The organism is Burkholderia pulmonis (assembly GCF_984667975.1).
In genome coordinates this window covers 1,472,244-1,527,902 of record NZ_OZ480186.1, presented here as the reverse complement: position 1 = coordinate 1,527,902, position 55,659 = coordinate 1,472,244, and the positions used below count along the sequence as shown (strand labels likewise).

General features: G+C 68.5%; 52 protein-coding genes (1 of these 52 cut by a window edge). 20 read left to right on the top strand and 32 right to left on the bottom strand.

Translation table 11 applies throughout. The features are described from left to right. Positions 1–367: 367 nt before the first annotated feature. Positions 368–1,390: a diguanylate cyclase domain-containing protein gene (locus tag AC5LXK_RS07155; RefSeq protein ID WP_493390947.1), complete on the top strand. Its 1,023-nt coding sequence runs from the start codon at positions 368–370 to the stop codon at positions 1,388–1,390. 55 nt (positions 1,391–1,445) lie between these two features. On the opposite strand, the gene AC5LXK_RS07150 is transcribed toward AC5LXK_RS07155, so the two are convergent. The 4 genes from AC5LXK_RS07150 to AC5LXK_RS07135 are packed head-to-tail and all read right to left on the bottom strand — an operon-like array spanning position 1,446 to position 5,732. Next, positions 1,446–1,898: a hypothetical protein gene (locus AC5LXK_RS07150; protein ID WP_493390946.1), complete on the bottom strand. Its 453-nt coding sequence runs from the start codon at positions 1,896–1,898 to the stop codon at positions 1,446–1,448. Beyond that, entirely contained in the window at positions 1,898–3,301 is a 1,404-nt protein-coding gene (locus AC5LXK_RS07145) for a phosphatase PAP2 family protein (RefSeq protein WP_493390945.1), read from the bottom strand. Before AC5LXK_RS07145 ends, AC5LXK_RS07150 begins: the two co-directional genes overlap by 1 nt. Beyond that, a complete protein-coding gene (locus AC5LXK_RS07140; protein ID WP_493390944.1) occupies positions 3,298–5,067 on the bottom strand; it encodes a bifunctional alpha/beta hydrolase/class I SAM-dependent methyltransferase in 1,770 nt (589 codons plus the stop codon). The genes AC5LXK_RS07145 and AC5LXK_RS07140 overlap by 4 nt, the downstream gene beginning before the upstream one ends. Before the next feature lie 59 nt (positions 5,068–5,126). Then, complete coding sequence (locus tag AC5LXK_RS07135; protein WP_493390943.1) at positions 5,127–5,732, bottom strand: CDP-alcohol phosphatidyltransferase family protein; 606 nt, start codon at positions 5,730–5,732, stop codon at positions 5,127–5,129. A gap of 115 nt (positions 5,733–5,847) precedes the next feature. Between AC5LXK_RS07135 and AC5LXK_RS07130 the strand changes: the two genes are divergently transcribed. From AC5LXK_RS07130 to AC5LXK_RS07120, 3 genes are all read left to right on the top strand, one after another. After that, positions 5,848–6,090, top strand: coding sequence for a hypothetical protein (locus AC5LXK_RS07130; protein WP_493390942.1), 243 nt, complete (start codon positions 5,848–5,850; stop codon positions 6,088–6,090). 102 nt (positions 6,091–6,192) lie between these two features. Next, positions 6,193–6,825, top strand: coding sequence for a lysophospholipid acyltransferase family protein (locus AC5LXK_RS07125; protein ID WP_493390941.1), 633 nt, complete (start codon positions 6,193–6,195; stop codon positions 6,823–6,825). 36 nt (positions 6,826–6,861) lie between these two features. Further along, positions 6,862–7,791 carry a phosphatidate cytidylyltransferase gene (locus AC5LXK_RS07120; RefSeq protein ID WP_493390939.1) on the top strand — a complete coding sequence of 310 codons (930 nt, stop codon included), beginning with the start codon at positions 6,862–6,864 and terminating at the stop codon, positions 7,789–7,791. A gap of 42 nt (positions 7,792–7,833) precedes the next feature. Here AC5LXK_RS07120 and AC5LXK_RS07115 read toward each other — a convergent pair whose 3' ends face one another. Then, positions 7,834–8,658: a topoisomerase IV gene (locus AC5LXK_RS07115; RefSeq protein ID WP_493390938.1), complete on the bottom strand. Its 825-nt coding sequence runs from the start codon at positions 8,656–8,658 to the stop codon at positions 7,834–7,836. A gap of 55 nt (positions 8,659–8,713) precedes the next feature. Beyond that, positions 8,714–9,469, bottom strand: a complete 756-nt coding sequence (locus AC5LXK_RS07110) for a hypothetical protein (protein WP_493390937.1) — start codon at positions 9,467–9,469, stop codon at positions 8,714–8,716. Between the two features lie 106 nt (positions 9,470–9,575). Here AC5LXK_RS07110 and AC5LXK_RS07105 point away from each other — a divergent pair, with 106 nt between their 5' ends. Both AC5LXK_RS07105 and AC5LXK_RS07100 read left to right on the top strand, forming a co-directional pair. Beyond that, positions 9,576–10,373 (top strand): LuxR C-terminal-related transcriptional regulator, encoded by a 798-nt coding sequence (locus AC5LXK_RS07105; protein ID WP_493390936.1) that lies wholly within the window; start codon positions 9,576–9,578, stop codon positions 10,371–10,373. Between the two features lie 145 nt (positions 10,374–10,518). Next, positions 10,519–11,340 (top strand): carbon-nitrogen hydrolase family protein, encoded by an 822-nt coding sequence (locus AC5LXK_RS07100; RefSeq protein WP_493390935.1) that lies wholly within the window; start codon positions 10,519–10,521, stop codon positions 11,338–11,340. A 36-nt stretch (positions 11,341–11,376) separates the two neighbouring features. Here AC5LXK_RS07100 and AC5LXK_RS07095 read toward each other — a convergent pair whose 3' ends face one another. The 3 genes from AC5LXK_RS07095 to AC5LXK_RS07085 are packed head-to-tail and all read right to left on the bottom strand — an operon-like array spanning position 11,377 to position 14,385. After that, positions 11,377–11,688 carry an AtuA-related protein gene (locus tag AC5LXK_RS07095; RefSeq protein WP_493390934.1) on the bottom strand — a complete coding sequence of 104 codons (312 nt, stop codon included), beginning with the start codon at positions 11,686–11,688 and terminating at the stop codon, positions 11,377–11,379. Continuing rightward, positions 11,688–13,046, bottom strand: coding sequence for an acyclic terpene utilization AtuA family protein (locus AC5LXK_RS07090; RefSeq protein WP_493390933.1), 1,359 nt, complete (start codon positions 13,044–13,046; stop codon positions 11,688–11,690). The genes AC5LXK_RS07095 and AC5LXK_RS07090 overlap by 1 nt, the downstream gene beginning before the upstream one ends. A 40-nt stretch (positions 13,047–13,086) precedes the next feature. Further along, a complete protein-coding gene (locus tag AC5LXK_RS07085; RefSeq protein ID WP_493390932.1) occupies positions 13,087–14,385 on the bottom strand; it encodes a CitMHS family transporter in 1,299 nt (432 codons plus the stop codon). A 97-nt stretch (positions 14,386–14,482) separates the two neighbouring features. On the opposite strand from AC5LXK_RS07085, the gene AC5LXK_RS07080 reads away from it, so the two are divergent. Continuing rightward, positions 14,483–15,379: a LysR family transcriptional regulator gene (locus AC5LXK_RS07080; RefSeq protein WP_493390931.1), complete on the top strand. Its 897-nt coding sequence runs from the start codon at positions 14,483–14,485 to the stop codon at positions 15,377–15,379. 37 nt (positions 15,380–15,416) lie between these two features. Here AC5LXK_RS07080 and AC5LXK_RS07075 read toward each other — a convergent pair whose 3' ends face one another. Together AC5LXK_RS07075 and AC5LXK_RS07070 are read right to left on the bottom strand one after the other, a co-directional pair. Next, complete coding sequence (locus AC5LXK_RS07075) at positions 15,417–16,001, bottom strand: flavin reductase family protein (RefSeq protein WP_493390930.1); 585 nt, start codon at positions 15,999–16,001, stop codon at positions 15,417–15,419. A gap of 132 nt (positions 16,002–16,133) precedes the next feature. Then, entirely contained in the window at positions 16,134–16,559 is a 426-nt protein-coding gene (locus AC5LXK_RS07070) for a VOC family protein (protein WP_059234901.1), read from the bottom strand. A 112-nt stretch (positions 16,560–16,671) separates the two neighbouring features. Here AC5LXK_RS07070 and AC5LXK_RS07065 point away from each other — a divergent pair, with 112 nt between their 5' ends. After that, entirely contained in the window at positions 16,672–17,562 is an 891-nt protein-coding gene (locus AC5LXK_RS07065) for a LysR family transcriptional regulator (protein WP_493390929.1), read from the top strand. Between the two features lie 15 nt (positions 17,563–17,577). Here AC5LXK_RS07065 and AC5LXK_RS07060 read toward each other — a convergent pair whose 3' ends face one another. Genes AC5LXK_RS07060 through AC5LXK_RS07045 form a run of 4 tightly spaced genes read right to left on the bottom strand, consistent with a single transcriptional unit; the run spans position 17,578 to position 22,527 of the window. Then, positions 17,578–18,351 carry a hypothetical protein gene (locus AC5LXK_RS07060; protein WP_493390928.1) on the bottom strand — a complete coding sequence of 258 codons (774 nt, stop codon included), beginning with the start codon at positions 18,349–18,351 and terminating at the stop codon, positions 17,578–17,580. Positions 18,352–18,406: 55 nt separating this feature from the next. Then, a complete protein-coding gene (locus tag AC5LXK_RS07055; protein WP_493390927.1) occupies positions 18,407–20,974 on the bottom strand; it encodes a TonB-dependent siderophore receptor in 2,568 nt (855 codons plus the stop codon). A 53-nt stretch (positions 20,975–21,027) separates the two neighbouring features. Beyond that, the gene (locus AC5LXK_RS07050; RefSeq protein ID WP_493390926.1) at positions 21,028–22,014 is read right to left on the bottom strand and encodes a FecR domain-containing protein; all 987 of its coding nucleotides are present in this window, start codon (positions 22,012–22,014) and stop codon (positions 21,028–21,030) included. Between the two features lie 3 nt (positions 22,015–22,017). Beyond that, the gene (locus tag AC5LXK_RS07045) at positions 22,018–22,527 is read right to left on the bottom strand and encodes a sigma-70 family RNA polymerase sigma factor (RefSeq protein ID WP_493390925.1); all 510 of its coding nucleotides are present in this window, start codon (positions 22,525–22,527) and stop codon (positions 22,018–22,020) included. Positions 22,528–23,009: 482 nt separating this feature from the next. Here AC5LXK_RS07045 and AC5LXK_RS07040 point away from each other — a divergent pair, with 482 nt between their 5' ends. Both AC5LXK_RS07040 and AC5LXK_RS07035 read left to right on the top strand, forming a co-directional pair. Beyond that, on the top strand, positions 23,010–24,170 hold the full coding sequence (locus AC5LXK_RS07040) for a porin (RefSeq protein ID WP_493390924.1): 1,161 nt from the start codon (positions 23,010–23,012) through the stop codon (positions 24,168–24,170). A gap of 403 nt (positions 24,171–24,573) precedes the next feature. Beyond that, complete coding sequence (locus AC5LXK_RS07035) at positions 24,574–25,797, top strand: transglycosylase SLT domain-containing protein (protein WP_493390923.1); 1,224 nt, start codon at positions 24,574–24,576, stop codon at positions 25,795–25,797. 177 nt (positions 25,798–25,974) lie between these two features. Here AC5LXK_RS07035 and AC5LXK_RS07030 read toward each other — a convergent pair whose 3' ends face one another. Continuing rightward, positions 25,975–26,304 carry a hypothetical protein gene (locus tag AC5LXK_RS07030; RefSeq protein ID WP_493391195.1) on the bottom strand — a complete coding sequence of 110 codons (330 nt, stop codon included), beginning with the start codon at positions 26,302–26,304 and terminating at the stop codon, positions 25,975–25,977. A gap of 233 nt (positions 26,305–26,537) precedes the next feature. Continuing rightward, positions 26,538–27,284, bottom strand: a complete 747-nt coding sequence (locus AC5LXK_RS07025) for a MipA/OmpV family protein (protein ID WP_493384277.1) — start codon at positions 27,282–27,284, stop codon at positions 26,538–26,540. 245 nt (positions 27,285–27,529) lie between these two features. On the opposite strand from AC5LXK_RS07025, the gene AC5LXK_RS07020 reads away from it, so the two are divergent. Both AC5LXK_RS07020 and AC5LXK_RS07015 read left to right on the top strand, forming a co-directional pair. Continuing rightward, the gene (locus tag AC5LXK_RS07020) at positions 27,530–28,255 is read left to right on the top strand and encodes a response regulator (RefSeq protein WP_493390922.1); all 726 of its coding nucleotides are present in this window, start codon (positions 27,530–27,532) and stop codon (positions 28,253–28,255) included. After that, positions 28,256–29,632, top strand: coding sequence for an ATP-binding protein (locus AC5LXK_RS07015; RefSeq protein ID WP_493390921.1), 1,377 nt, complete (start codon positions 28,256–28,258; stop codon positions 29,630–29,632). It begins immediately after the preceding gene. A 56-nt stretch (positions 29,633–29,688) separates the two neighbouring features. Here AC5LXK_RS07015 and AC5LXK_RS07010 read toward each other — a convergent pair whose 3' ends face one another. From AC5LXK_RS07010 to AC5LXK_RS06995, 4 genes are read right to left on the bottom strand one after another with little or no spacing between them, the layout of a single operon-like run. Continuing rightward, positions 29,689–30,729 carry a FecCD family ABC transporter permease gene (locus tag AC5LXK_RS07010; RefSeq protein WP_493390920.1) on the bottom strand — a complete coding sequence of 347 codons (1,041 nt, stop codon included), beginning with the start codon at positions 30,727–30,729 and terminating at the stop codon, positions 29,689–29,691. Beyond that, positions 30,726–31,718, bottom strand: a complete 993-nt coding sequence (locus AC5LXK_RS07005; protein ID WP_493390919.1) for an ABC transporter substrate-binding protein — start codon at positions 31,716–31,718, stop codon at positions 30,726–30,728. The genes AC5LXK_RS07010 and AC5LXK_RS07005 overlap by 4 nt, the downstream gene beginning before the upstream one ends. Further along, positions 31,715–32,512 carry an ABC transporter ATP-binding protein gene (locus tag AC5LXK_RS07000; RefSeq protein ID WP_493390918.1) on the bottom strand — a complete coding sequence of 266 codons (798 nt, stop codon included), beginning with the start codon at positions 32,510–32,512 and terminating at the stop codon, positions 31,715–31,717. The genes AC5LXK_RS07005 and AC5LXK_RS07000 overlap by 4 nt, the downstream gene beginning before the upstream one ends. After that, a complete protein-coding gene (locus AC5LXK_RS06995) occupies positions 32,512–34,602 on the bottom strand; it encodes a TonB-dependent receptor (protein ID WP_493390917.1) in 2,091 nt (696 codons plus the stop codon). Before AC5LXK_RS06995 ends, AC5LXK_RS07000 begins: the two co-directional genes overlap by 1 nt. Positions 34,603–35,220: 618 nt before the next feature. Between AC5LXK_RS06995 and AC5LXK_RS06990 the strand changes: the two genes are divergently transcribed. Next, on the top strand, positions 35,221–35,928 hold the full coding sequence (locus AC5LXK_RS06990) for an OmpA family protein (RefSeq protein WP_493390916.1): 708 nt from the start codon (positions 35,221–35,223) through the stop codon (positions 35,926–35,928). A 26-nt stretch (positions 35,929–35,954) separates the two neighbouring features. Here the strand turns inward: AC5LXK_RS06990 and AC5LXK_RS06985 are convergent, their stop codons facing one another. Together AC5LXK_RS06985 and AC5LXK_RS06980 are read right to left on the bottom strand one after the other, a co-directional pair. Then, the gene (locus AC5LXK_RS06985) at positions 35,955–36,863 is read right to left on the bottom strand and encodes a SphA family protein (protein WP_493390915.1); all 909 of its coding nucleotides are present in this window, start codon (positions 36,861–36,863) and stop codon (positions 35,955–35,957) included. Positions 36,864–37,025: 162 nt separating this feature from the next. After that, positions 37,026–37,949 carry a LysR family transcriptional regulator gene (locus AC5LXK_RS06980; protein ID WP_493390914.1) on the bottom strand — a complete coding sequence of 308 codons (924 nt, stop codon included), beginning with the start codon at positions 37,947–37,949 and terminating at the stop codon, positions 37,026–37,028. A gap of 118 nt (positions 37,950–38,067) precedes the next feature. Between AC5LXK_RS06980 and AC5LXK_RS06975 the strand changes: the two genes are divergently transcribed. From AC5LXK_RS06975 to AC5LXK_RS06955, 5 genes are read left to right on the top strand one after another with little or no spacing between them, the layout of a single operon-like run. Continuing rightward, on the top strand, positions 38,068–38,949 hold the full coding sequence (locus tag AC5LXK_RS06975; RefSeq protein ID WP_493390913.1) for an intradiol ring-cleavage dioxygenase: 882 nt from the start codon (positions 38,068–38,070) through the stop codon (positions 38,947–38,949). Continuing rightward, positions 38,946–39,248: a Dabb family protein gene (locus AC5LXK_RS06970; protein ID WP_493390912.1), complete on the top strand. Its 303-nt coding sequence runs from the start codon at positions 38,946–38,948 to the stop codon at positions 39,246–39,248. The genes AC5LXK_RS06975 and AC5LXK_RS06970 overlap by 4 nt, the downstream gene beginning before the upstream one ends. 7 nt (positions 39,249–39,255) lie before the next feature. Next, on the top strand, positions 39,256–40,323 hold the full coding sequence (locus tag AC5LXK_RS06965) for a maleylacetate reductase (RefSeq protein ID WP_493390911.1): 1,068 nt from the start codon (positions 39,256–39,258) through the stop codon (positions 40,321–40,323). A 50-nt stretch (positions 40,324–40,373) separates the two neighbouring features. Then, entirely contained in the window at positions 40,374–42,047 is a 1,674-nt protein-coding gene (mhpA, locus tag AC5LXK_RS06960) for a bifunctional 3-(3-hydroxy-phenyl)propionate/3-hydroxycinnamic acid hydroxylase MhpA (protein ID WP_493390910.1), read from the top strand. Continuing rightward, positions 42,044–43,111 (top strand): alpha/beta hydrolase, encoded by a 1,068-nt coding sequence (locus tag AC5LXK_RS06955; RefSeq protein WP_493390909.1) that lies wholly within the window; start codon positions 42,044–42,046, stop codon positions 43,109–43,111. The genes mhpA and AC5LXK_RS06955 overlap by 4 nt, the downstream gene beginning before the upstream one ends. Before the next feature lie 45 nt (positions 43,112–43,156). On the opposite strand, the gene AC5LXK_RS06950 is transcribed toward AC5LXK_RS06955, so the two are convergent. Both AC5LXK_RS06950 and AC5LXK_RS06945 read right to left on the bottom strand, forming a co-directional pair. Next, positions 43,157–43,597: a nuclear transport factor 2 family protein gene (locus AC5LXK_RS06950; RefSeq protein ID WP_493390908.1), complete on the bottom strand. Its 441-nt coding sequence runs from the start codon at positions 43,595–43,597 to the stop codon at positions 43,157–43,159. Positions 43,598–43,640: 43 nt separating this feature from the next. Next, complete coding sequence (locus AC5LXK_RS06945; protein WP_493390907.1) at positions 43,641–45,665, bottom strand: oxidoreductase; 2,025 nt, start codon at positions 45,663–45,665, stop codon at positions 43,641–43,643. A 150-nt stretch (positions 45,666–45,815) separates the two neighbouring features. Between AC5LXK_RS06945 and AC5LXK_RS06940 the strand changes: the two genes are divergently transcribed. Then, positions 45,816–46,352 (top strand): PadR family transcriptional regulator, encoded by a 537-nt coding sequence (locus tag AC5LXK_RS06940; RefSeq protein ID WP_493390906.1) that lies wholly within the window; start codon positions 45,816–45,818, stop codon positions 46,350–46,352. Positions 46,353–46,429: 77 nt separating this feature from the next. Here AC5LXK_RS06940 and wrbA read toward each other — a convergent pair whose 3' ends face one another. From wrbA to AC5LXK_RS06925, 3 genes are all read right to left on the bottom strand, one after another. After that, positions 46,430–47,029 carry an NAD(P)H:quinone oxidoreductase gene (wrbA, locus tag AC5LXK_RS06935; RefSeq protein WP_493390905.1) on the bottom strand — a complete coding sequence of 200 codons (600 nt, stop codon included), beginning with the start codon at positions 47,027–47,029 and terminating at the stop codon, positions 46,430–46,432. A gap of 171 nt (positions 47,030–47,200) precedes the next feature. Next, on the bottom strand, positions 47,201–47,617 hold the full coding sequence (locus AC5LXK_RS06930) for a DoxX family protein (RefSeq protein ID WP_493390904.1): 417 nt from the start codon (positions 47,615–47,617) through the stop codon (positions 47,201–47,203). Between the two features lie 49 nt (positions 47,618–47,666). Next, complete coding sequence (locus tag AC5LXK_RS06925) at positions 47,667–48,365, bottom strand: pirin family protein (RefSeq protein ID WP_493390903.1); 699 nt, start codon at positions 48,363–48,365, stop codon at positions 47,667–47,669. 179 nt (positions 48,366–48,544) lie between these two features. Between AC5LXK_RS06925 and AC5LXK_RS06920 the strand changes: the two genes are divergently transcribed. Beyond that, on the top strand, positions 48,545–49,462 hold the full coding sequence (locus tag AC5LXK_RS06920) for a LysR substrate-binding domain-containing protein (RefSeq protein WP_493390902.1): 918 nt from the start codon (positions 48,545–48,547) through the stop codon (positions 49,460–49,462). Positions 49,463–49,554: 92 nt separating this feature from the next. Here AC5LXK_RS06920 and AC5LXK_RS06915 read toward each other — a convergent pair whose 3' ends face one another. The 4 genes from AC5LXK_RS06915 to AC5LXK_RS06900 form a co-directional block, all read right to left on the bottom strand. After that, positions 49,555–50,535 carry an NADPH:quinone oxidoreductase family protein gene (locus tag AC5LXK_RS06915; RefSeq protein WP_493390901.1) on the bottom strand — a complete coding sequence of 327 codons (981 nt, stop codon included), beginning with the start codon at positions 50,533–50,535 and terminating at the stop codon, positions 49,555–49,557. A gap of 148 nt (positions 50,536–50,683) precedes the next feature. Further along, positions 50,684–52,513 carry an acyl-CoA dehydrogenase gene (locus tag AC5LXK_RS06910; RefSeq protein ID WP_493390900.1) on the bottom strand — a complete coding sequence of 610 codons (1,830 nt, stop codon included), beginning with the start codon at positions 52,511–52,513 and terminating at the stop codon, positions 50,684–50,686. 109 nt (positions 52,514–52,622) lie between these two features. Continuing rightward, positions 52,623–53,390, bottom strand: a complete 768-nt coding sequence (locus tag AC5LXK_RS06905; protein WP_493390899.1) for a class II aldolase/adducin family protein — start codon at positions 53,388–53,390, stop codon at positions 52,623–52,625. Positions 53,391–53,463: 73 nt separating this feature from the next. Beyond that, positions 53,464–55,659 carry the 3' portion of a xanthine dehydrogenase family protein molybdopterin-binding subunit gene (locus AC5LXK_RS06900; RefSeq protein ID WP_493390898.1) on the bottom strand. Its footprint extends 129 nt past the window's final position, so only the last 2,196 of its 2,325 coding nucleotides appear in the window; its start codon lies beyond the right edge, outside the window; the stop codon is at positions 53,464–53,466.

Here is a 55,659-nt window from a genome sequence, read left to right as displayed (position 1 = left end):
TGACTGGCCTGATTCAATTATCGAAACGATGCGGCGAATTCTTTAATCGCCTTTCATCGTGCTGCGCGCGCCTGGCACCGGTGCACGCCCATTCGTCACACTATCTCAAAAATAGGACAAAACCAGCGCCGATTCGCGACGACGAAGCGAAAAAAACCTCAATCCGGTCGGAAATGCTGCGCAGGCGGTACGAATGGTAAGAATTGCGCCGTTGTCGCCCGACGGGCCGAACGGCATACTGCCGGCGCGGTGCGGCAAGCCCGCGGCGGTCCGCTGCAGACCGCCCCGGAACGCGCTGCCGCGAAGCGGCGCGTATGCTACCGCAAACCCGCGACGCCGGACGTGCTTTCTTTCATGGAAAACTGACTTGAATCAAATCGTCGACCCCGCCACCCCGTCCCCCGACACGTTGCTGCGCATCATCGCGGCGCAGACCGAAATCGCGAAACTCGGCCTCGATCTCGGCAGCGTGATGGCCTATGTGGCCGAGCAGGTGCCGCAGCTCACCGGCGCCAGCGCCGCCGCGGTCGAATTCGCCGAAGGCGACGACATGGTGTACCGCGCCGCGTCGGGTACGGCCGCCGGGATGCTCGGGCTGCGGTTGCAGCGCTCGGGCAGCCTGTCGGGCCTGTGCGTGCAGCAAGGCCAATTGCTGCACTGCATCGATTCGGAAACCGACCCGCGTGTCGATCGCGATGCGTGCCGCCGGGTCGGCTTGCGCTCGATGCTCGTGATGCCGCTCACGCATGCCGACACGACGGTCGGCGTGCTGAAGGTGATGTCGCCGGACGTCGACGGCTTCTCGCAGGCCGACGCCGGCACGCTGCGGCTGACGGCCGATTTGATCGCCGCCGCGATGTTCCACGCGGCGCGCAACGAGGCGAACGAGCTGTATCTGCGCGCGACGCACGACGCGCTCACGGGCCTGCCGAACCGCGCGCTGTTCTACGACCGCCTGCGCCAGTCGATGCACACGGCGCTGCGCGCGAACGGCCGGCTCGGCATTCTCAATATCGACATGGACGGGCTGAAGCCGATCAACGACGGGCTCGGCCACCGCGCGGGCGATGCCGCGCTGCGCGCGATCGCCACGCGGATGCAGGGTGCGGTGCGGCGCTCGGACACGGTCGCGCGCGTCGGCGGCGACGAATTCGCGGTGATCCTGCCGAACATCGGCACCCGCGACGATGCGCACGCGCAAAGCACGCGGCTCGCGCAGCAGGTCGGCGAACCGTTCGAATTCGAGGGACATGCGCTGCGGCTCGGCGTCAGCGTCGGGATCGCGATGCTGCCCGAAGACGGTACCGACATGAATGCGCTGATCGAGCACGCCGACCAGGCGATGTACGAAGTCAAGCGGACGCGGTCGCAGCGCACCGCGCAGGCGTGACGCCCGACGGCCGCCGTCAGGGCCTGTTCACGCTAATAACGGGCTTGCGCCGGCCCTAGCCGATCTGCGGCACCGCGAGCGCGATCCCGACGGCAAGCCACTGCACGATCGCGACGAGCACGCCGGCCCGGCACAGCCCGACCGCGCCGCGCACGCGCGCGTCGAGTGCCCGCCCGGCCTTCGTCGCGTCGATCCAGCCGAGATCGGCGAGCGCGCGGTCGAGCGCCGCGAGCCCGTCGTCGACCGACCCGTCGCCCGCGGCCGCCCGCGCGAGCGCCGCGAACAGCCGGCGGTCGATCTCGATGCGCACCGCGTACCACAGCGCCGCGATGCCCGACCCCGTGCTGACGACGGCCAGCAGCACGCGGCCGAGCGTCGCCGGCGCCCAGCCCGCCGCGATCCACCAGCCGGCCCCGGCCGCGGCCAGCGCGGCCGCGATCGCCCATGCGCCCCCATCGAGCGCGCCGCGCGCGGCGGCAATCCTGAACGGAGCGGACGGATCGCGCATCACGCACGCCCCGCGTCGCGACGGCGATCGATCCAGTGCTGCAGCACGGCCACACCGTCATCCGACCACACCGCGTGCGGCCGCACCGCGCGCACCGCGGCCAGCGCATCGCGCGCGTCATCCAGCCCGCGGCGCGCGGCGAGCCACGCGGCCGCGCACAGCGCGCTGCGCCCGTAACCGAGCGCGCAGCAGACCAGCACGTCGCGCCCTTCCCCGTGCAGGCGCTCGAGCGCCGCGACGGCCTGCGCGAGCTGTGCAGCCGTCGGCGCGACGAGGTCGAGCTGCGGCACGGACGCGTACGCGAGCGACGCATCCGCCGACGCCCAGCGCGGCATCTCGGCGGTCAGGTCGACCAGCGCGGTGAAGCCGTGACGCCGGATGTCGCGTGTCGTCGGCGTACGGCCGATCGACACGCGTTCGTCGATCCGCACCGGCGCCGGCTGCCGGAACGTCCACAGCCGAGAATTGACGAACGCGCCGGCGATCGTCGGCGCGAACAGCCAGCGGATGAAGACCGGGAAACGCCCGTGCGCATCCTTCTGGAACGCGCCGGGCGCGCCCCGCCGGTAGGCCCACGCGACGCACGCGAGCGCCAGCGCGATCCATCCTGCCGCCAGCGCCCAGCCCGGTGCGCGCGGCACGCACCACAGGGCCAGGAGCGTCACCAGGACGGCGCCGAGCGCATAGCGACGCGCGAGCGCGCGGCCGGCCGCGCCCGGCGCCGCCTCGGCGCCCGGCAACCGGCCCGCCGCATCGCGCAGCGGAAACAGGAACAGCGCGAGACAGCCGACGGCCGCACCGGTCGGCACGTCGATCGCGTGATGCTGGTAGGTCGTCAGCACCGACACGCCGATCGCCGCGAACCACAGATGCAGCACGGCGCGAGCGAGCGGGCCGCGCAGGTGCTTCGCATAGACGGCCCACAGCACGACGAGCAACCCGATATGCAGCGACGGCGCCTGGTTGAACGGCTTGTCGAAGCCCATCAGCAGCGTGAACAGCGCGCCGGCCACGCCGCCCGCGTCGGGCCGCTCGAACCCGAAGCGCAGCGGCCATGAGATGAAGCATGCGACCGACACCAGCTGCACGGTCAGCAGCCGCTTCACGTGATCGAGCAGATCGTCGCGGCGCGTCCAGAAGAAAAACGACAGCGCATACAGCAGGTCGATCGACCAGTACGGCACGATCGTCCACGGCACGAACGGGATCGCGTGCTCCCAGCCGAACGCGAATGTCGGCACCGCCGCGCGACGCGCCGCGAGCCAGTTCGCGAAGCCGTAGGACGAGAAGAACACCGCGCCCATCACCGCGAGCCAGCCGAAGCGCAGCGCGAACGACGCGTCGCGCACGCCGGCGGCCGCCGGCTCGGCGAGGCCGCCCGCGCCGCCGCCGAGCGCGCTCATGACGCGTCGACCCGCTGCGCGAGGCTGACCGTGAAGATGCCCATTTCGTCGATCCGCTGGTCGAGCTTGCGGAAACCCGCGCGCGCGACGAGCTCGTCCATCTCGGCCTGCGAGCGGCGGCGCATCACCCAGGTCGATTCGCCGCGGTGGTTGTTCAGCGCGCGCGCGATGAATTCGAGCTGCGGATGCCACGGCTGCCCCGTATAGACGAGATAGCCGCCCGGCGGCACGGCCTGCGCGAGCCCGCGCAGCGAGCGTTCGATCAGCGCGTTCTCGCCGAACAGCTCGTACAGGCCCGACACGATCGCGAGCGTCGGGCGCGGCTCGAGCGTCGCGAGCGACGTCTCGTCGAACGCGTCGCCGCGCTCGAAGCGCGCGATCGGATCGAGGCCGCGCTGCGCGATCAGCACGCGTCCGGCCTCGACGTTCGGCGGGCTGTAGTCGCGCAGCGTGATGTCGTCGGGCGCCGCGCCGTCGCGCTCGGCGGCCGTCGCGATCGCGTCGAGCACGTAGCGCCCGTGGCCGGCCGCGATGTCGACGATCCGCACCGGCGAGCCGTGCCCGCGCAGTCGGCCGATCGCCGCGCCGATCAGTTCCTGCAGGTGCACCTTGCGCTGGCGGATCCCGACCCAGCCCGGCGAATCGAGGTACGTGCGGTCGATCAGCGCGCCGACGCCGAGCCGCCCCTGCGCGCGGTTGCGGTACACGTAGTCGAGCGTCGAGCCCGAATCGAAGCCGAGCCGCAGCCCGAGCGCGATGCCGTCCGACAGCGCGCCGCCGGCTTTCAGGCCGGCGCGTGTGAGCGCCCAGTACGCCCGCGCGAACACGTTCGCGGGCGGCCGGCCGAGCGCCGCGTATTCGTCGTGGAACGCGCCGCGCCGGTCGGCATCCGCGAGCGACACGCGCGGGCTCGGCGCATCGAACTCGCGCAGCACGAACGCCCGCAGCGGCGCGAGCGCCTGCGCGCGGTCGCGCTCGCCGAGCGTGTCGTGATAGAAGCCCGGCAGCACGATGCGCTCCTTGCGCGCCGCGCCGAGCCGTTCGAAGAAGCGGTCCTGCGGGCCGCGATGCACGACCCAGTCGGCGCCCGAGATCAGCAGCAGCGTCGGCACGGTGATCGCGGCCGCATCGGCGACGATCCGCTGCGCGGTGTCGTGCAGGTCGAGCAGCATGTTGACCGCGATCGGCCGCGTGATCAGCGGATCGGACGCGTAGCTCGCGATCCGCTCGGGATCGTGCGTGAGGAATTTCGGCTTCACGTAGCTGTTCACGTAGAACAGCCCGCGCAGCTTGTGCATCAGCCGCAGCCCCGGCCGCGCGAACGGCACGTACAGTTTGATGTGGAACGCCGGCGACGCGACGACGAGCGCGCGGATCGGCGGTGCGTAGTCGTGCGCCCAGGTGGCCGCGAGCACCGCGCCGACGCTCTGGGCGACCACCGCCATGTCCTCGATCGCGATGCCGTGCGTGTCGCGGATATGTTCGACGAAGGTCTGCAGGTCGCGCACCGACGCGGCCGCGCTCGGGCTGTAGCCGCGCGCGCCCGGCGAGCGGCCGTGGCCGCGCGCGTCCCATGCGAAGAACGCGAAATCGGGCAGGTCGAGCTCGTCGACGAGGTGCGCGACGCGCGCCGAATGTTCGTGGCCGCGATGCAGCAGCACGATCGCGCCGCGGCATGGCGCGGCGGTCGCGGGCCAGTGCCGATAGAACAGCGATTCGCCGTCGTGCGTGATGAAGTCGGCCTCACGTGCCGTGCGTGCGCTCATGCGTTTTCTCTCGTTTCGTTATTGGAATTGTGCGGCGCCACCCTCCGGCGCCCTGCCCGTCAGCCGCCCGCTTCGGCGATACCGGCCCGTACGCGCCGCACCGCCGTCACGATCGACAGCACGATCAGCAGCCGCCACAGCCACGCGGCGACGCTGCCGACCGGGAACCCGAGGCCGATCCACAGCGCGAACGCGCCGAGCGCCAGCGCCCGGTCGCTCTTGCCGAACGGGCCGTCGTAGCGGCGCGTCGCGCCGACGAGCGGGCCGATCAGCCCCGCGCATTCGACGATCACCGCCGTCAGCGCGAACAGCCAGACGTCCGCCGGAGCGAACGCGGAAATGGCGAGGAACGGCAGCACCAGCGCGACGTCGGACACGATGTCGCCCAGCTCGTTCAGGTAGGCGCCGAGCCTGCTCTTCTGCCCGTGCTCGCGCGCGAGCATCCCGTCGATCGCGTTGAGCGCCATCCGCGCGAACAGCCACAGCGGAATCAGCAGGAACAGCGCGCGGGCAAACACGCCGAGCCCGGCGAGCGCGCCGACGACGATCGAGCCGCCCGCCGCGAACAGCGTGACCTGGTTGGCCGTGACGCCGCGCTCGGCGAGCGAATTCGCGAACGGGCGCAGACGGTCCTGGAATTTGGGTTTGAGTGCGTAGAGGCTCATCGTTTTATTGGCGCGGCACGGTCTCGGTTGCGTTTCCCCGCCGCCATGCCCCGGGCGGCGAAACGGCCTGCGTCGGCCTTCATTGGACGGCCCCCATCGTCGCCGAGCGGCTCCGATGCGTCAAGCATGCGGCCCGGCCCGCCCGCGCGGCGCCAATCTGGCGTTTTTCGGCGAAACTCGCGATAATCCGCTGGCCCGGGCGCAGCGAGATCGCTTCGAACTGCAGACGGGCACTCGTGCAACAGCCGATTATCACGCCGCCGACCGGCGCTTTCGCCGCGACGCATCAGCGTGCGACGGCGAATCGTCCGATTATCGCGGACCTGCGACAGGCAGCCACGAATTTGAAAAAATTTAAACAAGAGCCGTCCGGCGCGCATCCTGCCGCGCCGGCATTCCGGGGTTCCGCCCGCCGCGCCTGCGCCGCGGGCCGGGCATGCAGGCAGGAGGCGCCGCGCCGATGAACATCCTCAATGTCTGGCAGCGCGACTTCCTGCTGTCCATCGTGCGGCTCGTCGCCGGCGCGTATCCGGTCTGGCATCAGGCGCCGCCGTCCCCGACGCAGAAGATCTATTTCTCGAACCATACGAGCCACATCGACACGCTCGCGATCCTCGCCGCGCTGCCGCGCAACGTGCGCGCGGTCGTCCGGCCGGTCGCCGCGCGCGACTACTGGGACAGCAGCGACACGAAGCGCCACATCGCGCAGAAGCTGCTGAACGTCGTGCTGATCGACCGCCACCGCGAATCCGGCGGCGACCCGCTCGACCCCGTGCGCGACGCGCTGCGGCAGGGCCACTCGATCATCATCTTCCCGGAAGGCACGCGCGGCGCCGAGGTGCTGCCGCAGCCGTTCAAGAGCGGGCTGTTCCATCTCGCGACCGAGTTCCCGGACGTCGCGCTCGCGCCCGTCTACCTCGAGAACCTGCAGCGCATCATGCCGAAAGGCGCGATCTGGCCCGTGCCGCTGATCTGCAAGGTGCATTTCGGGGCGAACGACGCGCTCGGCGGCGACGAAGACAAGCCGACCTTCCTCGCCCGCATGCGCGACGCGATCGTCGCGCTCGCGCCGCCGCAGCGGCCCGCCGGCTGACCGCGGCGCCCCCTTCTCCCTTTTCCGGACATCAACATGCGAACCCTCTTCTGGGAACTGGTCGCGGGCGTCACGGGCGTGCTCGTCGTCGCGACCGTGATCGGCGCGATCCTCGGCGCGCGCAGCGGCGGCCAGAGCTCGACCATCGTCAACCTGAACCAGCGCATCCGCGCGTGGTGGGCGATGATCGCGATCATGGCCATCGCGATCGGCCTCGGCAACAACGTCACGTACCTGGTGTTCGCGCTGCTGTCGTACCTGACGCTGCGCGAATTCATCACGCTCACGCCGACCACCGCGAGCGACCATACGACGCTCTTCATCGCGTTCTTCGTCGCGATCCCCGTGCAGTACCTGTTGCTCGGGATCAACTGGTACGGGATGTATTCGATCTTCGTGCCCGTGCACCTGTTCTTCGCGATGTCGCTCGTCTCGGCGCTCACGCAGGACACGCGCGAATTCCTGAGCCGCAACGCGAAGATCAACTGGGCGCTGATGGTGTGCGTGTACGGCCTGAGCCACGCGCCGGCCGTGCTGATCCTCGACATTCCGCACTACACGGGACAGAACGCACTGCTGCTGTTCTTCTTCCTGTTCGTCGTGCAGATCAGCGACGTGCTGCAATACGTCGTCGGCAAGCTGTTCGGACGCCGCAAGATCGCGCCGCAACTGTCGCCGTCGAAGACGATCGAAGGCTTCATCGGCGGCGGCCTGCTGGCCACGCTGTGCGGCGCGTCGCTGTACCGCGTGACGCCGTTCAGCTTCGGTGCGGCATTCGGGATCTCGCTCGCGATCGTGATCGCGGGCTTCGTCGGCGGGCTCGTGCTGTCGGCCGTCAAGCGCTCGCTCGGCACGAAGGACTGGGGCTCGATGATCGCGGGCCACGGCGGGATGCTCGACCGCGTCGACTCGATCTGCTTCGCGGCGCCCGTGTTCTTTCACCTCGTCCGCTACCTGTACGTGTGACGCGCGGGCGGCGCAACGCCGCCCGTATCCGTGCGCGAAGGATCAGTACCCTTCGCGCAATGCCTTCGGCACGATGTAGCGGCCGCGCGCCGCGTCGAATTTCACCGTGTAGCGCGCGTGAATGTCCCGGTCGCCGCGATCGCCCGTTTCCGTGACCGTCAGCGGATAGACGTCGCCGGTGCCCGTCGTGTCGGGCACGATCGTGAACGTGCGGCTCTCGCAGTGCGCTTTCGCATTCGCGCAATCGAGCGACCCCGTGTTGTCGAGCGCTTCGTTGATGCGCACCGCCGCTTCGACGATCGCCTTCCCGTACGGCAGCCAGATCGACCGGCTCGCCTGCGTGTAGCCCTGCAGCGTGATCCCGTCGCCGATCACGAACCCGAACAGGTGCGGCCCGAGCCGCTCGATGCGCACCGTGCCCGGCTCGCCGCGCTTGCCCGACGCGATCTCCGTTTTCTTCACGACCGGCTCGAGCGTCCTGCCGTCCGCCGCCGGCTTCAGCACGTACAGGTCGATCGTGCCGGCCGTACCGTCCGAATCCATCCCCGGCATGCCGTCCTGCACGGCCGCTTCGGTCTCGCCGCACATCGCGAGCAGCGTGCGCGCACCGTCCGCGGTCGCGACGCGCAGCGAGCCGCACGCCGAATAGATGAAATCGCCGCCGTCCGCCTGCCAGCCCTTGCGGTCCGCGCGCCATTTGCCGTAAGCGTCGTGGATGAAGGCCTTCAACTGACGGTCGGGCTGGACCGGCTCGGCGGCATAAACGGGCGACAGCGCCGAGAGCATGGTGAGTACCGCGAGTGCGCCCAGTGCAGCGAGCGAGGCGGCGGACGGCTTGAGACGGGGGTTCCGGTGCGGGACGGTCATGACGAGGTGCGTTCTGGTCGGGAAGATGAATGGCGGATGGAGCGGGCGCGGACGATCACGGCTGCCGTGGCGCGATGCCGGTGCCGTCCGGCTTCAGCCGCGCGGTCGCCACCCACCCTTCGGCGATGCCGCGCGTGCGCGGATTCAGGTAGACGACCGACGTGAAACGGCCGTATTCGGCCCGTGTGTCGACGTGGTCGTGCGCGACGACGAACAGCCCGTCGATCCGGCACGCGTCGTCCGGCGCGGAAAAGAACGGCAACCGCCCGTTGCCGGTCACGACACGCCCGGCGTCGCTGCCCATCACATAATCACCCTGCCCCTGTGCCCGGCGGTTCAGCGCGTCGCAATCGACCGCGCTGCGCACCGGTGCCGCCGGCGCTTCACACGCCGACACGGCCCGCGACAGCGCGCGCCGGTCGAGCGTGAGCACGTCCGGCCGGTCCGGATCGCGCGTGATGTCGAACGCGCGCATCGCCTGCGTATCGAGCGTCACCCAGCCGATCGTCGCGTCGCGGTTGGGCGTGCCGGGATGCTCGGGTATCGTGAACAGCCGGATGCGGTAGACATGGCCGTCGCGCTCGTCCACGTCGGCGCGGATGTCGCGGCGATCCATCGCGGTCTGCCGCAGCGCCGGTACGATCAGCGCCGTCAGTTGCGCGTCGCACGACGCCGGCGGCGCAGCGGCCGCCGATTGCACGGCCAGCGCGCCGGCGCACGCCAGCACGGCACGCATCGCGCGTGCCGCGCACCGGCCACGACGCCCGGCCTCGCCATTCGCGCCGGCCGGCGTTACGATCTCGTTCTTCACCCCAGGCTCCGTTCGATGCACGCGGGAATCGGCCCGCGACGCCGTAGCGTACACGCACGGCGCGCCACCGCAAGCATCGGGCGGCCGGCCCGACATGGACACACGCATGAACCTGACCTTGCAGGACATCGCCTGGCACCGCTCGGTCGGGCGGCTCATCGAGTCGCTCGACCAGCCGGGCTTCTGGCTGTCGCTGGTCCGGCTGATCGAGGAATACGTCGCGGTCGACAGCTGGGTCGCGCTGATGTTCGGCGACGGCCGCCCGCAGGTGTTCGCCGAATGCGCGTACGAAGGCGGCGGCCCGGACCCGCTGTTCCGCGACTACGTGCAGGGCCTGTACCTGCTGGATCCGTTCTATATCGCGAACCGCGACGCGCCGGCAAGCGGCCTGTTCCGGCTGTCCGACGTCGCGCCCGAGTGCTTTCGCGACACCGAGTACTACACGCGCTATTTCACGCACAACGTCGTCGAGGACGAGGTGCAGTTCAACGTCGTGCTCGACGACACGCTCACGCTGTGCCTGTCGCTCGGCAGCAAGCGGCGCTTCAGCCCCGACCAGGTGGCGCTCCTCGACCTGGTGCGGCCATGGGTCGTCGCGCTGATGCGCCAGCGCCTCGCGTACGAGCACACGCCGGCCGACGCCACGCCGCCGCGCCCGGCCGGCGCCGGCGCGCAGGATCGCTTCGAGCACGCGATGGCACGGCTCGGCACCCCGCTCACCGCGCGCGAACTCGACGTGATCCGGTTGATCCTGAGCGGCTGCTCGAACAAGGAAGTCGCGAACAAGCTGGCGATTTCGGCGGAAACGGTCAAGGTGCACCGGCGCAACCTCTACGCGAAACTCGCGATCAATTCGCAGTCGGAGCTGTTCTCGCTGTTCCTGAACGCGCAGACGGGTGCGTGACGATCGGCGGCCTGCCGCAAGATCAATACCCCCGACGGGTTAACGCATCGGCGGGATGGGAAATCGCACGGTTCGGCGCATACTGGGCCCTCGTTCCAACCGCTCCGCCGCGTACCGCGACGGGCCACCGCCACCGAACCCGCCCATGAAACTGAAGCTCGACATCGTCCAGCTCGCCGGCCGCGACGGCGACACGCACTACAATCTGCAGCGCACGCTCGACGCGATCGCGACCTGCGCGCCCGGCACCGACATCGTGATGTTTCCGGAAGCGCAGCTCACCGGTTTTCTCGATCCGTCGAATCTCGCAGAGGTTGCCGAACCGCTCGACGGCCCGAGCGTCGGCGCGGTGATCGCGGCTGCGCGTGAGCGCGACGTCGCGGTCGTGGTCGGGCTGATCGAGAACGATGACGGCCGCTTCTACAACACGACCGTGTTCGTCACGCCCGACGGCATCGCGCTGCGCTATCGCAAAACACACCTTTGGGTGAGCGAGCACGGCATCGTGCTGCCCGGCGACCGTTATGCGACCGTCGAATGGCGCGGCGTGCGGATCGGCCTGCTGATCTGCTACGACAGCGAATTCCCGGAACCCGGCCGTGCGCTCGCCGCGCTCGGCGCGCAGCTGATCCTCGTGACCGACGGCAACATGGAGCCGTACCGCCCCGTTCACCGCACGTCCGTGTCGGCGCGCGCGATGGAAAACCAGGTGTTCGCCGCAGTGGCCAACCGCGTCGGCGGCAGCACGCACGACGTCGTGTTCGCGGGCGGCAGCCTCGCGGTCGATCCGTTCGGCAACGTGATCTTCGAAGCCGGCAATACCGAATCGCGTCACGCGGTCGCGCTCGATTTCGACCAGCTGGCGGCGTCGCGTGCGGTCTACGACTACCGGCGGGATCAGCGCCTGCACATCGCCGGCGAACGTATCGAGCACGCGGACGGGCGTCGCGAGTGGCTGATTCCGTAACGGGCGTCTGCCCGCATCCGGTGGCGGCGCCATCCGTCACACCGGATCGGGCACCTCGAACGCCAGCAGCGCCGAACTGACCGACTTCCCGTGCGCATCGAGCGCGAGCGAGCGCGTCACGCCGCCGCCGAGCGCATCGCGCAGCACGAAGTTGAATGCCCCGAGCGCCGGCAGTTCGTAGCGCACGACGTCGCCGCGCACGATGCCCGCGAGCCAGGCCTTCACCGCTTGCGCATCCAGATGCGCGCGCAGATGGTCGTAGTGACGCGGATCGCGGCAGATGACCGACACGTTCAGCGTATTGCCCTTGTCGCCGGTGCGCGCATGCGCGAGTTCACGCAGTTGCATCATGCCTCCACGAATGAGAACGACGGCGTCACGGCCGCACGCGGCAGCAGTACCGACTGCACCGCGATCACCTCGCGCGTCGACTTGAACGCGCCGCCGCCGCCGGCCGGCCCGTTCGTGTAGAGCGTCTCGACTTCATTGCCGATCCGCGCGGCTTCGGCAGCGTTCGCCGTGCGGCCGGCCACCCGCACGCGCACTTCGGCCGGCTCGCCGCACACGGCCGGCGTCGCGTCGCCGTACAGCGAATCGACGCCGATCAGGTCGAAGCGCAACTCGGTCGCCGCGACGCCCGTCAGCGCCAGCCGCTCGCGGACGATGTCGAGCGCGAGACGGGCGCGTTCGCGCGCGCCCGGGCCGCCGTACGAAATCTGGCCTTCGCCGATCCAGCCGTCGACGTAAGCGACCGACACCTTCAGCGTATCGGGCCGCACGGTGCCGCGCCCGCCCGTCACGCGCACGCGATCGGTCGCCTCCTCCACGACGGCGACCCGCGTGAAATCGGCGACGACATCGGGCTGCAGATAGCGCGCCGGATCGTGAATCTCGTAGAGCAGCTGTTCCTTGCAGGTCGCCGCGCTCACGCGGCCGCCTGCGTGCGGCACCTTCGTGATCGTGACCGAGCCGTCGGCCGCAACTTCGCCGATCGGGAACCCGAGCCGCGCGAGGTTCGGCACGTCCTTGTAGCCGGGGTCGGCGAAATAGCCGCCTGTCACCTGCCCCGCGCATTCGAGCAGATGGCCGACGACGGTCGCCTGCCCGAGCGTGTCCCAGTCGTCCATCCGCCAGCCGAACGCGTGGATCAGCGGCGCGGCGAACAGCGACGGGTCGGCGACGCGCCCGGTCAGCACGACGTCCGCGCCGGCCGCGAGCGCATCGACGATCGGCGCGGCGCCGAGGTACGCATTCGCGGACACGATGCGGTCGCGATACGCGGCGACTGCGTCGCCCGATTCCTCGAACCGGAACGCCCCGCGCAATACGACGTCGAGCACGTCGTCGCCTTCGACCGCCGCGACCCTCAACCCCGCGATGCCGAGCGATTGCGCGATCTGCGCGGTACGCCGCGCAGCTGCTCGCGGATTGGCCGCCCCCATGTTCGACACGATGCGCACGCGCTTCGCCGACGCAACCGGCAGCACCGCCTGCATGCGCGCGTCGAGCAGCGGATCGTAGCCGAGCGCCGGATCCTTGCGGCGCGCCTGCTGCGCGATCGCGATCGTGCGCTCGGCCAGGCATTCGAAGACGAGATAGTCGAGCTGCCCGTGTTCGGCCAGCTCGACCGCGGGCTCGATCCGGTCGCCCGAGTAGCCGGCGCCCGCGCCGATGCGCACGCGCCGTTCAGGTTGCTTTGCTGTCATGTCGGTACCGTCGTCCGGCGGATTGTGCCACCGGGAATGTTCAAAAGATGCCCAGCACGACGCATGCGATCGTCATCACGATCGACGCGCCGAACAGCAGCGGAAACGTGAATTTCTGGTGCTCGGCCAGCTCGATGCCGCACAGGCCGACGACGAGGAACGTCGCGGGCGTCAGCGGGCTGACCGGGAACCCGGTCGTCATCTGGCCGAGCAGCGCGGCCTGTCCAACCTGCACGGCAGGCACGCCCAGCTGGCCGGCCACTTCCGCGATCACGGGCAGCACGCCGAAGTAGAACGAATCGGGGTCGAACAGCATGCTGAGCGGCATCGACGCGAAGCCGAGCACCACGGGAATGTGGCCGGCCATCGACGGCGGCACGAAGCCGACCGCCGCCTGCGCCATCGCCTTCAGCATCCCGCTGCCCTGCATGATCCCCGTGAACACGCCGGCCGCGAGCAGGATGCCGGCCATCATCAGCGCGGCGCGCGCATGCGCGTCGATGCGCTTCCTCTGCATGTCGACGTCCGGGTAATTCACCATCAGCGCGATGCACAGCCCGACCATGAACATGATCGCGGGCGGAATCTTCTCGCCCATCACAACCATCGTGCCGAGCACGACGAACGTCAGCGCGAGGTTGAACCAGAACAGGTGCGGCCGGCGCAGCGCCTGCTCGTCGGGTGTCAGCTCGCGCTTCGGCAGCGGGATCGACGCATCGTCGCGCGACAGGCCGAGCCGCTTCTCCTCGCGCCGCCCGAGCCAGTAGGCGACGCCGAACACGAACACGAGCCCGATCGCCTGCACCGGGATCAGCGGATTGAACAGCGCCGACACCGGCAGGTGCAGCGACGCCGATGCGCGGATCATCGGCCCCGTCCACGGCAGGAAGTTGATGCCCGCGGCCATCGACACCGCGGCGGCGAGCACGCGCCGGTCCATCTTCAGCCGGTCGTACAGCGGCAGCACGGCCGGAATCGTCACGAGAAAGCAGACGGCGCCCGAGCCGTCGAGGTGGATCAGCAGTGCGAGCAGCGTCGTGCCCATCACGATGCGTGTCGGCCGCGTGCCGACCGCACGCAGGATCCGGTCGATGATCGGATCGAGCGTGCCGGCATCGGTGATCGTCCCGAAATACAGGATCGCGAACACGAACATGCCGACGACGGGCGCGAGGCCCTTCAGCCCGTCGATGACGAACTTGCTGGTGTGCAGCCCGAAACCGCCGATCAGCGACGCGGCGATCGGCACGATGATCAGCGCGACGAGCGGCGACATCCGCTTCGACAGAATCGCGGCCAGCAGCACGACGATCGTGCCAAGCCCGAGTAACGGCAGCATCCGTGTCTCCTACCTTGTCTTTTGTTGGAGACGAGCGTAAGGTCGGCGCAGCGATAGCACAATTGAAATGATTTGATCGCAGCAATCACGAACCGTTATGGATCTGAATCTTCGCGACATTCGCGCGTTCGTCACCGTCGCGCACGCCGGCAACTTCACGCGCGCGGCCGCACGCCTGCACCTGTCACAGCCGGCGCTGACCGTGCAGATCCGCCGGCTCGAGGAGATCGTCGGCGCGCGCCTGTTCGACCGCAACAGCCGCAGCGTCGCGCTCACGCAGACCGGGCGCGAACTGCTGCCGCTGTTGCAGCGCTCGCTCGACGACATGGAGCGCGTGCTGCGCGATGCGCGCGCACTCGGCGAAGGCGCGAGCGGCACGGTACGGCTCGCGTGCCTGCCGACCTTCGCGTCCAGCGTGCTGCCGGAGCTGATCCAGTCGTTCCGGCGTGACGTGCCGCGCGCGGGCTTCGAAATCCGCGACGGCGTCGCGAGCCTCGTCACCGCACTGGTGCGCAACGAGGAGGCCGATCTCGGGCTGACCGGCGGCGACACGTTCGATGCGTCGCTGGAGGTGCTGTATGCGGGCGCCGACCGGCTCGTCGCCGTGTGCCCGAAAGATCATCCGCTCGCGCGCAAGCGTCGCGTCACCACCGCCGACGTCGCCGGCGTGCCGCTCGTGCTCACCGCGCAAGGCACCAGCGTGCGCAGCGTCGTCGATGCCGCGCTGGAAGCGGCCGGCTGCACGGCCGACATCGCGTGCGAGCCGACCTACATGATGACGGCTGTCGCAATGGTGCGCGGCGGCCTAGGCGTGACGATCCTGCCCGCGACCGCGCGCGAGGTGCGCGCCGAGCCCGAGCTGGTCGCGAAGCCGATCGACGATCCCGCGTTCGTGCGGCCGATCGCGCTCGTCACGAAACGCGGTCGCACGCTGCCGCGCGTCGCGCAAGCGTTCGCCGAAACGATGCTCGCGGAATTGAAAAGGCGCGCGTGAAGCGCGCCTGAATCGTGCAGGAAAGGTCGTCCGGCGCTTACTGCGCGTCCGGATCGACGTGCAGCGATTCGCCGATCGCATAGAAATTGCCGCCCGCGATGTAGTGCAGGCTGCGCAGCGCGGGATCGGCCGATTCGAAATACCAGTGTCCGTCGCGGAACACGCGCGTGTCGGACCATGCACCAACCACTTCGCCGATGAACAGGTCATAGGTCTGCTGGTTGTGCGGCTCGGGAATCAGCTTGCACGCGAGCCAGCCCGAGCAGCCGGCGACGAACGGCAGGTCGTGCCCTTCGACGTCGAACAGCGTGACACCCGCTTCGCGCAGCTTGTCGGGCCGCTCCGCGAGGCTGTGGCTGCCGACCGCATGCGTGAGCTGCAGTTGCGCCGCCGTCGGCACCTGGATCACGAACGTGCCGCTGCGCTCGACGAGCTCGCGCGTCTTCGCGGACTTGTCGAGCACGACTGTCAGCTTCGGCGGCAGGAAGTCCAGCGCGCACGCCCACGCGGCCGCCATCACGTTGTCGACGCCGTCGTGACGGGCCGACACGAGCACGGTCGGGCCGTGGTTGAGGAGACGGTAGGCTTTCTTCAGCTCCACCGGAGCGATGTGACTGTCCATGCGGGTTCCTTGGAGAACGGCGCGCACGGGCGAATGCCGTGCGGCGCGGCGTCGGCCGGCGCGCCTGCGCACGCCCATGCCGGAGGCCGCATTCTCGCACCCAAATTCAATCGGCGCTGACGGCGCCGCCGGTCACTTCGCGAACAGCTGGCCGATGTCGCGGAACGCCTTGAATTCGAGCGCATTGCCGCACGGATCGAACAGGAACATCGTCGCCTGTTCGCCGACCTGCCCCTGGAACCGCACATACGGCTCGATCACGAAGGTCACGCCGAACGAACGCAGCCGCTCGGCCAGCGCTTCCCAGCTCGGCCAGTCGAGCACGATCCCGAAATGCGGCACCGGCACGTCGTGGCCGTCGACCGCATTCGTATGCGCGCCTTCCTGCGACGCGGTCTTCGGGTGCGCGTGAATCACGAGCTGGTGCCCGTAGAAGTCGAAGTCGACCCATTGCGCGCTCGAACGCCCCTCTTCCAGCCCGAACACGCGACCGTAGAAATCGCGCGCGGCCGGCAGGTCGTAGACCGGAATCGCCAGGTGAAACGGGGAAAGACTCATGATTGCCTCGTGAAGGAACGCTCGCGTGGCGCGAGGACGGCACCATGGTAGACAAGGTCGATCAAAAATTAAATCAATATATAATTTCTCGATTCACAAACAGAATTGATGAATGATCCGCGAACTGAAAACCCTCGTCGCCGTCGCCCGGGAAGGCACCTTCGCCGCCGCCGGCAACCGTATCGGGCTCACGCAGGCCGCCGTCAGCGCACAGATGCAGCGGCTCGAAGCCGAACTCGGCTTCGCGCTGTTCGACCGGCAAGGGCGCTCGGCGCGGCTCAACGAGATGGGCCATCACGTGCTCGACCAGGCGCAGGCGCTGATCGGCCTCTACGAGAACCTGAGCTCGACGGCGCCCGGCTCGCCTGCCGCCGTGCGCGTGACGATCGGCGCGATCGCGTCGGTGCAGAGCGCGCTGCTGCCGGCCGCGCTGGCGGATTTCCATCGCCTGCATCCCGCCTGCCGCACGCGCGTGATCCCGGGGCTGTCGATCGAACTGGTGAACCGGGTCGATGCGGGCGAGATCGACATGGCCGCGATCATCCGCCCGCCGTTTTCGTTGCAGAGCGACCTGCACTGGACGACGCTCGCGCAGGAACCGTTCCGGCTGATCGTGCCGCGCGCCGTGAAGGGCAAGGACTGGGCCGACCTGCTCGCGAACGAGCCGTTCGTCCGCTACGACCGCGCGTCGTTCGGCGGCCGCCAGGTCGATCGCTTTCTGCGGAAGATGCACATCGCGGTGCGCGACACCTGCGAACTCGACGAGCTCGATGCGATCGTCAAGCTGGTCGAGAACGGCGTGGGCGTCGCGATCGTGCCGCAGACCGCCGTGTATCGCCGCTGGCCCGCCGGCGTCCGCGCGATCGACCTCGGGCATCACACGTTCCACCGCGACATCGGGCTCGTGCATCGCGCGCGGCGCACGATGTCGGAACCCGCACAACGGCTCGCACTGTTGATCGAGGAAGCGTCGCGGCGGCGCTCGCCGCCGCCGGCCGCGTAATCGGTGCGCGACGGCTCAGCGCCGCCCGGCCGCCCAGTCCACCGCCGCATCGAACAGCGCGACGCCGGCCGGCGACAGGTTCGTGAACGTGTCGTTGTCGAGGAAGAACATCACCCGGCGCGCCGGCGCGAGCGCTTCGTAGTCCATCGTCGCGCCCTTCTCGTACGCGAAGATCGCGGCCTTGTCGGGTTGGCCGTACACGGTCGCGATCGTGATCGCGCCGAGCCCCGGCTTGCCCCAGCTCATCGGCGCCTGCTTGCCGTACACGTTCGTCGCGCCGGCCGGCAGCCCGGCCGAGACCGGATGCGGCGCATTGACGAGCCACAGGTAGCGTTCCTTGCCGGTTTCCCCGAAGTCGACGTCGTGCCGCTTGCCCGTCATCGCGAGATCGTCGAGCAGGTCGTTTTCCCATGTGACGAGCGGCTTGTCGAGCGTGCGCCAGCCGGGCCGCACGTTCTTCGACGACACCGTCGACGAGATCACGACCAGGTCGGCGTCGCGCGCCGCGTCGGGCGTGGCCGACTCGTCGATCAGGCGCACCGCGTAACCGCGTTCGCCGAGATGCTGGCCGATGCGCTCGTCGACCTTCAGGTTCGGGCCGCGCAACTGCACGAGCATCGCGACGCGCGTGACGGCGGGCGTCGCCTCCGCTGCGCACGCAGGGGCCGACACCCCGGCGCCGAGACCTGCGGACAACGCGAGCACCGAGCCCGCGATCGCGCGCAATGTGCGGCGCCGTGCGCCGGCGGCAACGGCGCGCACGGCGCCGGTCTTCATCTTCAGGTTCATCCGGGTTTGCTCCGAAGCCGCGCGCCGGCGTTGCGGCCGCGCGGCGATTGCATGGTCAGAACTGCAGCGTGGTCAGCAGCGACACCTGTCGCGCATCGCCGATCGCGACGAAGTAACGGTTCGCGCTCGACGGGTAGTACGTGCGGTTGAACAGGTTCTTCACGTTGAGCTGGAACGACAGCTTCTGCTTGCCGATCCGCGTGTCGTAGGTCGCGAACGCGTCGGCGAGCACGTACGACGGCAGCGTGAAGCTGTTCGCGGAATCGCCGGGCCGTGCGCCGACGTAGCGTGCGGCCGCGCCGATGCGCAGGTCGTCGCCGCCCGCCACCGTGCCGAAGTCGTAGACGGCCGCGAGCGACGCGGTGTGACGCGCGACGTTCCACAGCTGGTTGCCCGCATACAGCGGATCCTCGGTCGTCTTCGCGTCGATGTACGCGTAGCTCGCGATCACGTTCACGCGCTCGCCGATCCGGCCCGACACGTCGAGCTCGACGCCGCGCGAGCGTGCCTTGCCCGACGTGCGCCAGTCGGTCAGCTTCGTCGCGTCGTTGTACTGCGACACGAGCACGTTCTTCTTGTCGATGTTGAACAGCGCGAGCGTGCCGGTCATCCCGCCGGGCAGGTCGAGCTTGCCGCCCACTTCCCACGCGGTCGCTTCCTCGGGCGGCGTTGCGCCGTCGATCATGTAGCCCGACATCGGCGCGATCGACGACGACGGCTTCAGCGACTGCGAATAGCTGCCGTACAGCGAGAACGACTCGGTCCACTTGTAGACGACGCCCGCGCGCGGCAGCCACTTCGAGCCGCTGAGATCGGTGTTCGCCTTGAACGGCCGGCCGCGCCCCGCCACCTGGTTGTACGTGATGTAGCGGATCCCGCCCGACACGATCCACTTGTCGGTCAGGTGGACCGTATCCTGGAAGAACGCGGACGCGTCGTGCAGCGTATCGGTCTGGTCGCTGTCGCTGGCGGACACCGTGCTCGACGGCGGCAGCAGCCCGTACACCGGATTGATGTAGCTGAACGGCGTCTTCACCGCCTGGCGCAGCATGTCCTTGCGATAGATGCGGCGGTATTCGGTATCGAAGCCGACCTGCACGTCGTGCCGCATCCCCGCGAGCGTCAGCTTGCCGTTCACATAGCCGATCCCGTAGCTGTCGGTGCTGAGCGAACCGTGCGTCGCATCGTTGCTGCGCGTCATCGTGCCCTTCACCGGATCGACGCCCGTCGTGCGCAACTGGTTCGCGTCGTAGGTCTCGCTGTTGTAGCTGTAGCCGACATGCGCGCTCCAGTCCGCGTTGAACTGGTGATCGACGGTCAGTTGCGCGAGATGCGATTCGCCGTCCATGTTGTTGAACGGCTCGTCGATGCGCCGCCGCGCGGGAATGTCGAGCGGCGCATTGGTGCGCGGGTCGAGCGCGGTGCCGCGATCGAACGGCGAATGGAACTTGCGGTACTGGTAGGACACTGCGACCTGCGTATCGCGGCCGTACCACGCGAGCGACGGCGCGACGAAGGTCTGCCGGTACTCGCCGAAGTTGCGCCAGTACTGCTCGTTCGACTGGTCGACGATCAGCCGGTACGCGAGCCGCGAATCGCCGACCGGCCCGGTCGAATCGAACGTCGCACCGCCGCCGTTCCTGCCGTGACCGAACGTCGATGCGCCGAGCGAGATCGCGTTGTAGCGCGTGAGCTGCGGCTGCTTGCTGACGACGTTGACGACGCCGCCCGGATCCATCAGCCCGTACAGCAGCGACGTCGGCCCCTTCAGCACCTCGACGCTGTCGACCGCCGCGTTGAACGCACGGCCCTGCACGAGCGGCATGCCGTTCTGCATGATTGAGCCGTCGCGGTTGCCGCCGAAGCCGCGTTTCATGATCGTGTCCTGCGTGCCCGCGAGCGTGTTGCCCTGCGTGATGCCGCTCACGTTGCCGAGTGCGTCGTCGAGATTGCGCGGACGCTGGTCGCGCAGCACCTGTGCGGGCACGATGTTGACGGCCTGTGCGCTGTCGAGCAGCGGAATGTCGGAACGCAGCACGCCCGCTTCCTTCGGCGCGCGATAGCTTTCGGCGCGCAACGCGCTGGCGCGCACGTTGATCGCCGGCAACTCGGCAGCCGGTGCGGCGCCCGCCGCCACGGGGCGGCCGGCCGAACCGTCGGCGCGCATCAGCGTGTAGCCGCCGCCCGGCTGGCGCAGCGCGACGAGGCCCGTGCCGGCCAGCAGGCGGTCGAACGCACCGTCGACGTCGAACCGGCCGTGCACGCCGCCGCTCGTCAGGCCGGCCGTCAGCTCGGCCGGAAAGGCCAGCAGGATGCCCGCATCGCGCCCGAACCGGTTCAGCGCCGCTTCGAGCGGGCCGGCCTGAATGTCGAACGCGCGCCGCGACGCCCGCTGTGCGGCGGGCGCCGCATCGGTGTCGGGGTCGGCCAGCGCGGGCAGCGGCAGCAACGCCGACAGCAGGACGGCGCCGGCCAGTCGGCATGCAAGACGGCCCGGTGCGGCCGGGCGCGATGCGCGCGGCAGGTGACGGGCGGGCGCCGGGCGGCGCCGATACGTGAGACGGATGGAAACCATGATCGGAGGGTCGGTGGACGATGGGCCAGTGCTGCATTCATTACCCATGTCACGCGAACATCGAGAAACAGCTCAGGTCGGCGAAATTTTTTTCGTTGCGCTCACGAACGGGCCGGCACGACGGTCGCCCAGTAACGCGTCAGGTAGGCGACGTCGATCGGCAGCGTCGCCTTCAGCGTGTCGAGCACGCGCGCGGGATCGTCGAGCGGAAAGGTGCCCGACACGCGCAGGTCGGCCACGGCTGCATCGCAGCGCAGGTTGCCGCGGCGATACCGGTCGAGCTCGGCGACGAGGTCGGCCAGCCGCATGCGCGACGCGACGAGCATGCCGCCCGTCCATGCCGACGCATACGCATCGAGCGGCGCCGGTGCGCCGATCGCATCGTGCGTGAAATCCGCCCCCTCCCCGGCCGCGATCACGCGCGTGCCGGCCGACGCATCGTCCGGCTGCACGCGCACCGCGCCCGCGAATACCTCGATGCGCGTCGCGCCGTCGCGCTGCCGCACCGCGAAGCGCGTGCCGAGCGGCCGCAGCTCGCCTTGCGCGGTCGCGACGACGAGCGGCCGCACGGGCACGCGATCGTCGTGGCCGCTCGTCACCATGATCGTGCCGCTCAGCAGGCGCAGATGGCGCGCGGCATCGTCGAAACGCACGTCGAGCGCCGTATCGGTATCGAGCACGACGACCGTGCGATCCGCGAGCGTGACCGTGCGCCGCTCGCCGACCGCCGTGCGCAGGTCGGCCGGCCAGATCGCCGCGCGCCGCGCGGGCTCGGCCATCCACGCGGCGCCGCCCGCGAACAGCAGCACGGCGAGCGCCTTCACGGCCGCGCGACGGCGCCCCGCCCGCCGCGGCAGCAGCGCCGCATGCGCGGCCTGAGGGTCGATCCCGGCCGCGAGCCGGCCGAACCGGCCCTGCACCGCTTCGATATGACGCCATGCCGCGTCGTGCGACGGATCCTCCGCGCGCCAGCGCGCGAGCGCGGCGGCGAACGCATCGTCGGTGCGGCCGGATTGCCCGTCGACCCACCATTCGACTGCGCGTCGCGCGACATGCGGCGGCACCGCCGGTGCGCCTGGCGTGGCCATCGGTCAGGCCGCCATCGCGAAGAAGCACTGCGTGCCGGCCTTCACGAGATGGCGCTTCACCGTCGCGAGCGACACGCCGAGTTCGCGCGCGATCTCGAGCTGCGTGAGCCCGTCCAGCTGCGAGAGCAGGAACGCCCGCTTCGCCGCGAGCGGCAGGCCGTCGAGCAGCCGGTCGATCTCAAGCAGCGTCTCGAGCACGACGGCCCGCTCTTCCGGCGACGGCGCGTACGCTTCGGGGCGCTGCGCGAGCACGTCGAGATACGCGCGCTCGATCTGCTCGCGCCGCCAGTGATTGCTCAGCACGCGCTGCGCGACCGTCGTCAGGAAGGCGCGCGGCTCGTCGGCGCCGATCGGCTCGTCGCGCGCGAGCAGGCGCATGAACGTGTCGTGCGCGAGGTCGGCCGCGCGGTGCGCGCAACCGAGCTTCCGGCTCAGCCAGCCGCGCAGCCACGCGTGGTGGCCGGCATAGAGTGCGTCGATTTCTCGATGGAGAGACAGCTTGTCAGCGGACATGGCCGGGTTCCGGGGTGCGCAGGCGTCAACGATTTTGTAAATGAGAATGATTATTATATACAAAAGTAAGCTTGCGGCCGGATTTCGGTGCGCGGCAGCCGGAGGCAGCGACCGATGGCGACGCCGCGACGACGACGCAGGTCGCGCGCGACGGGCGAATATCACATTCGTTACAGCCCGGCCAATTCACTTCGTTAAATAATGATTTGACGGATCGATAACAATATTCCGCCCGCTGCAATTCCGCCGGAAATCACCCGGAATTGTCACTGGATATGAAAAGCGCAATGAAAAAAATCACGAAAGGAAAGCCAATTGATACACGATTATCAATAATTCTAATCTCTCAATGGCTTATTTCGAAGAACGTCTCTGTCTGCGTCAGGCCACATCGGCGAATTTCATTTTTGCCGTTTTATCCCGGCTCTGTAGTCTCCTGCCATTCCGGATCACGAACACCAGCCAATGCGCAAGGAGATGAAATGAAACGCACGACCTTCTCGCTGATTTCCGTCGCGTCATTCGCGGCGATACCCGTCGCGCATGCGCAGTCGAGCGTCACGCTGTACGGCGTGATCGACACGTCGCTCACCTATGTGAACCACGCGCAGGGCAAGGACAACGCGTGGATGCTCGGCAACAGCAGCGCCGGCAACCTGGCCGGCAGCCGCTGGGGCGTGAAAGGCACCGAGGATCTCGGCGGCGGGCTGAAGGCACTGTTCCAGCTCGAGAACGGCTTCGACCCGAGCAACGGCCGGCAGGGCCAGGGCGGCCGCCTGTTCGGCCGTCAGGCCTTCGTCGGCCTGACGAGCGACCGCTACGGCACGCTCACGTTCGGCCGTCAGTACGACCCGCTCGTCGATCTCGTGCAGGGCATCACCGCCGACAACTATCTGGGCAGCGTGTTCGCGACGCCGGGCGACGTCGACAACTACGACAACAGCTTCCGCGTCGACAACGCGGTGAAGTACACGTCGGCCGTCTATTCGGGCCTGCAGTTCTCGACGATGTACTCGTTCGGCGGCATCGCCGGCAGCACCGGCGCCGCGCAGTCGTACTCGGCCGCCGTGTCGTACAACAACGGGCCGTTCAGCGTCGCGGGCGGCTACTTCCACGCGACCAACGGCCCTGCGTCGAACGGCCCGCGCAACGGCTGGACCAGCTCGTCGGACGGCACGTTCGACGGCCCCGTCAACAACGGCTACGCGAGCGCCCATTCGATCGGCATCGCGCGCATCGCGGGCCAGTACGTCGCGGGCCCGTTCACGTTCGGCCTCGGCTACAGCAACGCGCAGTACCGCCGCGACGCAAGCTCGGCGTTCGGCTCGAACGAGCACTACAACACGGGGCAAGGCTTCGTGAACTACCAGGCGACGAATGCGCTGCTCGTCGGCGTCGGCTACAGCTACACGCGCTCGGGCGGCGACACGTCGGCGACCTACCACCAGGTTTCGGCCGGTGCCGACTACAACCTGTCGAAGCGCACCGACGTCTACCTGAGCGCCGCGTATCAGCACGCGAGCGGCCGGACCGGCGACGGCAACGGCGGCTCGATGGCCGCGCAGGCATCGATCGGTTCGTACGGCTATGCGGGCACGAGCTCGCAGACGATCGTCAACCTCGGCCTGCGTCACCGCTTCTGATGCGGGTCGGCCGACTGCGCGGCACATGGTGCGCGGCCGGCCGAATTCGCATGGCGTACACGGCGGTTTCGGCCGCCGTTCCTTTTTTCCGCCGGTTTTCCCCGCGCCGGTCGCTGCCCGACAATTTCCCTCTTTGCTCGAACCTTTGTCGGCTTCACCGCGCGACTGACGTCATGCGTCAGGTTCGGATTGTCGCCATCGTATTGGCTTCCCCGGAATACCGGCCATTTTTACCGATCGCACAGCGTCGCGCCGCGTGATCCGATGCGATAAAAATGCGCGGCAAACGCGTGGGCAAATGCAAAGGAAAGTTTGACGCGAGCCATTTGCCTGCTTGCTATGGCACACTTCGCGTCTGCGTAATTTCCTTGCACCGGGCGGCCGGATTCCGCCCCATCCTGCCATGCCGCGTCATACAACCCGTTCGATCAGCCGCGAAACGCTGAAAATCGCCTCGACGATTGCGATGTCGTGCGCGCTGCACGGTGTCGCGCGGGCCGACTGCCTCGACGACGCGGCCGCGTTCCAGCATGTGAGCGTCAGCCTGATGCGCGGCATCGCGCAGGTCGAATCGGGGATGAATCCGAGCGCCGTCAACACGAATACCAACGGCACGGTCGACATCGGGCTGATGCAGATCAACAGTACGTGGCTGCCGACGCTCGCGCGCGAGGGCATCACGCGGGAAAGCCTGTTCGATGCGTGCACCAACGCGTATGTCGGCGCGTGGATCCTGTCGCAGAACATCCGCCAGCTCGGCGCCAACTGGAACGCGATCGGCGCGTACAACTCCGCGTCGCCCGACAAGCGCCTCGCGTACGCGCGCAAGGTCTATGATGCAATCCGGACCATGCCGGATTCGCCGGATACTCCCATGCCTATCCTGCCCCCCTCCTTTACGCCGCCGCAACAGGCACAGGCGTACAACCCGTTCGCGAGCCTGAGCGTGTCGGCTCCGCCGGTCACGCGCCCGCGCACGGCAGCGTCGCTCCCGCCGCCGCCTCCGCCGCCGCCGCAGGGCGGCCCCGCCGGCCCGGCCGGTACGTACAACTTCGGCTGGACGGTCACCGGTGCCGACCAGGCCAAGCCGACCCAGGTGTTCGACGACGGCGCGCGGATCTACGTGCAGTTCAGCGACATGAAGCATGTGCCGGCGATCTTCACCGAGACGTCGAGCGGGCGCGTGCTGATGTCGTGGGAGCTGCAGTTTCCGTATGCCGTCCTGACGCGTCCCGCGCAAACGTTAATCTTCCAGCTCGGGCCGTTCGAGGCGCGTGCGCAGCGTGGCGCGGCAACTGGCGGCATGACCGCGCAGGCCGGTACGGCAGGCGCGGCACCAGTCGCGGCATCGAAGAAGTCGGCCAATCCGGCGGCGAACGCCGCCACGAACGCGGCAACCGCTACAACGACGAAACGCACGGCGTCGGCCGATGCGCTGTGGTATCTGAATACGCCGTCGACGTCGGGAACGGCAACGACGGCCTCGCCGTCGACGGCAAACATTCCCGCCACGCTGCCGACAGCCATCACGTCGAACACGCCGCCGCCCGTGCCGGCTCAAGCGCCTGCTGCCGTGGCTCAGCCCTCGCGCGCCAGCGCGGACGCGCTGTGGTACATCTCGAAGTAACGCGCCGCCGATCGCCCGCGTCGCGCGGCGATCAATGCTCCGCGGTCGGCGGCAACCCGGGCGCGTTCAGGTCGTCCACCCATTGCAGTTCGGCCGCGCCGTTCCTCCTGAAATACACCCGCAGATAACGCGACGTCGATCGTCTTGTGTCCGGACGGGATGCCCCGGCATGGCCCGTCACCCGCGCCGCACCCAGATCACCTTCCCGTCGCGAATGCCGAGATTGCGGCGTTCCTGCCGGTAATCCATCGTGCCCGGCAGCGACTTGCCGTCGCGCTCGAGCACGCGCCACAGGCAGCCGTCCAGTTGCGCCGCCGCATCGGCCTCGGTCCTGCCGACCAGCGCATCGTCGGGCCCCGCGTCCGCCTTGCAGGCTTGCGGCGCGCCCGCCGGCCCGCCATTCGCCGGCGTGCTGCCCGAGCTCGATATTTTCGTGTTCATGTCCGCACATCCCGCAAACGTTGCGCTCGCAACCAGCGCCATCATCATCGCGATCGTCTTCTTCATCGGTTTCTCCCTGTCACGCCCGGCGATACTGGTGCGGCGTTCCTCGCCGAGCGGGCGTTGCAGCATGATCGGTTCCGCGAACTGCGGCCGTTCGCGCACCGGCCGCGCCGATTCGGCGCACCGGAGCCACGGGCTCGGCCTGGCGCCGAAGCCGACTGCATGTTACCGCAGGCCGTGCGGCCCGACGGCGCATGCACGACGATGGCCGGGTCACGCCTGCCCCGGCAACACGCTCAGAACTTGTAGGTCACGCCCGCGATGCCGTAGTAGTTGTTGCGCGACTGGACGATCGGGCTGTCGCCGGCGCGGCCGAGCAGGCGCGTCACACCACCGGTCGCGAGCACCGACCAGTGCTGCGACAGCGTCCAGTTCCACGCGACCGCCATCGACGCGCTGTCGATTCCGCCGCTCGCCGAATACGGCCGGAACCGGCTCGTCATCGACTGTGCGTCGGTCACGCCGTAGAACGTCTGCATGTAGCGCCCCGAGCCCGCGTGCACGGTGCCCGTCACGATGATCTCGTGCTGCGCCGTCTTGAACACCGGCACCGCGAGATCCATGTGTCCCGACACGCCGTGCGACGTTTTCGTCACGGGGGTATCGATCGTGACGCTCAGTTCCGCCGCGTTGAAGAGCGTCACGCCGGCACGCACGCCGACGAGCACCGAGCCCGGAATCCGGCCCATCCCCTTCAGGTAGTCCGAGCCCGGCAGGTCGAAGCGGTTCTCGTCCGCGCGGCCCGCGTCATAGCTCACGGCGGCCGACACGAACGCGCCGTGCGGCAGGTCCAGCCGGTAGCCGGCGCCCTGCGTGCTGTCGATGAAGAAGCCGCTGCCGAACTTCGCGGAAAACGACGGTGCAACGACGCCGCGCGTCTGGTTGCTGCCCTGGTAGCGCGGCGCGAAGCCACCACCAAGCGACAGCGAATACTGGTTTTCCGCGTGGGCGGCGGCGGCGAGGGTCAGGCCGGCGAGCGGCATGCAATAGCGGTAGCGGCGGAGTAATGGGCGCACAATATTGAGATAAGAGTGACTGAGCCCGCAGTCTAGGTGCCGCCGCACGTCAAGACTGTCCTGAATCCTCAGAGAATCTGTGCTCAATTGTGTTCGATTGTTCGAGATTGTCGCCCTGCTGCCCCGGCCCCCGGAACGCCGGATAGAATTCGCCTGCCGCGCCGCGCATCAACCTGCCGGAGGGGAAATGGCGCGTGCATCCTGAGGAGACCATGAACGAAGATCCGCTCAAATACCGTGTGCTGCTGATCGAGGACGACGATCGCCTCGCCCAGCTCGTCCGCGAATATCTCGACAGCTATGAATTCGCGGTGACGGTCGTCCGGCGCGGCGACCTCGCCGTCGCGGCGGTGCGCGAGCACCAGCCGGCCCTCGTGATACTCGACCTGATGCTGCCGAACCTCGACGGCATGGAGGTCTGCCGGCGCATCCGCGCGTTCACGAATGTCCCCGTGCTGATCCTGACCGCTCGCGCGGATGTATACGACCAGGTCGCGGGCCTCGAGACGGGCGCCGACGACTACGTGACAAAGCCGATCGAGCCGCGCGTGCTCGTCGCGCGCGCCCGCGCGCTGCTGCGCCGCGCACAGCCCGCCGCAGTGGAAACACCCGTTGCGGCACCCGACGCGCTCGTATTCGGCGAACTGACGATCTCGCCGCCCAACCGCACCGTCACGTGGCGCGGGGAGCCGGTCGACCTGAAGACGGCCGAATTCAACCTGCTGCTGATCCTCGCGCGCGCGGCCGGTACCGTGCTGAGCCGCGACGACATCCTGAAGCAGTTGCGCGGGATCGAATTCGACGGACTCGACCGCTCGGTCGATTCCGGTATCTCGAAGCTGCGCCGCCGCTTCGAGGACGCGTCATCGGAGCCGCACAAGATCAAGACGATCTGGGGGCGTGGCTACCTGTTCAGCCCTTCCGCGTGGGTCGAATAAATGCTGCGCCCGTTGATCAAGCTGTACCTCATCGTGATCGTGTGCGTCGCCGCGTCGATCGTCTTCATCCAGCTGGCGTTCGACCGGATCTTCTACGAGCGCGTCGCGCAGGCGCAGCGCGATTCGTTGACGACCTATTCGTTCGTGCTGAACGACTACCTCGAACGCCATCCGGGCGCGCAGCGCGGGCTCGCGCTGCGCGAACTTGCGCTGCACGGCAATGAAGGGTTCGGCTTCATGTCGATGCCCGACGCGCGCGCACAACTGAGCGGCGTGCCGCTGCGCGACCTCGATGCCGGCAGGATCGCGATCAGCTACAACGGCAAGGATTACTACATGCCGCTCGCGGACGGCTCGGTGCTGCATGCACGCCCGATCGAGCCGCCGGACCTCGACATCCGGATCTATGCGTACATGCTGCTCGCGCTCGCGACGCTGTTCGCGGTGGTGCTGTGGATTCACTATCACTGGCGCGACATTCGCAGGCTGCAGGATGCAGCCCGCTCGTTCGGCGCCGGCACGCTGTCGACGCGCGTGAAGCTGTCGGGAAAATCGAACATCTACGAGCTGTCGAAGCAGTTCAACGACATGGCCGAGCGCATCGAGGCGTCGATCAAGCAGCAGCGCGAAATGATGCACGGTATCTCGCACGAGCTGAAGACGCCGCTCGCGCGGCTCGAATTCGGGCTCGCGCTGCTCGCCGAACCCGACGAGACCGGACGGATGCGCGAACGCCGCGACGCGCTGCGGCGCGACGTGCGCGAACTCGACGAACTCGTCACCGAGCTGCTGACGATCGGCCGGCTCGAACAGGGGGCGAGCGAGCTCGCGCCGATGGAGGTCGTCGTCGACGCGCTGATCGACAGCGTCGCCGGCAACGTCGCGAACGACGTCGCTGATCGCGGCATCACGCTCGACGTGTCGACGCTCGGCGCACCCGCGACGCACGTATGCGACCCGAAGCTCGTCGCCCGCGCGCTGCTGAACCTGATCCGCAACGGCGCACGCTATGCGTCGCACAAGGTCCTGCTCTCCGCCCATTGCGATGCAACCGGCGCGCTCGTGCTGAGCGTCGACGACGACGGCCCCGGGATTCCGGCCGCCGAGCGCGCCCGCGTGTTCGAACCGTTCCAGCGACTCGATTCCAGCCGCGACCGGCAGACCGGCGGCTTCGGCCTCGGGCTCGCGATCGTGCGGCGCGTCGCGCAGGTGCACGGCGGCGACGTGCGACTCGAAGAATCGACGCTCGGGGGCGCACGCTTCGTGATCACGCTGCCCGTGCGGACGCTGTCCGACAGCCTCTTCGACGTGGCGGGCACCGATTCGTGTGCCAACACGCTCGGCGACGGCACGCGCACGACCACGCCGTCGCGATGACAGGTACGGCGGCCCGCCACCCCGCCCTTGCCCGAACGAAGCGGATTGCGCGCCGCTCAGCGGCGGCGCAGCAGCGCGACGAAGAACAGGCTGCCGAACATCGCGGTGACGATGCCGATCGGCAAATCCTCCGGCGCCGCGAGCGTGCGGGCCGCGACATCGGCGCATACGAGCAGGATCGCACCCGTCAGCGCAGCGACCGGCAGCAGCCGGCCGTGCTCGGCGCCGACGACGCGACGGCACAGATGCGGCGTCACGAGCCCGACGAAGCCGATTGCCCCGCTCACCGCCACCATCGCGCCCGTCGCGAACGACGCGACGACGAATACCTCGCGCCGCATCCGTGCGCTCGGCACGCCGAGCGACGCCGCGGCGACATCGCCCGACATCAGCGCATTCAGTTCGCGCCGGCGCGCGTATAGCGCGCCACCGGCGAGCACCGCGCATACGGCCGGCACCGGGAGCAGATCCCAGCGCGCGAGCCCGACGCCGCCGAGCATCCAGAACAGCACCGACGCCGCAGCGCGCTGGTCGCCGAGATACAGCAGCAGGTTGCCGAACGCGGCCATCATGAACGATACCGACACGCCGGCGAGCAGCAGACGGTCCGATTCGAGCCGGCCGCCCCGGTAAGCCAGCGCGATCACGCATGCGGTCGCGATGAGCGCACCTGCGAACGCGGCCGCCGACAACGTGAACGGCCCGAACGCCGCGCCGGCCACCACGGTTACCGCGACGGCGCCGAGCATCGCGCCCGCGCTCACGCCGAGCAGGTGCGGATCGGCCAGACGGTTCGCGGTCGCCGCCTGCAACGCGACCCCGACCGTTGCCAGCGTCGCGCCGACGATCGCGGCCAGCAGCGCGCGCGGCATCCGGATCAGCCAGACGATACTGTCGTCGCCCGAGCCTGCCGCGAACGCACCGGCTTCGCCGAACGCCGATGCGACGCGCGCGGCGACGATCCGCACCGCGTCCGGCATCGCGATCGGTGCCGGCCCGAACGCGGCCGACACGACGATCGACACGATCAGCAGCACGGCCAGCATCGGCAGCACGACGCGCATGCCGGGCCGCCCCGCCCGCCCGCTCACGCTCATCGCGCCGGCCCGGCGAACGCGGCCGGGTACAGTGCGCGGGCGAGCGTCTCGACCGCCGCGACGTTCTCGGGGCCGGGCGTCGCCGCATCGTACGGAATCACGACGAAGCGCCGGTCGCGGATTGCCGCCACGCGCGCGAGCGCCGGCTGGCTCGCCAGGAATTGCTGCTTCTGCGCAGCCGTTACCGCCGAATAGTCGACGATCACGATCACCTGCGGATCGCGTGCGACCACGCTTTCCCAGCTCACCTGCGTCCAGCTGCGCGACAGGTCGCCCATCACGTTGCGCGCGCCGGCCGCGGCCAGCAACGCCGTCGGCATCGCGAGCCCGCCCGCCGTCATCGGTTTGTCGGTGCCGCTGTCGTAGACGAACACGCGCAGCGGCGTCGGCTGCCCGACCGCGCGCGACACTGCCGCGAGACGCGCGCGCATCGCGGCGACGACCTGCGCGGCGCGCGCCTCGACGCCGAAGATCCGGCCGAGATTGTTCAGGTCGCGAAACACGTCGTCGAACGACGCGGCCGATTGCTTCATCACGTGCGAACACGATTCGGTCAGCTCGTACGTGCGGATCCCGAACGGCGCGAGCGTCGCGGGCGTCACCGAGCCGCCGACATGCATCCCGTAGTTCCAGCCCGCGAGATAGAAATCGGCGCGCGCGGCGGCCAGCACCTCGAGCGACGGATACTGGCTCGCCAGTTCGGGCACGCCGCGCAACGCATCGCGCACGCGTGCGGTGCCCGTCTTCCAGCCGCCGATACCCGTATAGCCGACGAGCCGGTCCTTCAGGCCCAGCACGAGCATCATCTCGGTCAGGTTCACGTCGTTGCTCACCGCACGCGTCGGCGCGCGGTCGAACGTCACATCGCGGTCGCAACTGCGCACCGTGACGGGATAGGCGCCTGCGTGCGCGGCGGCGCAGCCGAGCACGGCGGCGGCAACCAGCCGGCGCGCGACGGAGGACAAGTCAGGAAACGGCATGGCGGTCATTCCGGATGAAGCGGCGTGATGCGCGGCCGGCCCGTGACGGGATGGCGATCGACGAGCGCGGCGACGCCGAACACGTCGCGCAGCAGCGCTTCGGTCAGCACATCGTCCGGCACGCCGGATGCGACAACCCGGCCGTGCTGGAGCACGTGGAGCCGGTCGCAATACGCAGCCGCGAGATTGAGGTCGTGAATCGTCGCGAGCGTCGCGATGCCGAGGCGGCGCACGCGCGCGAGCAGTTCGAGCTGGTGACGCAGGTCGAGATGGTTGGTCGGTTCGTCGAGCAGCAGCAGTTCGGGTTGCTGCGCAAGCGCGCGGGCCAGCAGCGCGCGCTGCTTCTCGCCGCCGGACAGCGACGCGAAGCGTTGCGCGCGTCGCTCGACGAGGCCGACGTCGTGCAGCGCGGATTCGACGATCCCGCGATCGTCGGCCGATTCCGCATCGAACGGCCGCTTGTGCGGCGTGCGGCCCATGCCGACCAGTTCGTCGACCGTCAGCCCGAAATCGTCCGGCGTCTCCTGCTGCAGCACCGCGATGCGCTGCGCGACCGCACGCGGCCGCATGCGCCACACGTCCTGCGCATCGAGCGCGACGCGGCCCGCGTCGGGCCGCGCGTAACGGAACACGCAGCGCAACAGGCTCGTCTTGCCGCTACCGTTCGGGCCGACCAGCCCGACGAACTCGCCTTCGGCAACGGTCAGCGTCACCGAATCGAGCACGGTGACCGCGCCGCCGGGAGACCAGCTCACGCGTTCGATGTCGAGCATGCGGGTGACGGGACGCACGTCGCGCCGCATCAGAAGCGCATCGTCGCGACGAGCTCGGCCGAGCGCGACGGACCGAGCAGCCACTGCTCCCCGCCGTTCGACGTCGTCACCGCGTACGTGCGGTTCGCGAGGTTGCGCAGGTACAGCGCGAGCTCGGTGCGCGCCGTCGGCTGCCAGCGCAGCGATGCGTCGAACACCGTATACGACGGCACCTGCAGGCGGTTCGCATCGTCGCCGTAGGTCGCGCCGACATAACGCACGCCCGCATTCGCCTGCCAGCGCTCGGCGAATGCCCAGCCGAGCCACAGGTTCGCCGTCTGCTGCGGCACGTTGGACGGCACGTTGCCGGCCCGCGACACCGTCACGCCGCCGGTCGTCTGGTTGAACGCGTCGTAACGCGCCCGCAGCAGCGCGACGTTCGCATCGATCGTCCAGCCGTGCGGCAGCCGCGCGCCGCCGGTCAGCTCGACGCCGCGCGACGATTGCCGGCCGACCTGCTGGCGCAGCGCCGGATTGAACGGATCGGTGCTGAGCAGGTTGCGCTTCGTGATGTCGTACACCGCGAAGGTCCAGTACGCGCGTCCGTCGAGCAGCGTCTGCTTGAGCCCGGCCTCCCATTGCTCGCCGGTCGCGAGCCGGTAGCTCGCCTGCGACGCCGACAACGTCACGAGCGACCCGAGCCCTTCCGCGCCCGTCGTGTACTGCGCATACGCGCTGAGCGTCGGCGCGACTTCGAACACGAAACCCGTGCGCCAGCCGACGTTCGCGAAACGCTTGTCGAAGCCCGCGCCGGTAGCCGCCTGCTCGCGGCTGAACGCGATATGGTCGTAGCGCAGGCCGCTCACCCACGCGAGCCGCGGCAGGACTTCGAGCCGGTTCTCGGCGAACACGGCGGCCTGCCGCGCCCGCGTGCCGAACTGCGGCACCGTCGGATCGGGGCTCGTGAACACGCCCGGGTCGAAGCCGTGCACGGGCACCGTCGATTCGCCGCCGTACGGCGAATTGTTGGTGCCGCTGAACGTGATCTGGCTGAATTCCGTGCCGACGACGAAGCGGTTCGCACGGCCGAACAGCGTGCCGTCGAAGCGCGCGCTCAGCCGGTCGCCGATCTGCCGCTGATGGTGGCCGATGTCGAGATAGTCGCTGCGCGTGACGATTCCCGTCGCCGGATCGAGCGCATACGATTCGGCATTGCGCCAGTGGCGGTTCGAGGTCAGGTAGTAGAGCTGGTTGTCGATCGTCACGCCGGCCGTGGGCCGGTAGCTGGCCGACAGGCGCGTCCACTGGTCGTAGTACGAAATCGTCGCATCGCCGACGTTGTAGTTGAGCTTGCGCAGCGACGGATCGAGCACGCCGTTCGGTGCCGGCACGCCGTAGTATGTCGCCGGCATCTGGCGGCCGTAGTCGTAGTCGAGCGTCAGCGTGAGCTGCGGACTCACGTCGAATTTCAGCGCGCCGCCGATCGCCGTCGTATGCGTATCGGCCCGCTCGGCAAGCCCGTTGGCGCGCGCATCGCTCGCATAGAAGCGGTACGACAGCCGCGGGCCGAGCGCGCCCGTCGTGTCGAACCCGGCGCGCTTCGCGCCGTCGGGGCCGACGCCGACCTGCAGCGTCGTCTCGCGCGTGCGCTGCGGCCGCTTCGGCACCACGTTCACGACCCCGCCGATCGCGCCTTCGCCGTACAGCACCGAGGCCGGGCCGCGCAGCACGTCGATGCGCTCGACCGACCAAGTATCGAACGGAAACGTGATCGTGCCGGCCGCCGGCATCAGCCGCACGCCGTCGAGCAGCGTCATCACCGATTCCTGCCCGCTGAAGCCGCGCACGCTCAATGCGGTGCCGCCGGTGCCCGGCGCCATCGCGCTCGAAAAACCCGCCGTGCGCGTGACCGCGTCGAGCACGGTGCGATCGCCGCGCGCTTCGATCGTATCGGCCGTGACCGTCTCGACGCTCGCGGGCGTGTCGAGGCTCGCCAGGCCGAGCCGCGAACCCGTTTCGAGCGGCTGCGTCAGCCGGTCGGCCGGCGCGGATGACGCGGTGACGTTGATCGCCGGCAGCGCGTGCCGGTCATCCGTCGCGGGTGCTGCGCCTTCGGCAGCCAGTGCACCGGAAGTGGCCATCGCACAGCCCAGCAGGGTCGTGCAACTCCGCGCGGCTCGGGTACGCCAGACGCCGGCGCGCCGGCGCGGTGCAGGAGAGTGCCGGTCCCCGTGCGCCGGCTGCTTTCTGGTTTTCGTCACGTCTCGTATCGATCTTCGTGTGTGTCGCCGCGCGCGGCCGAACCGGGCAGTCCGGCCGGCCAGCGGCGAAAACGTCAGATGATACAAAATATCAACTCGATTCGTCAGGATTTTGTCAGCTTCGATCGCCGTGCACGATCGCCCGGCTCCGACGGCTATTCACGCACGCTCGAATCACATCACGCCAAATCGCTCAGTACTCCATCACACACATCGACTGCTCGATCGTATCGATGCATCGCTGCGCGACTCGCGGACACCTTCCTCAACGGCGACCGGCATTACGTCGCGTTACCCCGCCACACTCGTCCGCACCGGCGTCGAATCGCGATCGTCGTTGCGTACCCGGCCACGACGGCGGGCCGTCGCCGATTCCAGCGGCGACGTTTGCTTACACACCGCAAAGGCTTTTCATCATGTGACCCGCTAGCCTTGCATCAGCGCGCATGTTCATGAACACACGCTCCGTTCGACCTCCGATACGCTGGACCACTCATCATGAAACAGATCACCTGCCGTCACGCTGCCGGCGTCACACGCCCCCGCATCGCATTTGCACTTGCCGCCTGCAGCGCCCTCGCCGCCGCGTGGTTCGGCGGCATCGCACCCGCTCGCGCCCAGGTCATGGTGCTGGCGCCACCGGCGCCGGTCTACGAGACCGCGCCCGCGCCGCGTGTCGGCTATGCATGGGAACGCGGCTACTGGGGCTGGCAGTACGGCCGCTACGTGTGGGTGCCCGGCCACTGGACGGCGGTCGAGCGCCGCGTCGTGATCGCGCCGCCTGCCCCGCCCGTTGCGCAGGTGATGCGGCTCTCGGCCGACGCGCTGTTCGCGTTCGATCGCGGCGATCTCGCCGACATCCTGCCGGGCGGCCGGGCCGACATTCGCGACATTGCGGCCAGGCTGGCCGCGACCCGCTTCGGACGCATCGAAGTGCGCGGCTATACGGATCGACTCGGCGCGCCGGCGTACAACCTGCAACTGTCGCAGCGCCGCGCGAACGCCGTGAAGGCGCTGCTCGTGCAGAACGGCATCCCTGCCGACCGTATCGATGCGCGCGGGCTCGGTCAGCAGGATCCGATCACGCATTGCAGCGACAGCCAGTCGCACGACAGCCTCGTCGCATGCCTGCAGCCCGACCGTCGTGTCGAGATCGTGACCTTCGCGCGAACGAACGATCGCTACGGGCCGCCGCCGCGACCCTGATGCGGGACGCGGCCGGCCGCGGGCGCTCATAACGGGAAACTGAACTGCACCCACAGCTTGTCGCCCTGCGGCCGGTTGCGCACCGCGAACTCGTGCTGGTACTTGACGACCACCCCCGACGCCGGCCCCCACATGTAGCGCAGTTGCGGACCGATCGCGACCGACTGCCCGCGAAAGCCGTCCGCCCCGACCTTCACGCCGTCCTGCGTATCGTCGGTGAACTGCTTCAGGACCGTGCCCTGCACGCCGAGCTGCACGCGCCGGTCGATCGAATAGCCGATCAGGTAGTCGAGCACGGCGACCGCGCCCGAGTGGTAGCGTGTCGCATGGTTCGGCGAATTCAGCTCCAGCAGCGTGGTCGTCGATATTTCCCAGTCACGCCCCGGAAACCAGGTCGTGCTGAGATACGGCAGGAACGCATACGTGTTCAGCCCCGGGTTCGCGATCCGGTTCACCGCGTACGCGCCCGTCGGCACCGCGAACGACGGCGAGAAGAACGCGAAGAACGTCTTCGACGCATTCGCATAGTTGATCATGAGTGGCTCGAGGATCACGTCGCCGAGCGACGTGCGGTTGCCGGTGCCGCCCGGCGTCGACAGATGCAGGTGCACGATCGGCACGATCGCGCTGCTCGACAGCGAGAACGGCCCGAACGTCGCACCCCAGGTATGAACGACGCGCGGCGTTTCCGCGACGACGCTCAGGTGGAATCCCGGCACCGCGCTGCCGCCGTCCGGCCCGGCGAAGCGGTTCGCCGAGTAATACAGCGAATAGTTGAAGTACTGCGTGTTGCCGGGCGGCGGCAGCAGCCCGTTCAGCACCGTGTTGACGCCGAACGGATAGCTGATCTGCCCGCCCTCCGTGGCCGATGCCGGCACGTGAATGGCTCCGGCGATCAGGAGTGCCAACGGCACTCGTCGCAATGCGTGTTTCATGTCGTCTCCAGACCGGATTGTTATCGTGTGATCGCGAGCCGGGCTCTGCTGGCCCGGGGACACGCAATGTAAATCGCACGACAGCGGCGAAAAAGACGACGATCGGGAGAACAGTTCTCCGTTACACGGAGAAATGCGCGGCCGCGCGGCACCCGCCGGCGATCAGCGGCCGACTTCCTTCCATTTGCGCGCGAGCCCGAGGCGCTCGAACCGCTCGATCAGGAACTCGGTGAAGACGCGGATCTTCGCCGGCTGGTGGCGGCGGCTCTGGTACGCGATGTTGACGGTGAGCGCCGGCAGTTGCCAGTCGGTGAGCACCGGCACGAGTTTCCCCGCGACGATATCGTCGTGGATGATGTAGAGCGGCTGGATCAGGATGCCGAACCCGGCAAGCGCCGCCGCGCGGATCACCTGCCCTTCGTTCGCCTCGAGCACGCTCTTGATCGTGACCGACTGCTTCTTTGCGCCGTGGCGGAAATGCAGCACGTAAGGGTCGTTCGCGAGGTTGTAGACCAGCAGCCGGTGATCGCACAGCGCATCGGGCGTCGCCGGCGCGCCGTGCTTCGCCAGATATCCGGGCGACGCGGCCAGCACGCGCCGCGTCTCGGCGAGCTTGCGCACCGTGATGCCCGAATCCGCTTCGTGCTCGCGCGTGCGGATCGCCACGTCGATGCCGGCCTCGATGAAATCCGGGTAGCGGTTCGCCGCGACGATCTGCACGTTCAGGTTCGGGTAGCGCCGGTGAAACTCGGGCAGCGCGGGCGCGATATAGATCGACGCGAACGACACCGACGCGGTCACGCGCAGCGTGCCGGCCGGATTGACGCTCGCCTCGTTGACGGCCGCATCGGCCTCCGACAGCTCCGTCAGGATCGCGACGCAGCGCCGGTGATATTCATGCCCGGCGTCCGTCAGCCACAGGCGGCGGGTGGTCCGCTCGACGAGCCGCGCGCCCAGCCGCTCTTCCAGCGCGTTCAGGCAGCGGCTCGCCGCCGCGCTCGACATGTCGAGCCGCTCGGCGGCCTTCGACAGGCTGCCCAATTCCGCCACCTGTACGAAAAATTCGATCTGCGTCCACTTGTCCATGCGTTCGATTCTTCCATCTGGCGGAGAACAAAACTCCTCCAAACCATCTTTTTTACGATTCAAGGAGGAATTAATGTTACGTCAACGCGCCATCGAACGACATCAGGAGACACCCCCTATGCGCAATCTCAACGAAGACACCATCACGCAGGCGGTGATTGCGTCGCTCTCCGGCTGCCGCGACGAGCGGCTGCGCACGGTGATGACGAGCCTCGTCCAGCACCTGCATTCGTTCGCCCGCGAAACGAAGCTCACCGAGGCCGAGTGGCAGGCGGCGATCGGCTTCCTGACGGCCGTCGGCCACATCACCGACGACAAGCGCCAGGAGTTCATCCTGCTGTCCGACGTGCTCGGCCTGTCCACGCTCGTGACCGCGCAGAACCACGCAAAACCGGCCGGCTGCACGGAAGCCACCGTGTTCGGACCCTTCTACGTCGACGGCAGCCCCGAATTCGCGATGTTCGACGACATCGCGAACGGCGCCTGCGGCGAGCCCTGCTTCGTGTCCGGCCACGTGCGCGGCATCGACGGCACGCCGGTCGCGCATGCGTCGCTGGAAGTCTGGCAAGCCGACGAAGACGGCCACTACGACGTGCAGTTGCCTGCCGACGACGGCTCGGTCACGCATCGCGCGCGCGGCCGGCTGCGCAGCGGCGCCGATGGCCGTTACGCGTTCCGCTCGATCCTCGCGGAGCCTTATCCGATTCCGCACGACGGCCCCGTCGGGGCGATGCTCGATGCGCTCGGCCGCCACCCGTGGCGCCCCGCCCACCTGCACTTCATGATCGAAGCGCGCGGCTACGAAACGCTGATCACGCACGTGTTCCGCGACGGCGACCGCTATCTCGACTCCGACGCGGTGTTCGGCGTGCGTTCGACGCTCGTCGCCGACTGGGTGCGGCACGCGCCGGGCATCGCACCCGACGGCTCGCGGATGGACACGCCGTTCTACACGCTCGACTACGACTTCGTGCTGAATCGTGCGGAGCGTGCCGCATGATCCGGCACATCGTGATGTGGAAGGTTGCCGGCACAACCGATCACGACCGCGCGGAGGCGCGCGCCAGCGTCAAGACCGCCTTCGAAAGCCTGCGCGGCCGGATTCCGGGCATGACGCACCTCGAGGTCGGGGCCGATTTCAGCGCGACCGATTACGCGTGCGACCTGATTCTCGTCACCGAATTCGAATCGCGCGAAGCGCTCGACGGCTATGCAACGCATCCCGAACACACACGCGTACGCAACGCACTGACGGGCCTGCGCATCGCGCGCCATCAGGTCGACTACGCAACGGAGTAACGACGACATGAACTTCATCTACCAGGCACGCCCTGCCCGCGTGATCTTCGGCACAGGCAGCCTCGAGCACCTCGAGCGCGAAGTGCTGGAGCTGGGCGCGCAGCGCGCGATCGTGCTCTGCACGCCGGAGCAGCGCGGCCTCGCGCAGCACATCGTCGATCGGCTGGGTGCGCGTGCCGCCGGGCTGTACGACCGCGCGACGATGCACGTACCGATCGAGATCGCCCGCGATGCGCAGGCGTTCGCCCGGTCATGCGACGCCGATTGCGCGATCGCGATCGGCGGCGGCTCCACGATCGGCCTCGGCAAGGCGATCGCGCTCGAAAGCAGCCTGCCGATTCTCGCGATACCGACAACGTATGCCGGCAGCGAAATGACGCCGATCTACGGCCTGACCGAAGGCGGCCTCAAGCGCACGGGCACCGATGCACGCGTGTTGCCGAAGACGGTGATCTACGACCCGGCGCTCACCGTCACGCTGCCGGTCGAACTGTCCGTGACGAGCGGCCTCAACGCAATCGCGCATGCGGCCGAGGGCCTGTACGCGAACAACGCGAATCCCGTCATGAGCCTCGTCGCCGAGGAAGGCATTCGCGCGCTGGCGCGCGGCCTGCCCGGCGTGCGGCGCGACCCGGCCGATCTCGATGCGCGCGGCGACGCGCTCTACGGCGCGTGGCTGTGCGGCATGGTGCTCGGCAACGTCGGCATGGCGCTGCACCACAAGCTCTGCCACACGCTCGGCGGCAGCTTCAACCTGCCGCACGCGCCGACCCATACGGTCGTGCTGCCGCATGCGCTCGCGTACAACGCCGCGCACGCGCCCGAGGCCATGCAGCGGATCGCGCGTGCGATCGGCACGAACGACGCCGCGCGCGGCCTCTACGCGCTCGCACGCGACAACGGCGCACCGGTCTCGCTGCAAGCGATCGGCATGCAAGAAGCCGACCTCGATCGCGCGGCCGATCTCGCAGCCGCCAATCCGTACTGGAACCCGCGCCCGATCGAACGCGACGGCCTGCGCGCGCTGCTGCAGGACGCCTTCGACGGCAACCTGCCCGGCTCGACCGCGCGCTGAGCCGCACCCACGACACACCCACAATCGAACCCGTCATGGAGACAACCCGCATGAATACCGAACCGAGCGAACAGCGCCACGGCAACGTCGAGACGTGCGACGTCGCGATCGTCGGCTACGGCCCGACCGGCCTCGTCGCCGCATCGATGCTGGGCCGCGCCGGCCACCGCGTGATCGTGCTCGAACGCTGGCCGACGCCTTACGGCCTGCCGCGCCTCACGCACATCGACGGCGAAACCGCGCGCATCGTGCAGGCCAGCGCCGACGTCGATCACGCGCTGCGCAACGCGAAGGCCGTCGACACCTACCACTACTGCGACGCGAACGGCGACCTGCTGCTCGAACTGAACTGGACCGGCCGCGCATGCGGCTATCCCGCGCACATCTCGATCTACCAGCCCGACATCGAGGATGCGATCGATGCGCGCGCCAGCGGGTTCCGGAACGTGACGATCCTGCGCGGCTGGGAAGTCGACACGCTGCAGCAGGACGACAACGGCGTGACACTGACCGCGCATCCGTGGCGCGGCGGCCAGGACGCGCAATGGACCGGCCAGCCGCGTACCATCCGCGCGCGCTACCTGATCGGCGCGGACGGCGCGAACAGCCTGGTGCGCCGCGCGCTCGGCATCGAACGCTCCGACTTCGGCTACAACGAGCGCTGGCTCAATCTCGATTCGGAGAACAAGCGCGATCTCGGCGACGGCTGCGCGCGCACGACGATCTACTGCGACCCCGCACGCGCGTACATGCACATGCCGATCGGCACGAAGCGCACGCGCTTCGAGCTGCGCGTGCTGCCGGACGAATCGACGGCCGAATGGGAAACCGAGGAAGCCGGCTGGAAGTGGCTCAAGGATCACTACGGTTACGGCCCGGACGACCTGAAGCTGCTGCGCCACGTCGTCTACACGTTCGAGACGCGCATGGCCGAACGCTGGCGTACCGGCCGCGTGCTGCTCGCGGGCGACGCGGCGCACACGATGATGCCGTACATGGGGCAAGGCGCGTGCTCCGGCATGCGCGACGGCATCAACCTCGCATGGAAACTCGATCTCGTGCTGAGCGGTCGTGCATCCGCCGGCCTGCTCGACACGTACGAAGCCGAGCGCCGCCCGCACGTGACCGCGATCACGCAGATGTCGCTGTTTCTCGGGCAGGTCGTCAACGAGGACGATCCGCGCAAGGTCGCCGAGCGCGACGCGGCGTTCCGCTCGGGCAACATGCCGCCGATGCCGCCGTTCCCGAAGCTCGGCCACGGCATCGTGCACGCCCAAGCCGACGGGACGCTGCTGCCGGCCACGGGCGCACCGGCACCGCAAGGCCGCGCACGCCGCGGCGCCGCCGAAGGCCGCTTCGACGACGTGGTCGGCCAGGGCTTCCAGCTCGTCACGTTCGAGCATCCAGCCCGCCATCTCGACGACGCGCAGCGCGCATTCCTCGCCCGGCTCGGCTGTCACGTGGCCGTGCTGGCCGACGACGTGTGCGCGCCGGATGCGGTGATCGACCTCGACGGCGAGCAGCACGCGTTCATGCATGCGCACGGCATCGCCGCGTATATCAAGCGGCCCGATTTCATCGTATTCGGTTCGGTGGCCGACCTGCGCGATCTCGGCGCGCTCGTCGATGCGCTGCGCGACACGCTGCACTGGTCGCCGGAACCCGCCACCGGCCAAGGTGTCGACAGCCGCCGCACACGCCTCGTGAAGGAGACCCACGCATGACGACCGAACTGTCACCGTTCGCGCTGTCGCTGCAGCGCGCGATGCCCGTCACGCGCCTGCTCGATTGCGGGATGGACTATGCGGACGCAACGGCGCTGCACGCGCGCACGTCGGCCGGCGAACCGTGGGATGTCGCGGCCGAGGCGCTGGCCGACGCGCAACTCGCGCGCGCCACGCAGGCGGCGGACGCCGGCCACCTGGTCACGGCCGCCGACGCGCAGGCGCTGGCCATCGCGAACCTGCTGTTCGCGCAGATGGCGTTCAACCACGACGCGCCGCGCAAGCGCGCGCTCTATGCGCGGCTCGTCGACGCCTCGCACGGCCTCGCGCGCTGGTCCGACAAACGGATCGAACGCGTCGAACTGCCGTTCGGCGACGCGCGCCTGATCGGCTGGCTGGTGCGCCCGCCGGTGGAGCAGCTGCGCGGCACCGTGATCGTGTTCGGCGGCCAGAGCGGCTGGGGCTTCGCCTACTGGCCGATCGCCCGCGCACTCGCCGCGCGCGGCGTCGCCACGCTGCTCGCCGAAGGGCCGGGCCAGGGCGAGACGCGGCTCGAACAGCGGATGTTCGTCGACGTCGACATGAGCGCCGCGTATCGGCGCTTCGTCGATCACGTCGCCGAGCATGTGCCCGGGCCGGTCGGCATCTGGGGAAACAGCGTCGGCGGGTTGTGGGCCGCGTCGACCGCGGCGAGCGACCGGCGCATCGCAGCCTGTTGCGTGAACGGCGCACTGGCGGCACCGACGCTGCTGCCGTTCCGCACGTTCGTCGAGCAGGCCGCGGCGATGCTCGGCAACGACGATCCCGATGCGGTCGCGGCGAACTTCGCGCGCATGCGCTTTTCGTCGGAGCGCGACCGCATCGCGTGCCCGCTGCTGGTGCTGCACGGCGGCGAGGATCCGCTGATCCGGCTCGACGACCAGCAGCCGTTTCTCGACGCGGCGACGTCAGGCGATGCGACACTGAAGATCTGGCCGGACGGCGAGCATACGATCTACAACCATGGGTCCGAGCGCACCGCGTTCGTGTGCGACTGGTTCGTCGAGCGGCTGGCGAAGGCGTAGTCACACCATGCGGCGGCGGGCCGGGCGACACGGCCGCCGCCCCGCTCAACCGCCCATCTTGAACGTCGGCAACTGCTGCCCGAGCCGCGCGCCCATTTCGGCGCCGAGCGCCTGCAGCGCATTGAACGGCCGGATCATGACCTCGAACTCGACGATCAGGCCATCGTCGTCGAAGCGGATCATGTCGATCCCCTTCAGCGCCTTGTCGCTGACGGTCGCGCTGAACTCCAGCACGACGCTCTTGCCGTCACCCGTGACGAACTCGCGGTCATACGTGAAATTCTCGAGGATCGTGATCACCGTGCGCAGCGCCATCAACAGCGCGGGCGCGGGCCCGTACGGCTTGAACGCCATCGGCGAACGGAACACGGCGTCGGGGTGGACGATCGATTCCAGCGCGCCGAAGTCCTTGCGTTCGATCATCGCATGCCATGCGTCGAGCGATTTCGCGACAGCGGGATGAACATTGAGCGGTGAGTGCGTCATCGAAGTCTCCTGTATCGTCGGACGGAAAAGAAACGAATCGGTATCAGAGGGTCGCGGCCAGCGTCGTGCCCTGGTGAATCGCGCGCTTCGCATCGAGTTCGGCGGCCTCGTACGCGCCGCCGATCAGATGCACGCGGCATCCGGCGGCCTGCAACTGTTCAGCCAGCTCGCGCGACGGCTCCTGCCCCGCGCAGATCACCACGTTGTCCACCGGCAGCGTCTGCTCGACGCCGTCGATCGTCACGTGCAAGCCGTCGTCGTCGATGCGCCGGTACGTCACCGCCGACGACATCCCGACGCCGCGCGCCTTCAGCGCCGTGCGGTGAATCCATCCGGTGGTCTTGCCCAGCCCGTCGCCGACCTTCGCGGCCTTGCGCTGCAGCAGATGCACCTGCCGCGCGGCGGGCTCCGGCTGCGCGCGGCCCAGGCCGCCGGCATTCGCGTACGACCGGTCGACGCCCCATTCGCGGAAGAACCGGTCCGCGTCGACACGCTCGCCGCCGTCACGATGAACGAGATACTCCGCGACGTCGAAGCCGATGCCGCCCGCGCCGACGATCGCGACGCTGCGGCCGACGGCCTTGTCGTCGCGCAGCACGTCGAGATAGCCGAGCGTCTTCGAATGCGCGACGCCATCGATCGGCGGTGTGCGCGGCACGATGCCCGTCGCGATCACCACTTCGTCGAAACCGCCCTGCAGCAACATCTCGGCGGTCGCCCGCGTATCGACGTGCAGCGTGATGCCGCGCAGTTCGATCTGCCGGCGGAAATAGCGCAGCGTTTCGTTGAATTCTTCCTTGCCGGGCACCTTCTTCGCGATGTTGAACTGGCCGCCGATCTCGGCGCCGGCCTCATACAGCGTCACCGCATGGCCGCGTTCGGCCGCCGTGACCGCGAAGCCGAGGCCGGCCGGCCCGGCGCCGACCACCGCGATCCGCTTGCGCTGCTGCGCGGGGCGGATCACGAGCTCGGTTTCATGGCAGGCACGCGGATTCACGAGGCAGGACGTGATCCGGCCGCTGAACGTATGGTCGAGACACGCCTGGTTGCAGCCGATGCACGTGTTGATTTCGTCCGCACGCCCTTCCCGCGCCTTGCGGACGAATTCGGCATCGGCCAGGAACGGCCGCGCCATCGACACCATGTCGCAATAGCCGTCGGCGAGCAGTTGTTCGGCGACCTCCGGCGTATTGATCCGGTTCGTGGCGACGAGCGGGATGCCGACCTTGCCCATCAGTTGCCGCGTCACCCATGCGTACGCGGCGCGCGGCACCTTGGTCGCGATCGTCGGGATGCGCGCTTCGTGCCAGCCGATGCCGGTATTGAGGATCGTCGCGCCGGCCGCCTCGATCGCCTGCGCGAGACGGATCACCTCGTCGAGCGTCGAGCCGCCCTCGACGAGATCGAGCATCGACAGCCGGTAGATGATGATGAAGTTCGCGCCAACCCGTTCGCGCACGCGCCGCACGATCTCGACCGCGAAACGGATGCGGTTGTCGTACCCGCCGCCCCACGCATCGTCGCGATGGTTCGTGCGCGCGGCGACGAATTCGTTGATCAGGTAGCCTTCGGACCCCATGATCTCGACGCCGTCGTAGCCTGCGTGCTGCGCCAGCGCCGCGCATCGCACGAAATCGGCGATCGTCTCGTCGACTTCATCGCTGCTCAACGCATGCGGCGTGAACGGGTTGATCGGCGCCTTCAGCGCGCTGGGCGCCGCCAGTGCCGGGTGATACGCGTAGCGCCCGAAATGCAGGATCTGCAGCGCGATCCTGCCGCCCTCCGCATGCACCGCCTGCGTCACGACGCGATGCCGTTCGGCTTCCGCTTCGGTCGTCAGCATCGCGCCGCCCGGCGCCGGACGGCCACGCTCGTTCGGCGCGAATCCGCCCGTGACGATCAGGCCGGCCTCGCCTCGCGCACGCTCCGCGTAGAACGCCGCCATCCGCTCGAAGCCGTTCGGCGCCTCCTCGAGACCGACGTGCATCGATCCCATCAACACGCGGTTCCTGAGCGACGTGAAGCCGAGTTCGAGCGGGGTCGTCAAATGCGGATAACGGGCTGTCATCGGGGATCTCCATTTTTATGCAACAAGTTGCACAGATGGTAGTCCACCCTCTTCGTTTATGCAACTTGTTGCAAAAACGAAGACCTCCGCTTGTACCGCGGCCCCGATATGGCAAGATGCGGTTCATTGCGCAGCCTCCTCCGATCCGACATGTCCCTGCCTCACGCACTCCTCACCGCGCTCGCCGAACGCCCCGGCTCGGGGTCCGAGCTCGCCGACCGCTTCGATCGCTCGATCGGCTATTTCTGGCAGGCGACGCACCAGCAGATCTATCGCGAGCTGGGGCGTCTCGAGGAAACGGGCTGGATCGAATCGCTGCCCGCCGAATCGGGGCGTGGCCGCAAGCGCGCGTACCGGATCCTGCCGGCCGGAAAGAAGGAGTTGCGGCGCTGGATCGCCGAACCGGAAGATCCGACGCCGCTGCGCGAAGCATTGATGGTGCGATTGCGCGCGGAAGCCGTGCTCGGGCCGGCCGGTCTCGAGGAAGAAATCAAGCGGCGCATCGCACTTCACCAGGAGAAGCTCGACCTGTATCTGCAGATCGAGGCGCGCGATTTTTCGGCGCCCGACGATTCGCGCACGAAGCGCCTGCAGCATCTGGTGCTGCAGGCCGGCATTGCGAACGAGCGGTTCTGGGTCGAGTTTTCGCAGGACGCGCTCGACACCTTGCGTCTGCCGAAGGATTGACGCACGCGCGTGCGCGGCATGCGTTGCCTGGCCGATTCAGGCGGCTGCCCTCGCCGATGGCGAGCGGCCGCCGACGGTCAGCAGAACAGCTTGTTCGCCGTGCGCGCGATCAGTTCGCCCTGATGGCGCGCACCGGCCAGCTCGATCGCGCTCGGCAGGCGCTGCCCCTGCCCGCCCGCGATCGTGGTGGCGCCATACGGCGCCCCGCCGACGATCTCGTCGAGCGTCAGTTGCCCCTGATGGCTGTACGGCAGTCCGACGATCGTCATGCCGAAGTGCAGCAAGTTGGTGATGATCGAGAACAGCGTGGTTTCCTGGCCGCCGTGCTGGCTCGCGCTCGACGTGAACGCGCCGCCAACCTTGCCGTTCAGCGCACCGCTCATCCACAGGCCGCCGGCCTGATCGAGAAACGCCGCCATCTGCGACGAGATGCGGCCGAACCGGGTCGGCGTGCCGACGACGATCGCATCGTAATCGGCCAGTTCGGCGACCGTCGCGACGGGTGCCTGCTGGGCGAGCTTGAAGTGGGCGGCCTGCGCGACGGCCTCCGGCACCGTTTCCGGCACGCGCTTGACGTCGACCGCGGCACCGGTTGCGCGGGCGCCTTCGGCGATCGCATCCGCGAGCGCCTCGATATGACCGTAAGACGAGTAATACAGCACGAGAACCTTGGACATGACGAACTCCTCACAAACATCGCGACAGGGTCGCGGCGGAATCGGCGCGCGCCGGCTGGCACACGCGGTGTGGTGTGACGGGATGCAAGCCTGGACAACCGTGCAGCGGTCCTGACAGGACGGCCGGACCGGTCACGCGCCTGGTCGCCCCGGAGGATCGGCCGGGCCGGCTCAGGCCGCCGGTGCGATACGCAACGCGGCGCGTGCGGTCCGTGCGTCGAGGCTGAATGCGCCCGCGCCGAAGTAAGCGATCTGCAGCAGGCCGCCAGCCATCATCACGTTCTTCAGGAAGTGAATCATCTGGTTCTGGTCTGCAAAGTTGTGATGGAAGAACGCGGCCGTCACGAGGCTGAACAGCGCCATCGCCAGCGCCACCGGGCGGGCCCGGTAACCCGACATCAGCAGCAGGCCACCACCGGCTTCGACGAGCACCGCGACCACGAATGCGAGAGATGGCGCCGGCAGGCCGACGGAGGCGATGTAGCCGACGGTGGTCGCGTGCGCGGCCAGCTTGCTCAACCCGCTCATCAGAAACGGCGCGCCGATCAAAATGCGGCCGAGAAGCGGAAGATACTTGTAACGATCCATGATGCACTCCTGAAATGAAATGATTCGGTAGACTAAAAAATAAAGACACTCAGCCGGCGTCCACCATCACCAGCTCGGAATCCTCGACCGCGACGATGTCGAGCGCGGCCTCGTTCGTGATCGCGACGCCGTCGAGCGGCCCCACGCGTTCCCCGTTCACGTCGATGCGCCCCGATGCCGCGACGAGATACGCGCGGCGCGATGCACCCAATGCCTGTCCGACCCGCTCGCCCGCCTTCAGCGTGGCACCGAGCACACGTGCGTCGGCACGGATCGGCAGCGCACCGTCGTCGCCTGCATAGCCGCTCGCCAGTACGACGAAACGTCCGGACCGGTCGCCCTTCGGAAACTGCCTCGTATCCCACCCGGGCGCACCACCGTTGGCGCGCGGCAGCAGCCAGATCTGGTAGACCTTGAGCGGCGTGTCACCGTGGTTGAACTCCGCATGCCGGATGCCGGTGCCCGCGCTCATGACCTGCACGTCGCCCGCGCTGATCGTGCCTTCCGAACCCAGCGTGTCGCGATGGCCGAGCACGCCCTGCCGCACGTACGTGATGATTTCCATGTCGCGGTGCCCGTGCATCGGGAACCCGCTGCCGACGGCGATCTCGTCGTCGTTCCATACGATCAGCGGGCCCAGCGGCGTGTGCTCGGGCGTACCGTCGGCCGTCACCGCAAAATGGAACTTCGCACGCAGCCAGCCGTGATTCGCCGTATCCAGCGATGCCCAACGCCGATGCGTCAACATGTCCGACTCCTTGTCCTGCTGCCCTGACGACGGGCGGTTGCCTGGCGGCGCCTTGCCGGTTTCTGCGCGGCACCGAACGTAGAATGAATGCTAATTTCGCAAAGATCGATCGCATATCTCCTGAATGGCAACGTATCATTGCTCTCAATAGAACGATCAGGCCGAACGGAGCCGCCGCCATGAACCCCATCACCGATCTGAACGATCTCCGGCTATTCGCGGAAGTCGTCGAACACGGGAGCTTTACGGCTGCCGCCCGCAGCCTCGGCGCGCAAACGTCGAAGCTCAGCCGCCGCATTCGGGCACTCGAGGAGGAGCTTGGCGTGCGGCTGCTCAATCGGACGAGCCGCAGCCTGTCGCTGACGGAAACCGGGCGGCAGTTCCATCAGCATTGCGTCGCCCTGGTCGCGGAATCGAAAGCCGCGAAGGACATCGTGGATCGCACGCGCACGCAGCCGCAGGGCACCGTGCACATCAGCTGTCCGGTCGGTTTGCTGAGTTCGGGTGTCGCCGCGATCGTCGCGCGCTACATCGAGCGCAATCCGCAGGTTCAGGTGCGGCTCGATGCAACCAACCGGCGCGTGGACGTCATCGAGGAAGGGCTGGATTTCGCAATTCGGGTGCGAGTCCCGCCGCTGGAGAACACCGATCTCGCAGTTCGGCAGTTGGGGCTGTCGTACCGGATTCTCGTTGCAAGCCCGGCGCTGGCCGCCCGTTTTCCGGCGCCCGAGTCAATCGACAGCCTGAAGGACTGGCCGACAGTGTCGACGGCCGGGAACGGCGACAGGTTCGTGTGGAACCTGACGGACGCCGACGGGCGCGCCCTCTCCTTCGCTCACCGGCCGCGGCTGGCAACCGACGATCTGGCGACCCTGCGCCTTGCCGCGCTCGACGGTGTTGGTGTCGCCGAATTTCCGCGTGAGCTGGTGAACGCCGATCTTCAGGCCGGCCGCCTGCTCCACCTGTTGCCCGCACTATCGGCACCGACAGCGCTCGTCCACGCGATCTTCCCGACCCGCCGCGGAATGGTCCCCGCCGTTCGCCATCTGCTCGACGCGCTCGTCGCGGGTTTCGAGGAACTGAACCGGGTCGCGTAGCGTGCCGCTAACGCAACCGCACAAGCATCACAACGGCGCGCACTGCCGCGGGATGCACGGCGTACATCCCGTTGCCGCACGCCAAGCCCCGATCAGGCATCGGGCAGGATCACCACCTTGCCCTTCACCTGCCGGTTCGCGATCCGCGCGATCGCATCGGCCGCACCGGCCAGCGATACACGCTCGGTAATGGCGGGCCGCACCGTGCCGGCCGCGAACCATTCGGCGAGCAACCGCATGTTCGCGACATGCTGCGCCGGATCGCGGCGCATCGCATCGCCCCAGAACACGCCGAGTATGTCGCGCTCCTTGAGCAACGCGAGATTCAGCGCGATCTTCGGGATCTCGCCGGCCGCGAAGCCGACCACCAGGAACCGGCCGCGCCACGCGGTCGCACGCAGCGCCGCTTCGCTGGCGGCGCCGCCCACCGGATCGTAGACGACGTCCGCGCCGCGCCCGCCGGTCAACTCGTCCACGCGGCGGCGCAAGTCCTCCGTCGCATAGTCGATCGTCTCGTCGGCGCCCGCTTCGCGGCACAGCGCGAGCTTGTCCGCACTCGACGCCGCTGCGATCACGCGCGCACCGAGCGCCTTCGCGATCTCGATCGCGGCGATCCCGACGCCGCCCGCCGCACCCAGCACGAGCAGCGTCTCGCCCGCCTGGAGGCGTGCCCGCTGCTGCAGCGCGTGCAGCGACGTGCCGTACGCGAGCACGAGCGCCGAGCCCTGCTCGAACGTCATCCCCGGCGGCAATGGGGCGACCTGATGCACGTCGGCCACGCACTGCTCCGCGAACCCGCCGTGCCCGGTGAACGCCACCACCGAATCGCCGGGCCGCCACGCCGTGACGCCTTCGCCAATCGCGTCGATCACGCCTGCAAACTCGGCACCCGGCGAAAACGGCAGTGCCGGCTTCACCTGATACAACCCCTGGACGATCAGTGCATCGGGGAAATTGAGCGACGCGGCCTTCACCTGGATCCGGACCTGGCCGGCAGCCGGTTCGGGAATCGCGACGTCCTCGATGCGCAGGCGGTCGATCGGTCCGAATGCGGTACACAACAGGGCTTTCATGCGCTTCTCTCTCCTTGCACGGCGTGGCCGTGCGTCGGTGCAGCCTGCGGGATACCCCCGCGCGGCCGGTTCACGACGAAGGTGCGATGGCCATCGGATCCGCCATTCGCGACATCGTCTGCATTCCGGAATGTCAGTGAAACCACGTTCAGAACCACGCGTCGTGCATGTCGAGCGTCGTCGTATCGACGCTCGACAGCAGATCGAGCTGCGCATCCACCTTCGGCAATTCCCAGCGGAAAAAGTAACGGGCCGCCGCACGCTTGCCATCGTGGAAATCGCCTTCGTGCCCGTGCGCGGCAAGCGTCACGTCGAGCCATATCCATGCAACGACGAGATGGCCGAACGCTTCCAGATAAACGCTCGCATTCGCGAGCCGCGTCTGCGGATCGCCGATCGCACCCAGCTGGCGCGTGACGTCGCACAGCCGCGCCCAGCGCTGCGCCAATGCGTCGGCCTGCTCGCGCGTGCCGGCATCCGGCACACGTGCACGCTCGACGGTTGCGCCGATCCGCGCGTCGAGTGCGCGCAGCAGCGCGCCATCGTCCTGCACGACCTTGCGGCCCAGCAGGTCCAGCGCCTGGATGCCGTGCGTGCCTTCGTGAATCGGGTTCAAGCGATTGTCGCGATAGAGCCGCTCGACCGCGTAGTCGCGCGTGTAGCCGTAGCCGCCGTGCACCTGGATCGCGAGATCATTCGCGGCAAGACACCACTGCGACGGCCAGCTTTTCGCGATCGGCGTGAGCACGTCGAGCAGGCGCGCGGCATGGGCGCGTACCGCCTCGTCGTCATGCGCACGCGCTTCGTCGACCAGCTTCGCGCAGTACAGGATCAGCGCGAGGCCGCCTTCGACATAGGCCTTCTGCGCGAGCAGCATCCGCCGCACGTCCGGATGCGCGACGATCGGCGCCTGCGGCGCGGCCGCGTCCTTGCCGGCCGGCCCGAGCGGTCGCCCCTGCGGCCGGTTGCGCGCGTAATCGAGCGCATGCAGGTAGCCCGTGTAGCCGAGCGCCACCGCACCCGCCCCGACACCGATGCGCGCCTCGTTCATCATGTGGAACATGGATGCGAGGCCGTGATTCGGCTTGCCAACCAGATACCCGATCGCCCCCGCACGCCCGTCCGGACGATGACGCGTGCCTTCGCCGAAATTCAGCAGGCAGTTGGTCGTGCCACGATAGCCCATCTTGTGGTTCAGTCCGGCGAGCACGACGTCGTTGTGCTCGCCGGGCGCGCCGCCGTCGGTGCCCGTCAGGAACTTCGGCACGATGAACAGCGAGATGCCGCGCGTGCCGGGCTGCAAGCGGCCGTGTTCGTCGGGAATCTTCGCGAGCACGAGGTGGACGATGTTCTCCGCCAGCTCGTGTTCGCCGCCCGAAATCCACATCTTGTTGCCGGTCAGCCGGTAGCGCGGGCCGAGCGGCGAGTCGCGTTCGAAATCCGCGCGCGTCGCGATGTCGGACAGCGACGAACCGGCTTGCGGCTCGGACAGGCACATCGTGCCGAGGAAGCGCCCTTCCAGTTCCGGGCGCGCGAACGCGTCGATCTGCGCAGGGCTGCCGTGTGCGACGAGCAGGTTCGCATTGGCGACGGTCAGGAACGGATACGCGGCCGTCGCGATGTTCGCGGCCTGGAAGAACAGGAACGACGCGGCTTCGACCAGTTTCGGCAGCCGCATGCCGCCGAGCGCTTCGTCATGCCCCGCGGCGATCAGCCCCGCATCCGCGAATGCGCGTACCGCCGGTGCGACTTCCGGGATCAGCGTCACGCGTTCGCCGTCGAAATGAGGTTCCTCGCGATCGCCGCGCGCCGCATGCGGTGCGAACAGGTCTTCGGCAATCCGCTCGCTGGTGTCGAGCACCGCGTCGAAGGTCTCGCGACTGTGCTCCGCGTAACGCGGCAGCGCGACGAGCGCTTCGGCGTCGAGCCAGTCATACAGCAGGAACGCGAGATCGCGTCGCGACATCAACAGGCTCATCGTGCTGCCTCCCGGGGTGCCGGCTCTGTCAGCCGAATGAAGGGTTCCGTGACTGCAACTGCCGGCATGAATTTAGCACGGTCGTTCGCAAACGACAACGACGGACGAGCTAGTCCGCGTACCCGGGATTGCGCCGCTCGAGGCGGCGCAGCAGCCCGGGCCAGACGAGCGCGCCCGCGCCCATCCCCCGCGTGACCGCGGCGATCTGCTGCCGGATGCCGTCGAGAATCGGCTGCGCGATCGGCAGCAGCCCCGAGCCGCCGGCTTGCGCGCGGACCTGGATCATGCAGGCCGCTTCGAAGAAGTACATCGCGACGAACGCGTCGGCCGGTGTCGCGCCGACGGTCAGCAGCCCATGGTTGCGCAGCATCAGGTTCGTGTTGCTGCCGAGGTCGCGCACGAGCCGCGCCTTCTCGCCTTCGTTGAGCGCGATGCCTTCGTAGTCGTGATAGCCGAGCGACGCGAGCACGCCGAGCGACTGCTGCGACAGCGGCAGCAACCCCCCTTCCTGGGCCGACACGGCCACGCCGTTGATCGAATGCGTGTGCATCACGCACTGCGCATCGTCGCGGGCCGCATGCACCGCGCTGTGGATCGTGAAGCCGGCCGGGTTGATCTCGTACGGTGATTCGGACACCTTGCGTCCGTCCAGATCGATCTTGACCAGCGACGACGCCTTGATCTCGTCGAACATCATCCCGTACGGGTTGATCAGGAAATGGTGTTCCGGGCCGGGCACGCGCGCGGAGATATGGGTGAACACGAGATCGTCCCAGCCGAACAGCGCGGTGAGGCGATATGCGGCCGCCAGGTTGACTCGTGCATCCCATTCGGCGGGGGAAACCGTCTGCTTCACACTGACATCGGATGAGGCCACGTCACACTCCTTGTTCCAGGCTTGATGTGGACCGGGCCGCACGATAGGGCCCGGCGTGGGGAGAAATGTTGCGTCAACCCGCCTGCGGCTTCGCGAGCTGATCGGCGACCGGCAGGCTGCGGATGCGCGTGCCGGTCGCCGCGAAGATTGCGTTGGTCAGCGCCGGCGCGACGGGCGGCAGGCCCGGCTCGCCGACACCGCCAAGCGGTGTCGAGAAATCGTCCGGCGCGACGAGATGCACGCGGATTTCGCGCGGCGCCTCGTTCATTCTCAGTACCTGGAAGCCGTTGAAGTTGCTCTGCTCCGGGTGGCCGTCCTTGAAGGTGATCTCGCCGTGCAACGCAATGCCGAGCCCCATCACCACCGCGCCCTCGAGCTGCGAGCGTACCCGTTCCGGATTGACCTGCGGCCCGCAGTCGATCGCGATGTCGACGCGCGGCACCGTAATCCTGCCGTCCGCACCGACCTGCACCTCGCACACCGCCGCCGTGTACGACACGAAGCTGCGATGCGCGGCGATCCCGAGCCCGTGCCCCTTCGGCAGCTTGCGCCCCCACCCGGCTTCGCGCGCGACCGTCTCGACCACGCGCCGCAGCCGCCCCGTATCGACCGGATACAGCGCGGGATCCTCTCCATAGTTCACGTTCTTCACGGTGATGTGCGGCTCGAAGCGCCGCGCGGGCCCGATCAGTTCGAGCAGGAAATCCTTCGGATCGCGGCCGGCCGCATGCGCAAGCTCCGACACGAAACTCTGGATGCCGAACGCATGCGGGATGTTGTAGACCGAGCGGAACCAGCCGATCCGCGTGTGCGCCTCCGCGGCCGGATTCTCGATCCGCACGTTCGGAATCGCGAACGGTAGATCGGCGATGCCTTGCGCGAGTTCGCCCGGCTGCTCGTGCACGACGCCCGCCTTGAACGTCGACTGGATCGACGGCGCGACCGTGCGATGCTGCCACGCAACCACTTTCCCCGACGCATCGATCCCGCCGTCGAACGCTTCGAGCGACACCGCGTGGAAGTAGTCGTGCGCGATGTCGTCCTCGCGCGTGAACGTCAGCTTGACCGGCGCGCCGACCGCTTTCGACAGCAGCGCCGCTTCCACCACGTAGTCGGGTTTCGACTTGCGGCCGAACCCGCCGCCGAGCAGCGTCACGTTGACCGTCACGCGCTCGGTCGGCAGTCCGAGCGCCTTCGCGATCTCGTCGCGCGTGGTCTGCGGCGCCTGCGTGCAGGTCCATACTTCGCAGCGGCCGTCGGCCACGCGCGCGACGGCCGCGGGCGGCTCCATCGTCGCATGCGCGAGATGCGGGATGTAGTACGTCGCGCGCACGCGTTTCGCGGCGCCGGCCAGCGCCGGTGCCGCATCGCCGTCGTTGCGGATCACGTCGCCCGGCTGCGCGGCGGCCGTTTCGAGCGCCTTGCGATACTCGGCCGAATCGTAGTTCGCATGGGGGCCGCGCTTCCAGTCGATCTTCAACTGCGCGCGTGCCTGGATCGCCGTCCACGTATCGCGCGCAATGACCGCGACGCCACCGAGCGGCTGGAAGCCGGACGGCAACGGCGTCGAGGCAAGTTGCACGACCTTGACGACGCCCGGCAGCTTCTCGGCAGCCGATGCATCGAACGACGCGACCGTATCGCCGTAGGCCGGCGGGCGCGCGACGACCGCATACAGCATGCCGTCGAGCCGCGTGTCGATTCCGTAATGCGCGCGGCCGCCGACGATGTCGCGCCCGTCGATCAGTGCCGTGTTGCCCTTGCCGATATAGCGGAACTCGGCCGGTGCTTTCAGCGCGAGTGTCTTCGTATCCGGCACCGGCAGCGCGGCCGCCTTCGCCGCGAGTTCCCCGAAGCCGAGCTTGCGCCCGCTCTTCGTGTCGACGATCTCGTGCACCCCCGCCCTGACCTGACCTGCATCGACGCCCCACGCGGCGGCCGCAGCCTGCTCGAGCATCGTGCGCGCGGCGGCACCCGCGCGACGCAATGCGGCAAAGCTCTGGCGCAAGCTGCGCGAGCCGTCGGTGTTCTGGTTGCCGTAGCGCGGCTCGTCGCCGACGGCCTGCGCGACCTTCACGCGCGCCCAGTCCGCGCCCAGTTCGTCGGCCACCACGAGCGCGACGCTCGTGCGCACGCCCTGCCCCATCTCCGAGCGGATGCAGGTAACGGTGACGGTGCCGTCCGGTGCGATCGCGACGAACAGGTTCGGGTCGTCGCGCAACCCGTGCGGCATTCCCGCACCGCCATACTGCGGATTCGCGCTGACGGG

Coding starts and splice junctions, on each gene's coding strand:
- AC5LXK_RS07100 (WP_493390935.1), top strand. CDS start 10,519: ATGAAACTGAAGCTCGACATCGTCCAGCTCGCCGGCCGCGACGGCGAC.
- AC5LXK_RS06985 (WP_493390915.1), bottom strand. CDS start 36,863: ATGAAACACGCATTGCGACGAGTGCCGTTGGCACTCCTGATCGCCGGA.
- AC5LXK_RS07075 (WP_493390930.1), bottom strand. CDS start 16,001: ATGGACAGTCACATCGCTCCGGTGGAGCTGAAGAAAGCCTACCGTCTC.
- wrbA (WP_493390905.1), bottom strand. CDS start 47,029: ATGTCCAAGGTTCTCGTGCTGTATTACTCGTCTTACGGTCATATCGAG.
- AC5LXK_RS06945 (WP_493390907.1), bottom strand. CDS start 45,665: ATGACAGCCCGTTATCCGCATTTGACGACCCCGCTCGAACTCGGCTTC.
- AC5LXK_RS07080 (WP_493390931.1), top strand. CDS start 14,483: ATGGATCTGAATCTTCGCGACATTCGCGCGTTCGTCACCGTCGCGCAC.
- AC5LXK_RS06910 (WP_493390900.1), bottom strand. CDS start 52,513: ATGAGCCTGTTGATGTCGCGACGCGATCTCGCGTTCCTGCTGTATGAC.
- AC5LXK_RS07055 (WP_493390927.1), bottom strand. CDS start 20,974: ATGGGTAATGAATGCAGCACTGGCCCATCGTCCACCGACCCTCCGATC.
- AC5LXK_RS07020 (WP_493390922.1), top strand. CDS start 27,530: ATGAACGAAGATCCGCTCAAATACCGTGTGCTGCTGATCGAGGACGAC.
- AC5LXK_RS07095 (WP_493390934.1), bottom strand. CDS start 11,688: ATGCAACTGCGTGAACTCGCGCATGCGCGCACCGGCGACAAGGGCAAT.
- AC5LXK_RS07015 (WP_493390921.1), top strand. CDS start 28,256: ATGCTGCGCCCGTTGATCAAGCTGTACCTCATCGTGATCGTGTGCGTC.
- AC5LXK_RS06965 (WP_493390911.1), top strand. CDS start 39,256: ATGAACTTCATCTACCAGGCACGCCCTGCCCGCGTGATCTTCGGCACA.
- AC5LXK_RS06930 (WP_493390904.1), bottom strand. CDS start 47,617: ATGGATCGTTACAAGTATCTTCCGCTTCTCGGCCGCATTTTGATCGGC.
- AC5LXK_RS06990 (WP_493390916.1), top strand. CDS start 35,221: ATGAAACAGATCACCTGCCGTCACGCTGCCGGCGTCACACGCCCCCGC.
- AC5LXK_RS06940 (WP_493390906.1), top strand. CDS start 45,816: ATGTCCCTGCCTCACGCACTCCTCACCGCGCTCGCCGAACGCCCCGGC.
- AC5LXK_RS06995 (WP_493390917.1), bottom strand. CDS start 34,602: ATGGCCACTTCCGGTGCACTGGCTGCCGAAGGCGCAGCACCCGCGACG.
- mhpA (WP_493390910.1), top strand. CDS start 40,374: ATGAATACCGAACCGAGCGAACAGCGCCACGGCAACGTCGAGACGTGC.
- AC5LXK_RS07065 (WP_493390929.1), top strand. CDS start 16,672: ATGATCCGCGAACTGAAAACCCTCGTCGCCGTCGCCCGGGAAGGCACC.
- AC5LXK_RS07085 (WP_493390932.1), bottom strand. CDS start 14,385: ATGCTGCCGTTACTCGGGCTTGGCACGATCGTCGTGCTGCTGGCCGCG.
- AC5LXK_RS07120 (WP_493390939.1), top strand. CDS start 6,862: ATGCGAACCCTCTTCTGGGAACTGGTCGCGGGCGTCACGGGCGTGCTC.
- AC5LXK_RS07115 (WP_493390938.1), bottom strand. CDS start 8,658: ATGACCGTCCCGCACCGGAACCCCCGTCTCAAGCCGTCCGCCGCCTCG.
- AC5LXK_RS06980 (WP_493390914.1), bottom strand. CDS start 37,949: ATGGACAAGTGGACGCAGATCGAATTTTTCGTACAGGTGGCGGAATTG.
- AC5LXK_RS06915 (WP_493390901.1), bottom strand. CDS start 50,535: ATGAAAGCCCTGTTGTGTACCGCATTCGGACCGATCGACCGCCTGCGC.
- AC5LXK_RS07125 (WP_493390941.1), top strand. CDS start 6,193: ATGAACATCCTCAATGTCTGGCAGCGCGACTTCCTGCTGTCCATCGTG.
- AC5LXK_RS07005 (WP_493390919.1), bottom strand. CDS start 31,718: ATGACCGCCATGCCGTTTCCTGACTTGTCCTCCGTCGCGCGCCGGCTG.
- AC5LXK_RS07025 (WP_493384277.1), bottom strand. CDS start 27,284: ATGCCGCTCGCCGGCCTGACCCTCGCCGCCGCCGCCCACGCGGAAAAC.
- AC5LXK_RS07105 (WP_493390936.1), top strand. CDS start 9,576: ATGAACCTGACCTTGCAGGACATCGCCTGGCACCGCTCGGTCGGGCGG.
- AC5LXK_RS07135 (WP_493390943.1), bottom strand. CDS start 5,732: ATGAGCCTCTACGCACTCAAACCCAAATTCCAGGACCGTCTGCGCCCG.
- AC5LXK_RS07040 (WP_493390924.1), top strand. CDS start 23,010: ATGAAACGCACGACCTTCTCGCTGATTTCCGTCGCGTCATTCGCGGCG.
- AC5LXK_RS07030 (WP_493391195.1), bottom strand. CDS start 26,304: ATGAAGAAGACGATCGCGATGATGATGGCGCTGGTTGCGAGCGCAACG.
- AC5LXK_RS07045 (WP_493390925.1), bottom strand. CDS start 22,527: ATGTCCGCTGACAAGCTGTCTCTCCATCGAGAAATCGACGCACTCTAT.
- AC5LXK_RS06925 (WP_493390903.1), bottom strand. CDS start 48,365: ATGTTGACGCATCGGCGTTGGGCATCGCTGGATACGGCGAATCACGGC.
- AC5LXK_RS07130 (WP_493390942.1), top strand. CDS start 5,848: ATGCGTCAAGCATGCGGCCCGGCCCGCCCGCGCGGCGCCAATCTGGCG.
- AC5LXK_RS06955 (WP_493390909.1), top strand. CDS start 42,044: ATGACGACCGAACTGTCACCGTTCGCGCTGTCGCTGCAGCGCGCGATG.
- AC5LXK_RS07050 (WP_493390926.1), bottom strand. CDS start 22,014: ATGGCCACGCCAGGCGCACCGGCGGTGCCGCCGCATGTCGCGCGACGC.
- AC5LXK_RS07070 (WP_059234901.1), bottom strand. CDS start 16,559: ATGAGTCTTTCCCCGTTTCACCTGGCGATTCCGGTCTACGACCTGCCG.
- AC5LXK_RS07010 (WP_493390920.1), bottom strand. CDS start 30,729: ATGAGCGTGAGCGGGCGGGCGGGGCGGCCCGGCATGCGCGTCGTGCTG.
- AC5LXK_RS07145 (WP_493390945.1), bottom strand. CDS start 3,301: ATGAGCGCGCTCGGCGGCGGCGCGGGCGGCCTCGCCGAGCCGGCGGCC.
- AC5LXK_RS07150 (WP_493390946.1), bottom strand. CDS start 1,898: ATGCGCGATCCGTCCGCTCCGTTCAGGATTGCCGCCGCGCGCGGCGCG.
- AC5LXK_RS06970 (WP_493390912.1), top strand. CDS start 38,946: ATGATCCGGCACATCGTGATGTGGAAGGTTGCCGGCACAACCGATCAC.
- AC5LXK_RS07000 (WP_493390918.1), bottom strand. CDS start 32,512: ATGCGGCGCGACGTGCGTCCCGTCACCCGCATGCTCGACATCGAACGC.
- AC5LXK_RS07140 (WP_493390944.1), bottom strand. CDS start 5,067: ATGAGCGCACGCACGGCACGTGAGGCCGACTTCATCACGCACGACGGC.
- AC5LXK_RS07060 (WP_493390928.1), bottom strand. CDS start 18,351: ATGAACCTGAAGATGAAGACCGGCGCCGTGCGCGCCGTTGCCGCCGGC.
- AC5LXK_RS06950 (WP_493390908.1), bottom strand. CDS start 43,597: ATGACGCACTCACCGCTCAATGTTCATCCCGCTGTCGCGAAATCGCTC.
- AC5LXK_RS07035 (WP_493390923.1), top strand. CDS start 24,574: ATGCCGCGTCATACAACCCGTTCGATCAGCCGCGAAACGCTGAAAATC.
- AC5LXK_RS06920 (WP_493390902.1), top strand. CDS start 48,545: ATGAACCCCATCACCGATCTGAACGATCTCCGGCTATTCGCGGAAGTC.
- AC5LXK_RS06975 (WP_493390913.1), top strand. CDS start 38,068: ATGCGCAATCTCAACGAAGACACCATCACGCAGGCGGTGATTGCGTCG.
- AC5LXK_RS07090 (WP_493390933.1), bottom strand. CDS start 13,046: ATGACAGCAAAGCAACCTGAACGGCGCGTGCGCATCGGCGCGGGCGCC.